A 57,671-nucleotide genomic window follows, 5' to 3' on the forward strand; every position below is an offset into this window, starting at 1 on the left:
TACTTTATTGATTGGACAAAGCCTGTTCAGCACCTAGATACCATCTAACAAACGGTGGTGCTGTTTTTATGAAGAGCACGAGCTACAAGAAGAACAACTCGAGGAATCAGATCCACTATCATGAACACTGCCATGACTGTCGGTACCTACATTTCCAGAATGGGAACCGTGAGCGGGATCGTCACCAAACAGATGCTTGAAGTCCGAATCACATGCATCCGCACTTGCATAAATGAAGTAAGCGGGTGCAGCATAATCCATTTGATTGTACCGTTTTTGCCAATCCACACTCCGTTCTGTGCGGTCACTTTTTATGAGGCCCGAGAACCTATCAAAAGTTTCTTCCGCTTCCACACTCGTCGGTTTTCGCATGTATTTTTCCTTTAACTGGTCAACTTCCAGTGTTTCGAAATCGTGGAGCAAGGAGGTTGCTTTATCATGTTTGAAGAACTTTCCCCAAGTTAGAATCGAGGGCGAATCAATAGTGAACAGCTGGACATAGTAAAAGTCGAACAGTGTCCGTTCCACTGGTTTAAAGACAGGCTCTGTGTGGGGATGATGTAGGATCATCTGGCCAAGGAAGTCCCGACAGAACCTATCATATTTCTGTTTATCATCCAGCATGATATGCCAGAGTTCATCGACGGTGGCATGAAACATTTCCATTTTACCGAACACGGCCGTCATGATGAAGTACCGTTTTAATTCCCGCCATAACTCGTTGAGATTCCCCTGCGTATAACGTGGGTATTTCATACGGAAAGCGGTATTGACCTTTTCCATATACTCGATTTCCATGGCTTGATTTAGCTTTTCTATTAAGGCTTCCGATACGATAGCATTCCCGCCTATGTCCAACGTCTCCTCATACCTTCTCCGGAATTCTTGCTGATACCGTTCCATTCTGACCGGCTCGCTTCTTCGTTTTACCAGGATAACCACAATGATCGCGAAAATGGCTGCAAGCATGACATAAAATAAGGTCATTTTTTCAATCCTCCTAGTCTATAGAACTCCTACATTAACACTATTTTACATTTTATGGGTTTGGTTTATAAGGTATAAACGCATTTTATTTTCCTTGATATTCACGAACCAGGAAATAAGGTGGACATATCAGGCTTTAGTCCCTTTACGTACAGAGTAATTATTAGTATATTTTGGTAAAAGATGGTTTATTTTCTTTTTGCATGTGGGTAGAGACAAGGGGAAAAGAAGAAAATCTTTTACTTTATTAAAAAGGGAGAGAACTATGAAAAAATCATTTGTTTTTATTCTGGCATTGGTATTCAGTCTATTTTCGCTTAATTTAGGGGCGGTAGGAGCCGCTACAGTTTCAGTTGAAAAGGGAACAGGCCTGAAAAGTCCTTTCGAGCGTGTACATAATCAGTCATACAAGAAGATGGCAAGTGAGTATCTCATTGAAAAAGAACCGAATAATACGATTAAAAAGTCTAACTCAATAAGCCTGAAACAATTTGGTTTGGGGATTTTCAATAAAGCGAACGATGTAGATTACTATAAAATCAAAGTGAAGCATTATGGTTTCTTATATGTGGTCGCTGCTACGGAGTTTAATAGTTCGCTAGACTTTTCTTTATATAATGCCAAGAATAAAGCGGTGAGCCTGGAAAGTTCCAACCGTGTAGATCAAGCGGATACTCAACTCTATTCCGTATCTCCGGGAACATATTATATTAAAGTGAAAGACACAGGGAGTTTAAAAAGCCAGGAAGAATACGCAGTAGGTGCAACCATGTCTGGGCCGACCATCAAAAAGGTCGGGGATAAGGATACAAAGATAAGCGGGGAAGCTGAACCGAATACCACAGTATATGTGAAGGTCAATAATAAAGTTGTCAATAAAAAGGGAACAAAGATAAAAGCGAACGGCAAGTATTCTGTCACGATTGGTAAACAAAAAGCCGGAACCAAAGTCTCTGTTTGGTCTACAGGAACCGTGGGTGGAAAAGAGTACCAGACCACCCCGGTCAAAACGACGGTAAAAGACGTGACGGCACCCAAAATGCTTACAGTCAGCGCAGTGACGAGTTCAAGTAAATCGGTTTCCGGTAAAACAGAGGCCAAAGCAACCGTGCAGGTTAAAGTGGGATCCAAGGTTCTCGGAAAGGCGACAGCCGATAAAAATGGCAAATATAAAGTGACGATGAAAAAACAAAAGAAAAAGACAAAGTTATCGGTTGTGGCAACCGATAAGGCCGGAAATGCCAAAACGGTCAAAGTGACAGTGAAATGATAGAAGGGCCTTTCTCAATCTGGGAAAGGCCCTTTTCAAATGGACGGAGGATATTGGGCAATAGGAGAAAAGCAGAAAAAGTGAACTACTGGTATAATAGCTATAAAGATAGTAGTAGGAGTGACGAAAACGTGTATTTAACAGTAGAGGAAACGGCTGATTACTTATCGGTGTCCATACCATATGTCGAAAGTTTAATCTTACAAGGAAAAATTAGAGTGGTGGATGACGGCGAGGGTGTAGTATTGATCTATAAGGACCAGTTCAAGACGCACTTTGAACAGCTGGAGAAATATAAAATGTTAGTCGAAGAATTGGCGAATGAACCGATTCCGGAAGATCTAGACATTAAGGACGAAGACTAAGTCTTCTTGATTGGGATGCATAATAGGTGCATCCCTTTTTTGTACCGGTTATAGTTAATACAAAGCCGGGGCTTTTGAGGGAGTCCGGGCAAGATATTTCGAATTATTATTTTTTGGAAGGTATTTGTAGTAGATTTCCTCCATTCCGTGTAAAATAATAAATACAAAGATAGATTACGGCAAAATGGTAGATAGGAGATAGGTAAGTGGTAAAAGAGTATTTACAAAGCGAAGGATTTTCAAGATTCATTACCTTACTTGTGCTGTTTTTATTTCTTGTAAGCATCGGAAGTATGGTCAATATCGTTTTATTCACATTTGTTTTCACTTTCCTGATGGGAAGGCTTGAACAATTCATCATGCTTCATCTGAAAAAAGTGATGCCCATCAATTCCAAAGTGGTCATAAGTTTCATTTATATAGTGTTCATTGCTTCTTTAGCTATCGTCCTTTATAAGTACTTGCCGGTTATTACGACACAATTTACTGAGCTGATTACGCAGATTGTATTCTTCTTTCAACATCCGCCTGATAGCAAGGTCATTCAATATGCCATTAGTTTAATGAATGAACTTGAATCACCTCTGGATCTTCAAAAGCAGATGAATACGCTCTATCTTTATATATCTGACTTTGGAAAACTGGCGTTTCAAATCTTCATTTCTATACTGCTTAGCTTGTTTTTCTTGTTGGAAAAGGATAAAATCATCCGCTTCACTTCCAAGTTTAAGCGGGGGAAATTCAATTCCTTCTTCATTAATATTGGACATTTCGGTGTGAAGTTCGTTAACTCATTCGGAAAAGTCATAGAGGTTCAATTCCTAATTGCCATTACGAATGCCATTCTATCCGTTGCGTTCTTATGGATTCTTGGTTTTCCACAGTTAATTGGTTTGGGGATCATGATTTTCTTCCTTGGTTTGATTCCAGTGGCTGGGGTCATTATTTCCTTGATTCCACTAAGCATGATTGCCTATAGTATTGGAGGCATGCCAAAGGTCATTGCAGTGTTGATCATGATTGTGGTGATTCATGCGCTTGAAAGCTATATTTTGAACCCGAAATTCATGTCGGCCAAAACAAATCTTCCTACGTTCTTCACGTTTATGATCTTACTGTTTTCCGAACACTTCCTTGGAATTTGGGGATTGATCATCGGGATACCAATCTTTATCTTCCTATTGGATATGTTAGATATTGATGAAGAAACTAACCGTGCACTGGACGAACCATAATAAGCAGCAACCCTCTAAATGGGTGGTTGCTTATTTTTTTATATTCGTTTTCAATATAATTTTCTATTTTTTATGGAAAAAGAAGATGAATCGATTGTTCACATGTTCAAAGTCCATTATGATACTTGGTTTTGTCATTTACTGTAATAAACTTGTATTCTACTAAAGTTATTTTTTTACTTTTTATTGCATGAAAACTCAAAAAAACGTATACTATTTTTAAGTAAAAAATACTGAATAATCATTCAAATCTAAATTGTTAGACTACTTTGAGTGAGAGTTTACGGGAGAAAAGAGGGGATTATGTTGAAAAGGGTATCTGTATACATGTTGGTCGTGATATCTTCTTTGCTTTTGATCATGACAGGATGTGGCAAGGAAAAGGAAGTTTCCACTACAAGTGATGAAGGGCCGAAGGAAAAGACGCTTAGAGTCGTGACGGATGCGGCATATGCGCCTTTTGAATACCTCGAAGGTGATAAAATCGTCGGATTCGATGTTGACTTTATCAATGCCGTAGCGAAGGAAGCTGGGTATAAAGTCGAGATTGAGCATGTAGGCTGGGATCCGATTTTTGTGGAGATTGAATCAAAAAGAGCAGATTTAGCTGTATCGGCAATTACAGTGAATGATGAAAGAAAACAATCGTATGATTTTTCGGTTCCTTATTTCCTTTCCACTAATAAAATCTTGGTTCCCGAAAAAAGTGATGTGGCATCGGGAGAAGATCTGAAAGGGAAGAAGATAGCTGTCCAAACAGGTACAACGGGTCAAGAAGCGGTGGAAGCCCTTCTTGGGAAAAACCATAAAGATATCAAGAAATTCGAGAATAATAACTTAGCCATTCAGGAATTGCTCAAGGGTGGGGCTGAAGCGGTCGTGGCGGATAATACGGTCGTTGAAGAGTACGTAAAAAATAATCCTGATCAAAAGTTGAAGGTTGTGGAAGACAGCAGCAGCTTTGAAGAGGAGTTTTATGGAGTCCTATTCCCTAAAGGCAGTGAGTTAAAGGCCGATTTCGATAAAGCGATCAATACCATGCTCGATAATGGCAAGTACGCCGAAATCTATAAAAAACAGTTTGGCACAGATCCAGATATCGAGACGGTAAAAGCACAACAATAATATAGGTTATGAGAAAAATTGCGTAACTTTACGTGTGAAGTTACGCAGTTTTTTTGGACTTTAGGAGGTACATAGAATGGGTTTTCGTTGGGATATTATTTTTGAATATGCGCCTTTCTTATTGAAGGGGACGTTGCTTACGATTGGTCTATCCGTTTCTTCGATTCTAATCGGGACGTTTCTAGGATTGCTGATTGGATTAGGGAAGATTGTAAGAAATAAATGGCTCGCCTTTCCATTTTACTGCTATGTCACGGTTTTCCGGGGGACACCATTACTGGTCCAGATTTTCTTGATCCACTTTGGGGTGGTTCCTTTCTTTACCGGCGAAACGAATGCCGTCGCAGCGGGAGTCATTGCACTTTCTTTAAATGCAGCGGCATATATTGCTGAAATATTCAGGGCCGGAATTCAATCCATTGATAAAGGACAAATGGAAGGGGCACGTTCTTTAGGTTTGACGCACACTCAATCCATGATTTCCGTTGTCCTTCCACAAGCATTCAAACGCATGATTCCTCCTCTAGGTAATGAATTCATCGTATTATTGAAAGATTCTTCCTTGGTTTGTGTCATTGCTGCCCCGGAATTGATGTATTGGGGAAAAGCGATGGGCAGTCAGTATTTTAAAGTATGGGAGCCATATTTGGCCTGTGCCTTCATCTATCTTTGCCTGACGCTCGTTCTAAGTTTCGTACTAAATAGACTTGAAAGTAGGTTGAAAACAGAATGATCAAGGTGGAAAATTTAAATAAGTCATTTGGTGACAATGAGGTATTGAAGAATATCAGTGCAACCGTTGCCCCACAGGAAGTCGTCGTGGTCATTGGTCCGTCGGGATCTGGGAAATCCACTTTCCTAAGATGCATCAATCAGCTAGAGACGATAACGGGTGGCCACATTTACATTGAGGGGCTTGATACGACGGATAAGAAAGTCGATATCAATAAAATCCGTACGGAAGTCGGCATGGTCTTTCAGCATTTTAACTTATTCCCGCATAAAACGGTTCTTGAAAATATCATGCTTGCGCCGATAAAAGTGCGTAAAGTTTCCAAGGAACAGGCAGCAAAGACGGGCATGGAATTGCTTAATAAGGTGGGCCTTTCGGATAAAGCGAACGCCTATCCGGACTCTTTGTCAGGAGGGCAAAAGCAACGTGTAGCCATTGCTAGGTCTCTGGCTATGGGCCCAAAGATCATGTTGTTTGATGAACCGACATCCGCTCTAGACCCGGAAATGGTCGGTGAAGTGCTTGAAGTCATGAAGCAATTGGCGAAAGAAGGCATGACGATGGTTGTGGTGACACATGAAATGGGATTTGCAAAAGAAGTGGGGGATCGAGTGATATTCATGGATGAAGGGTTGATCGTTGAGGAAAATGTGCCTAGCGAGATTTTTGACAATCCGCAGCAGGAAAGAACGAAGGCATTTTTGAGTAAAGTCCTTTGACGTATAGTTAAAGAAAAAAAACCTTCCGAATACGGGAGGTTTTTTTAGGAACATATCAGGGGGTATTATTTAATGTATGAAGCGCCTAAAAGTGATTCAGGGCTTTTACCGAGCACTAGCATACTGATTTTTGCATATCCAATATTTTCATTTTGGGAGAGGGTTTGTCGAAGAACCTCGATATTCGGATCATTCTTTAACTTTTGAACTTCCTCTTTATATAAAGTGATAACGGAGGGCATAACGAATTCAGGGGTGTATTCGTTAGGGTTTTCATCCATGATTAATGTGCCCATAAATTGATATTTAAATTGGAAAGCTCGTGTTAAGGCAACGACATGAAGCAGTTTTTTAAATAATTCGGGGTATGAATATTTAATTTTTTCCAACGCTTCTTCGGTTGCTTGTAACTCATCGACACTAGATAAAGTGATCATAAATATCTCCTTTCAGAAAATATCGATATATCGGTATTGCAGTGCTTTTTACTCACTACCAAGTCTAACTCGGCAAGTAAATAAAGTAAAATGGTTAGATGTTATCATGAAGATAACTCATATCTATGATAGTGCTTACATTATTTTCTTATTGAAGGTGTATGATCACTCTTTTTTAGCCAACGCTTCCTTTGTATATTTCAGCCATTCCTTTGCGGCGTATGAAAGGTATTGATCCTTACTCCAAATGAATGCCAGGTTCCAGCTCAGTGATGGATTTTTAACCTTAATGGTCTTAACACGACTATCCAACCGACAGAGGCTTTCTGGTAAAAGGGCGATGCCAAGCTTGCAGAAAACCATTTCTTCTATAAAGTCCCATCGAGAGCTTTCGGTAACGATGTGTGGAGAAAAACCTGATTCCTTACAAGATGAAATGATGAGGTCACGCAAAACATAATCCTTATTGAATAAGATAAAGGACTCATGTTGAAGATCTATCAAATCGATTTCATCCTCGGAAGCAAGTGGGTGAGAGGGATGAACGATCAACTTGATGTCTTCTTCTAAAAAGGCAAAATGGTGAAATAGAACGGTGTTGGTCGGCAGGACGATTACGCCTATATCCAGTTGGTCATTTTGAACGGACTCTTCAATTTTTTTTGAACCATCTTCAACCAATTGAAAGGTGATATTGGGATAATCCTCATGAAAACGGCTAAGAATTCGGGGGAAGAAAGAGGCATCGATAATCGGGGGTAAACCGATTCGTATATGTCCCTTTTTAAGGCCTAATAAATTATCCATTTCTGTTTCCAAGTTATGAAAGGCTTTATCAATCAATTTTGCCTGCTCTAATACGACCCGACCGGCATCGGTCAGAGCGAGTTGCTTGCGGGAACGATCGAAAAGTTCAACCCCAAGTTCGGTTTCCAGGTTCTTGATCATTTTACTGATGGTCGGCTGAGTAATGAATAAATGATCGGCTGCCCGAGTGAAACTGTTAAAATTAGTCACTTCTATGAAGTATTGTAAATGCTTAATATCCATCGCTTCACCTGCTTATCTCTTCAAAGTACTTTCATTTTACCCATAGAAATAAGGGTTTGTAAAATAAGAATCTCTTTGCCGTTTACATCCTATTGTCAAGCTAGCAGAAAAGCTGGTCTCAAGGAGCCCAGCTTTTTTGAAAACGAGTCGTACTATGTAATCACTTAACCAATAAGACGGGTACCGGGGAGTTCTGCACGATATAATGACTGACGCTTCCCAGGAATTCCTTGAACCCGCTTAAGCCGCGGCTACCCATGATGATAAGGTCGCAGTTTTGGGATTTCGCATGTTCCAATAACGTTTTGATGGCGGAGCCTTCCACGACAAATGTCTGGGTTTTATTCGGAATTTCCGATAATAGCGCATCCGCTTTTGAGATGACTTCTTCTCCATACTTCAGCATGGATTCCTCGATTTCTTGAAAAGCGTTTCCATATATACTTGGATGAATCGGTAGCGTTACAGCGTGTATCGCATGAATTTCAATGGCTGGATCCAGCTTGGCTAATTCAATCGCTTTTTCCAAAGACTTGAGAGCTAATTCAGATTCGTCATAGGCAACTAGTATTTTCGAGCAGATCATGTTGATCCATCCCTTCATTTACAAGAATATATCTTTAGTATAACAGGTAAAACGACCCTTTTCTTTTGATTTCATGAAATTTTATGAATATTTGTTGAAGTTTACGTTAACGTCAATGGTAAGATAAAGGTAAATAATCCCTTTGTAAAGTGTGGTTATAGGATGTACACGATTTCTGAGTTAGCCAAAGAGTTTGAATTGACGACGAGGACGCTGCGTTACTATGAGGAATTAGGCATGCTAAAGCCGAGGCGGACCGAAACAGGGAATAGAGTATATGGAAAGAAAGAATTCGCACAGCTTAAAATCATCATGCGTGGCAAGAAGTATGGGTTCTCTTTAGATGAAATAAAAGACATTGTGGTCCTTTTCGAGCAGGACAGAACAGGGGTCAAGCAACTGGAGAGAACGATAGAAAAAGCGGGACAGAAATTAGAAGAAATCAATGAACGAATGAGGGAACTTGATGAATTGAAGCGGGATTTTGAATATATGATCCATGATTTTAAGAAAACCCTTCATAACTTGAAGGTTGAATCATAAGCTTCAAAAACAAGGGGAAAGAGGTGGAGGACTTGAATATTCAAGAGACAGTGGCAGTAGTGACAGGTGGGGCTTCAGGACTAGGTGAGGCAACGGTGCGAAACATCATCCATAAAGGCGGGAAAGCGATCATCCTTGATCTCTCGGAAGAAAAAGGGGCCAGGCTGGTCGAGGAATTAGGGGATTCCGTCCTGTTCATTAAAACGGATGTGACGCAAGAGGATAGTGTCCAAGCCGCCATGGACCAAGGAATCGAAACATTCGGGACGATTAACACGGTCGTCAATTGTGCGGGGATTGCCATTGCCGAGAAGGTCGTCAGCCGAAAAGGCACACATGAATTGAAAGCGTTCTCAAAAGTGGTGACGGTCAACTTAATCGGCACGTTTAATGTCATTCGTCTCGCAGCGGAGAAAATGGTCCATAATCCAATGAATGAAGAGGGCGAACGGGGCGTGATCATCAATACGGCTTCCGTAGCTGCCTTTGAAGGCCAAATCGGACAGGCTGCTTATAGTGCCTCAAAAGGGGGAATCGTCGGCATGACCCTACCGATAGCAAGGGATCTTGCTTCTTTTGGCATTCGGGTCGTCTCGATTGCACCTGGCTTATTTCATACACCGATGTTCGATTCGCTTCCGGAAGAAGCGAGGACATCCCTTGGGAAAACGGTACCGTTCCCATCAAGGCTCGGGTATCCAAACGAATACGCGAAGCTAACGGAAAGCATCATAACCAACCCGATGCTGAATGGGGAAACGATCCGGCTGGACGGGGCCATCAGGATGTCACCAAGGTGACCATGACACCGGAGTAATGATAGAAGAAGAGAAAAGAAAGAGGAGCGAGAACAGATGAAGCATTCTTACTTAACAGAAGATCACGAGATTTTCCGTAAATCATTACGGAAGTTTTTAGAAAAAGAAGCGGTTCCACATTATGAAAAGTGGGAAGAAGAGCGACTCATCCCACGGTCATTCTGGGAGAAGATGGGCGAGCAAGGCTTTCTCTGTCCTGATCTTGATGAAGAGTTTGGTGGGTCAGGAGTCGATTGGGGCTTTGGGGTCATCATCAATGAAGAACTGGAAAGGGTGGGCTCGGGATTAATCGGTTTCGGGCTTCATAGCGATATTACGGTACCCTATCTTTCCGCCTATGGAACCGAGGAACAAAAAAGGCGCTGGCTTCCTGCATGTACGACCGGGGAAAGGATTACGGCTATCGCCATGACGGAACCGGGGACGGGATCGGATTTGGCCAATATTAAAACGACGGCGACTTTGGATGGAGATCATTATGTTCTTAACGGGCAAAAGACATTCATCACAAATGGCATCCATGCTGATTTGATTATCGTAGCTTGTAAAACCGATCCAAATGCTGTTCCGAAGCATAAAGGCGTTTCATTGATCGTAGTGGAACGAGATGCACCCGGGTTCTCACGGGGAAGGAAGTTGAAAAAGCTTGGCCTGCATTGTCAGGATACAGCAGAGCTCATTTTCGAGGATTGCCGGGTGCCAAAGGAAAACCTGCTTGGTGAAGAAGGCAAGGGATTCACCTATTTAATGGAGAAACTGCAACAGGAACGCCTTGTGGTCGCAATCTGTGCCCAAGCTGCATCGGAGGACATGCTTGCGGATACGATCGAATACGTGAAAAGCCGTGAAGCATTCGGCAAATCGGTGAGCCAGTTCCAGAACACGCAGTTTAAAATAGCCGAGATGGCAACGGAAATCAAAATGGGCCGAGCTTTTCTGGACCAACTGATTGCAAACCATATGGCAGGGGAAAACGTGGTCACTGAAGTGTCGATGGCGAAATGGAGATTGACGGAAACCGCCAGGAAAATCTCCACGGAATGCATGCAACTTCACGGTGGGTATGGCTATATGGAAGAATATAAGATTGCTAGACGCTACCGGGATATACCTGTAGCAAGCATTTACGCAGGAACCAATGAAATCATGAAAAAAATCATAGCCAAGAATCTTGGCCTCTAAAAAAGAATGGAAGGGAAGCGATTAGATGCGTGAAGTGGTTATTGTTGAGGGGGTCCGTACACCGGTTGGCAGAAGGAATGGGGTCCTGCGGGACTTTCGTCCTGACGAATTAGCTGGAGAAGTGTTAAGGAAACTGGTTGAAAAAGCAGGAATCGACCCAGCCATCGTTGAAGATGTCATTTTAGGCTGTGTAACACAGGCCGGGGAGCAGGCTGGAGATATTGCCCGTGTGGCTGCCTTGATTGCCGGTTATCCGATTGAAGTGCCAGGAACGACTATCGACCGTCAATGCGGATCAAGCCAGCAGGCTGTTCACTTCGCTTCCCAAGCCATCCTATCAGGCGATATGGATGTGGTCGTAGCGGGTGGTGTGGAAAATATGTCCCGTGTTCCGATGGGATTCAATTACCAAGGGGCGACTACGAGCCAAAAGTATGTTGACAACTATGAGGTGATCAACCAAGGACTCTCAGCTGAACGAATCGCCGAAAAGTGGGAAATCACACGCGAGGAATGTGATGCATTTTCCGTTGAAAGCCATGAGAGGGCAATACGCGCGCAAAAAGAGGGATATTTTGACCGGGAAATCATTTCCGTTACAGGTACGGATAAAGAAGGCAACCCGATTGACGTCACAGCAGACCAAGGACCAAGAGCTGGAACGACGGTTGAGGTTCTATCTGGATTGAAAACCGTTTTTAAAGAAGATGGACTGATCCATGCCGGGAACTCTAGCCAGATCAGCGACGGGGCTGCGGCCTTACTGTTGATGGAGAGAAGTAAGGCAGAAGAACTCGGTTTGAAACCACGTTTTAAAGTGCATACGCGTGTGGTTGTCGGCTCAGATCCGACTTTGATGTTGACGGGTCCGATTCCGGCTACGCAAAAGGCTTTGGAAAAGTCAGGCCTTTCCATCGAAGATATCGATATCTTTGAAGTGAACGAAGCGTTTGCACCTGTACCTCTTGCTTGGTTGAAGGAAACGGGCGCAGACCCGCAGAAGCTGAATCCAAACGGAGGCGCGATTGCCCTGGGACATCCCCTTGGCGGAAGCGGTGCCCGCCTGATGGTATCCATGATGCATGAACTGGAAAGGACAGGCGGCCGATTTGGACTGCAAACGATGTGTGAAGGGCATGGGATGGCCAATGCAACAATCATCGAAAGGTTGAGTAATCGGTAAATTCACGTGAAGGTCAAGTTTGGATGAAGTAGAAAGCTGTCATCATCAGGAATCCCCGGGTGATGGCAGGTATTGGAGGAGGAAAAAAGATGTCGGTTACGATTAACACCATATTCGATCAGACGGTTCAAAAATTCCCCATTAAAGAAGCTATCTACGACGTGAGAAGGAATGTCCGATATACATACATCCAGTGGAACGACAAGGTGAATAGACTGGCGGCTGCGCTCCAAGCAGAAGGTGTCCAAAAAGGAGACCGGGTTTCTACTTATTTATATAATAATGAAGAACTGGCCACCGCGTTTTTTGCCTGTGCCAAGATCGGAGCTGTCTTCAATCCGATTAACTTTCGATTGATGGCGGAAGAGCTGGCCTTCATCATCAGTGATGCAAAACCAAAGGTGCTGATCTTCGAGGAGGAGTTGCAATCGTCCGTGGCGGCGATTGAAAAACGTTTTCCAAGCATTGCTTTCTGGTTCATTGATAAGAAAGTTCCTAGCTATGCCAAGAGTTATCAGGAAAAACTGATCCATGCATCTTCCACACCGGTTGATGTAACCGTGGATGAAAATGATGTCTATGCCATCATGTATACGAGCGGGACGACGGGAAGACCTAAGGGAGTGATCCATCTTCATAAGGATATGGTCGAGCAGTCAGCCATATTAACAGAGGCGATGAGATATGAAAGTCAAGACGTCGGTTTGATTACCGCACCCATGTTCCATTGTGCTGAATTGCACTGTTCATTTTTACCACGCGTTCAGGTCGGAGCTAAGAATGTGATTATGCATCAGTTCAATCCCAAGATGGCACTTGAGCTGATCGAAGCGGAAGGAATCACCAAACTATTCGCAGCCCCGACGATGTGGAACATGCTGCTTCAGGAGAACCTGGAGAACTATAATATTCAAAGCCTCAAGCTTGGATTGTACGGGGCAGCCCCAATGGCCCCGACGCTTGTGCTCGCTTGCCAGGAAAAACTGGGCATTCAATTCATCCAGGCTTACGGGATGACCGAAATGGGTCCAGCCATCACCTTGCTGCTGGAAGACGATCAAATCCGGAAAGCCGGTTCAGCCGGCCAGGCATGCCGTGGCCATGAAATCGTCATTGCCCGTCCGAATGAAGATGGGCCAGCGGATCCCGATGATGCCATGGGTTCTGGGGAAACAGGGGAAATCCTCGTGAAAGGACCTTGCATCATGCAAGGGTACTTTCAAAGAGAGCCAGAGACCCAAAAAGCGCTTCATAAAGGGTGGTACCATTCCGGGGATATCGGTTTCCTTGATGAAGACGGTTTTCTATGGGTCAAGGACCGGGTGGATGATATGATCATTTCCGGTGGCGAAAATGTTTATCCACGAGAAGTGGAAGATACCCTCTATGAACATCGGGGGGTTCTCGACTGTGCAGTGCTCGGTCAACCAGATGATAAATGGGGAGAAACGGTGACGGCGTTTATCGTGGCGAAAGATCCATCGTTAACTGAGAAGGATTTAGAGGATTGGTGCAGGAATAGCATAACGCTAGCTAACTATAAGCGTCCACGACGATATATATTCTGTGAGGAGCTGCCGCGAAACGCCAGCGGCAAAATCCAAAAATTCATGCTTCGCAAACAGTTGGAAGAGAACGTCGTGGAAGAACAATAATTTGAGGATTCCCCTTAAAAGAAAAATGCGAATGGCCGATAAAATAAAGGACAACAGGAGAAAACACAATGGGGGGAACAAATTGAGTAAGTCATTTCGAATTACATGGCATGCGGTCGTCGATGAACATTCCATTCTCGAAGGACGCAGTTTAGTGAATGCCGAAAGCGATCAAGCTGCCGCAAGCAAATTGGTTTATGAAAAATCCACAGAATACCGTCTAAGGCAACAATGGGTGATGATCGATTCATTAGTTGAATTAGTGAATGAATAAGAAAAGGAGACTCCAGTCATAGGAGTCTCCTTTTAAATGTTATCCACATGTAAAAAGCTTACGATTCAAGGAATATAGCTTGTTATCCACATTATCCACAGAGTTATCCATAATTTACATTATTTTCATATAGCCAAGAGGTGTCGTATTACCCATTATTTATCGGTATATTCAGAAAATATCCACAATATTAACAGGGCTGTGGATAAGATGGTGTGTATAAGAGGAGGCTGCTGAATAAGCAGCCTCCTCTAAACGCTATGATTTACGGTTATGGGCTCGACGGTCAGCGGCATTGGCGCGCGCTTGAGCCTCCATATCATCTTGGTCGGCTAGTTCGGTAGAAAATTCGACATCAATTCCGTCACTTTTAAGGTTTTTAGGTACCTGTGGCAGTTTTTGTTTGTTTTTATCCCGATTATGGTGAATGTTATTTCGTCCCATGTTAGCGCCCCCTCGATGAAAGTAAATAAGCTGGAAATGATTTGATTTAAATCATCTCCAGCTTATTGTGTGTTGAATGGTAGATCATCATGTACGGAAAAAAGCGCCAAACTTAACGACGGGGTTTCTTTTCTGTAAAACCGCCGGCTCGATCTGCTTGTTTGAATTCGCGAGAGTAAGTGATCTCTTGCATGCTTGTTAGGAAACTTTTTTCTTTATCCGTTTTTTTCGCCATTTAGATCATCTCCAATTCATGTGATAATCCTATTTTTTCCCAAATAACTTCAATCATACATGTAAAATATCTTCTAGGGCCATTTTAAGAGTGGGAAAGGAGAAAGTGAATTCCTCCTTCATTAGTTTGCTTGGTAGGACCTTTTGCCCTTCAAGGACCAGGATGCTCATTTCGCCGAGTGCGGTTTTTAGAAGGAATGGAGGGACCGGGAACCAGTGAGGCCGTTTCATGACGGCGCCAATCGTTTTACCGAACGTATCCATTTGAACGGGGTTTGGCGCTGTGAAATTGACTGGTCCCTGGATATTCTTTTCCTTCATGCAAAAAGAAACCGCACGGGCGACGTCTTGAATATGAATCCAGGAAAGCCATTGGGTACCTTTGCCGATTTTTCCACCGCCGAAAAGTTTGTAGGGAAGGGTCATCATGGGGAGTGCCCCTTTTTTTTTCCCCAGGATTACGCCAAATCTTGTGAGGACGACACGTTCGCAGTAGGGGCTGGATTTCATCGCCTCTTTTTCCCATAGCTTGACGGTGCGGGCCAGAAAGTCCTCCCCGATGGAATCCGATTCCTCTGTAAAGGTTTCCTGGTCGGATATGCCATAGTATCCCACTGCGCTGGCATTGATCAGGCACGGGATTTTTTTCGGAAGCTTGGAGAGGATCCGGTTCATTTCCTTGGAAGCCTCGACCCGGCTTTCGACAATCGTCCGTTTCCGTTCCTGTGTCCAACGACCGCTATTTAATGACTCCCCGGCTAGGTTGATGAACACATCAAGATCTTCCAACTGTCTTTCAGGGCTTGATCCTGCGCTCAGCCAGCCTACGTAATGAATATGCTCTTGCTTATCATATTTATCTGGATGCCTGGTCAATATATATAATTCATGATTTTCTTTTAATAATTCGTCAATAAGGGCAGTGCCGACAAAACCGCTTCCACCGGCAATGGCTATTTTCATGAAAATCACATCCTTTTTCTGTCTTTCCTTCACTGTAACACGCTCGGGTTCTTTTTTCATTTTTGGACGTGCTTGTCTAGAAAAGGTTCACAGAAACGGGTAAAGTAAGAAGGGGGTGGAAAGTATGCCGAACATAACGAAAATAACGACCCAAAAGAAAAGGACAGACCGTTACAATATATTTGTCGATGAAAAATATGCGTTCAGTGTGGACGAAGAGGTCCTTCTGAAGTTCCAGTTGAAAAAAGGCACGGTACTCGATGAGTTGCTTCTTGCCGAAGTGCAGTTTCATGATGAAATACAAAAGGCGTTTACCGATGCCCTCCATTATTTATCCTACCGCATGCGTTCAGAATCGGAAGTCCGCCTGTATTTAAAAAAGAAGGATATCGAAGAACCGATTATAAAAGAAGTGATACATAAACTGTACAGCTTTCACTATCTCGACGATCTTGATTTTGCCAAGGCTTATGTCCGGACGCATGTGAACGGTGGCAATAAGGGGCCGATCACGCTTAAGCAGGAGCTGAAGGAAAAGGGGATTCAGGATAAGCTGATCGAACAAGCTTTGTTGGAATACCCCCATGAGATTCAAGTGGAGCATGCAAGAAAGCTTGCCGAAAAGTCGATCAGGAAAGAAAAGAATATCTCGGAACGGGCATTACAGCAAAAAGTGGAACAAACATTAGCCCGTAAAGGATATCCCCGGGACATCATACACGAGGCCTTGGAAGAGGTGGGCGTGGAAAAAGACGAGGATGAGCAATGGACCTCGCTTACGCATCATGCCGAAAAACTTCAACGCCGTTACCGGAACTATGAAGGCTTTGAGTATAAGCAGAAGATGAAGCAGGCACTATATCGAAAAGGGTTCCCCATCGAATTGATCGACCGCTATTTGAACGATTCTGATGTCGATTAAGGTACATGCATAGCCAAAACGCATAATTTTGTTTAATATAGAAGTACATATTATTAATTAAGGAGCCTTATATATGAGCGAGGTAAGATATAGCACGATGTCGGATTACGAGCTGCAGCAAGAAATTGCCACACTGACGGAAAAGGCGAGAAAAGCCGAGCAACTGGGAATGGTCAACGAATATTCCGTATTGGAACGGAAAGTGACCATGGCTAAAGCCTATCTGTTAAATCCGGATGATTTTAAAAAAGGTGAAATTTATCAAGTTGAAGGCGACCCAGGTGTCTACTTCAAAATTGATTATATGAATGGCGTTTTTGCCTGGGGATACCGTTTAGGTGGAAGTGGGAAAGAGGAAGCGTTGCCCATTTCGATGTTGAAATAAAAAAAGGAATCGTGACGAACCCGATTCCTTTTGGTAGTATCTTTATTCCGTTCTTTCGCTTGAAGCTTTCATACGTTCTTGTGGATGTGTATTGATGCTGCCATCCGCCCGTTTTGAAGCATATCTCGCCTTTGCGCGAGGTTCGCCTTGGAATTTATTATTGTTTTGGTTAGGAAAACCTTTTTGTTTATTTCTCAAGTTTTTCTCCTCCAAGCATTAGAATAAGTAAAAAAGTGTTTCTGTTCTCTACTAGTATGGGTAAGGAACAGTAAGATTCAGTCTGTAAAAATATTGGCAACGGGGTGGTTTAGATGAATGATTACCATGAAAGATTAACCAAGATTTTGCTCGAGAAAAATGATCACATAACGTATGAGCAGGCTCTAACTTGGGTTGAATTATTATGGGAAGATTTCGAGGCGACCTATGCGAAAGCGGGACATGAATATGCGGGCGAAGAAATGACATCACGAGTTGTCCAGACTTGGATCGACAACTACGGGGAACGATTCCACGAATTCATTGCAAAAAATCCTAAATATAAGCATTTACTGGATCAACAGAACCAAATTCATTAAAAAAAGCTGATTCCATTGGGGATTTCCCCCTCGGAATCAGCCTTTTTTTCTTATGAAGGTACTACAAAATGATATTCAATTTCTTCTTGAGTTTCGCTTCACTAAAGATCCAGCCGGTAAATGAATTCAAGATATTCAAGTCATCGTCTAAATGAACAACGGCGACAAAAGGATAATAACCGTTGCTGCGGTACCTTAAATCGATGAACCGGACTTCATAATAATCCTTGTTCTGCTCAATTTCCCATCTGTAGACGGGGGAAAAAGAGAGAAAGGCTGCCAAATTGATATCATGCTTGGCGGCTTCAAGAACTTTGCTTTCAGGAAGCGGGATTCGATCAAACGTATCAAGAATCGTCACGTAGCCTCGATCAGCCCGGGCCACATAATAATGCTTTTCGGCAGTCACGGCTATTCTCCAGCGGTGATAGCTCATCGTTGGTGATAAGAGAATTTTCCGTGCACCGGGAATCTGCTGTCTGACTGCCCTCTTTACGAATGCTCTTTCCCTGAAACGGGCGAGATAATAAAGAACGAGTATGGCATACATCGTCAGAAATAGATAACCAGGGGGAAAACCATATCCCCATAATATTAAGCCGCCAACATGGATCCCGAAGATGAACGGGTCGAACGTATTGATGACCCCAAGTGCCACCCAATTCGAGGAAATGGGCCGTAGCGCCTGTGTCCCATAGGCGTTGAAGATATCGACGAAAACATGCAGGAATACGGCCAGAAATGTCCATAGCCATAAATGAAGGTAATTCGTCTCAGGCATGATCATGTAAAGGGTGCCACTGATAAGCAGGGGCCAAAGTAACACGGCAGGAATCGAATGAGTGATTCCCCGGTGATTTCGTATATAAACAGCGTTATTTTTTAATTTTAGAATGGTGTCGATGTCAGGAGCTTGCGAACCCAAAACCGTACCAGCCATTACCGCACTGAAAGTAATGGGGCTTTGCGCAATAACAGGATCTAATGTGGCAAGTCCTCCAAGAGCAATCCCCATGACAAAGTGAGTGCCTGTATCCAAAGCAAAACCTCCCTGCCACAATATAGAAAAATATGTCTTCTTTCCATCATACCGTATTTATATATTATCAATCAAATGAATATATTTGACTTTCTTACCTTGCCCCTTACAATAAAACGAAATGAGTGCCTGTTAAAAAAGAATGCCCATTATGGTGTATTCCCTTTTTTAATAAGAGTTAACATCTTTGGAGGAACAAAATGGCGAAAGAAATAATGATCCCAACCATAGAAAAAGTAAATATTGAAGCGTTTCAGAAAGATTTGGTCAACTGGTTCCTTGAAGAACAAAGGGATTTGCCATGGCGTGAAAATAAGGATCCATACAGGGTATGGGTTTCTGAAATCATGCTGCAGCAAACCAGGGTGGATACCGTCATCCCGTATTTTAACCGGTTTATGGACTGGTTCCCCACTCTTGGTGAATTCGCGGTTGCCGATGAGGAAAAGGTATTAAAAGCGTGGGAAGGCCTTGGTTATTATTCAAGGGTCCGCAATCTGCATAGTGCTGTCCAGGAAGTCCAAGCATCCTATAATGGGATTGTCCCGGATAGCCCGGAGGAAATCTCGAAACTGAAGGGTGTCGGACCTTATACGGCCGGAGCGATCCTAAGCATTGCCTATGGAAAGCCAGAACCGGCCGTCGATGGAAATGTCATGCGTGTGTTGTCCCGGATCTTGATGATCTATGAAGACATCGCTAAGCCGAAGACGAGGAAAACCTTCGAGGTCGCCGTACGCAAGCTAATCGATCCCAATCATACGTCTGAGTTCAATCAGGCCCTGATGGAACTGGGTGCACTCATTTGCACGCCAGGAAAGCCAGCCTGCCTGCTATGCCCTGTGCAAAGCCATTGCCTGGCATTTGAGGAGGGAGTACAGTCAGAGCTGCCGGTCAAGATCCAAAAGAAAAAGTCGCGTGACGTACCGATCGTGGCTGCGATTTTGACGAATGAAAAAGGTGAATTCCTCATTCACAAGCGGGCGTCGGAAGGATTGCTTGCGAACCTTTGGGAATACCCGAACTTCGAGATTCACACAACCCTTCAACATAAACGGGAATTTTTTGAGGCGCGTTTTCTTGAGACTTACGGTAGCAAACCGGAATTGATCGATTCGCTCGTCAAAATTGAACACGTCTTTTCCCATCTGGTATGGAAGATGGATACGTATACCGGAGTGTTGAAGGAACCAATCGATGAAGACATCTTAGCTGAAAACCAGCTGAAGTGGGTGAGTAAAGAGGCGATGGAGGAATTTGCGTTTCCAGTCTCTCACCAAAAGATGATGAAAGCCTATAACGATAGGGGCTAATACGGTTCAGCTCGGCAGTATTTTGTCGAAAAATCGATAAAATCTATTTTAGTGAAGATAAACAGGTCTATTTAATAGATATATTTCAGATTTAGATGATAAAACCTATTTACCGTCGATATATTCAGTTTCCGGTTTCCATTCATAAAAAAGATGCCGTTTTCGGCATCTTTTTTGTTTGTCAATCAATCGGAAACGATTTCGGTACCATGAGTGTAATCGGCTTCCTGCCTTTTCAGCCCGCCCCTTCTTTCGATTTCTTGAACAATTTCCTTATGGATACTCTGTCCTTCTTGGTTCAAATAAGGTACCATTTGTTGAAGGGAGTGATGAAAATAGGCAAGCTCGCTATTTTCCCAATCCGATTTCTCCATCATGGACAACTCTGTCATATCTCGTCCAACATACATAGACACACACTCCTTTTTTATTCGTTATACTTTAATGTTCACTCAGAAAGGATGGAATAAACATATGGAACAAAAAGTAGCACTCGTTACAGGTAGCAGTAAGGGTCTCGGAAGAAGTACGGCATTACGGCTTGCAAAAGAAGGGTACGACCTTGTTATTAATTATGCCCGGAGCAAGTCCAAAGCATTAGAAGTAGCTGCTGAAATCGAAGCCATGGGGAGGAAAGCGCTTGTCGTAAAGGCCAATGTCGGCGATGTTGCAAAAGTGAAGAACATGTTCGCCGAAATCGATGCCCATTACGGGCGTTTGGATGTTTTCATCAATAATGCGGCATCCGGCGTACAGCGTCCTTTAATGGAGCTTGAAGAAACACATTGGGACTGGACCATGGATATCAATACGAAAGCCCTTCTATTTTGTGCCCAGGAAGCGGCAAAGTTAATGGAAAGGAACGGCGGAGGTAAAATTGTCAGCATCAGTTCACTCGGTTCGATCCGATATCTGAAAAACTATACCGCAGTCGGAGTATCAAAAGCTGCACTCGAAGCATTGACAAGGTATTTGGCCGTGGAATTGGCTTCAAGAAACATTTGCGTCAATGCGGTTTCAGGCGGTGTCATTGATACGGATGCCTTAAAGTCATTCCCAAACCGCGAACAAATGCTTGCGGAAGCCGCTGAACAAACACCTGCAGGACGGATGGTCGAAGTGGAGGATATGGTGAACACGATTCTCTTCTTGATAGCGGACGAATCAAGCATGATCCGTGGGCAAACGATCATCGTCGATGGCGGAATTTCCCTGCTCGTCTAAGTAATTGGTAAAAATTAGCCGGATAGACCACGGTGATGATGGATATCTTATTACCGTGGAGGTGATATCAATGGCTAATTACAACAACAAAACACAATCAGGTACTGACATCCAACAAGTTAAAAAACAAAACGCGCAATCTCAACAAGGCCAAGGCCAATACGGTACAGAGTTTGCGAGTGAAACAAATGTACAAGATGTGAAACAGCAAAATCAAAAATCCCAAAGCAAAAAAAGCCAAGGGTAATTGAACTCCAACCACGACCAGGCATCCTTCTTATGAAGGGTGCCTTTTATTGTGATCATTTGCCATGGAAAACCTACATCCTATAGAGTTCAACTTCACGCTTGGCGCCCTAGCTCCCGTCCACTTTTTAAGGTTACTCTTAACATTCACTCTTTCCCGCGCAGACGAATATAGATAAAAGGGGATTTTGTTAAAATTTAGAGAAGGGATAAGTTTTAAATTAAATGTAAAAGGAAATGCTGTAAATAAATAGAATATACATACTATGGGAAAAATACAGATGTAGGATGGTGCAAATATGGAGGAATTTAACCGGCTCATTAACGCCCAGTTGAAAACGATGGAACGACTTTTATATGTACAATCCGAAATCGAAAGATATCAAGATATAGAGAAAAAATTCCTTGCGAATCAGGAAGAAGATAAAGCGGTCACCATTCAAGAAGAAATTCAACATAGAAAAATGGAATTGAAGACGATTCATGAAACGTTCGAGCGGCAAACGGAGGATGTCATTCGATGTTATCAACAGGAACAAGCGGCAGTTCAATAAAAACATTGGCTAATTTTCAGATGAGAATGAGGAAAAAGATTGCTTTTTTTAATCTTTTTACACATTTTTACTGTAGATTAGCCTCTTTTGTTTTAAATTTCCGAATAAATCGCTATAATATAGGAATATAGGGTAAATGGAAAAATGTATATAAACGAATCCACACGATTGTAACGGAATAGGGCACAGTACGTTGAAGGTGTCTATAGAAAGTAGGGAGAGATAAATGGGGATTGTTCCTGCCGAAGGAGGAAAAATCCAAATCCAAAGCTATAAACATAATGGACATATCCATCGTATCTGGGAAGAAACCACCGTCTTGAAGGGAACTCAAAACTTGGTGATTGCGGCCAATGACCGAACGATCGTGACGGAATCTGATGGTAGGACCTGGATCACAAGGGAACCGGCGATTTGTTACTTTCATTCAAAGTATTGGTTTAATGTGATTGGCATGTTGAGAGAGGACGGGGTGTATTACTACTGTAATATCAGTTCTCCGTTCACATACGATCCAGAAGCACTGAAATACATTGATTATGACCTGGACATCAAAGTATTCCCAGATATGACGTTTAATTTGCTGGATGAGGATGAATATGAAAGACATTCGAAAGAAATGAATTATCCTGAAGCTATCGATAAAATTTTAAAGCAGAATGTAGACTATCTAATATATATGATTCGCCAGAGAAAGGGACCATTCTCAGCGGAATTCATTGATAGTTGGTATGAACGTTTTTTAACGTATCGATAACAGTGAGATTGCCTGCTGCTAACATTGCAGGCTTTTTCTTTTGCAGATGGTCGGTCGATCAAGGGTAATAGGGTATAGTAAGAAGAGAAAATAGATGAAAATGGAGGGACCCCGTGGGCAGCATTAAGAGATATATGCAATTCGTTAAGCCATATAAATGGCAGATTATCGGGACAGTCTTCATAGGTCTGTTAAAATTCGGAATTCCACTGTTGATTCCTTTATTAAGTAAATATGTTGTGGATGACATCATTAATGGAAATCTGACAACGGAAGAGAAAACCGAACACCTCCTGTGGGCGATGGGCATCATGGTATTCATTTTCGTGGCAATAAGGCCTCCAATTGAATATTACCGACAGTATTTTGCCCAATGGACCGGAACGAAGATTTTATATGATATTCGCAATAATTTATTCACTCATGTACAAAAATTAAGTTTTAAATATTATTCCAATACGAGGGTGGGCGAGGTCATCTCAAGGATGATCACCGATGTCGAGCAAACGAAGAATTTTGTGATTACGGGCCTGATGAACCTTTGGCTCGATATCGCCACCATCGCCATTGTCATTGTGATCATGTTTACGATGGATGTGAAGCTGACGATCGTCTCGATTCTCATGCTGCCTTTTTATGCGTTTTCAATCAAGCATTTCTTCGGCAAGCTTAGGATCTATACGAGAGTACGGTCACAAGCTCTGGCCGATGTGCAGAGTCATCTTCACGAGCGTGTCTCGGGGATGTCTGTCATCAAAAGTTTTGCGATAGAAGACCGCGAGCAGGAACTGTTTGCGAAGCAGAATAAAAATTTCCTCGATAAGGCACTCAAGCATACAAGCTGGAATGCAAAATCGTTTGCCGTCGTGAATACGATTACGGACATTGCCCCATTACTGGTGATTGGCTTTGCCGGATATCAAGTCATACAGGGGCAGTTGACACTCGGAACGATGGTCGCCTTCGTCGGGTTCATAGACAGGCTCTATAATCCTCTACGTCGCGTAGTCAATTCATCGACGACGATGACCCAAACATTGGCTTCCATGGACCGGGTATTCGAGTTCGTGGATGAGAAGTACGATATCGATGATGCTCCGGATTCAAAAGAACTGAAACATGTGGACGGACGGATCACCTTCAAGGATGTCTCGTTTGCTTATGACGAGAAGGAGGCACCTGTTCTAAAACATATCAACCTGGATGTGTTGCCTGGCGAAACCATTGCACTGGTCGGCATGAGTGGTGGGGGAAAATCCTCCATCGTCAGTTTGATTTCCCGGTTCTATGATGTCACGGAAGGGGCCGTTTTACTGGACGGAACCGATATCCGAAACTATCAAGTTCGAAGCTTGCGCGATAAAATCGGGATGGTGCTGCAAGATAACATCTTATTCAGTGAATCTGTGAAGGCCAATATCCTGATGGGGAAACCCGATGCCACTGACGAAGAGGTATTTGCAGCCGCCAAAGCAGCCAACGCCCATGAATTCATTATGGGATTGAAAGAAGGCTATGATACGAAAGTGGGCGAGCGGGGCGTGAAACTTTCAGGTGGCCAAAAGCAACGGGTAGCCATCGCCAGGGTCTTTCTAAAAAACCCACCGATCCTTGTCCTGGATGAAGCAACATCGGCCCTTGACCTGGAAAGTGAACATAATATTCAAGAAGCCCTTGATATATTGGCGAAGGACCGAACCACGATCATCGTGGCGCACCGTCTCTCCACCATCACGCATGCCGATCGAATTGTCCATATCGATAACGGGGAAATCACCGAAATCGGTTCACACGAAGAACTCATGCAAAAACAAGGTAATTATTATAAACTCTTTCAGGTGCAGCAATTGGATAACTGACATCAAAAAAAGATCATCTCGCTGTTGCGGGATGGTCTTTTTGATCATTTTGGAATACATAGGATGCAGATGAATTTCGAGGCAGAGTATTCTAATAAACTTGTGAAAAATACCATACAATTAGTTAATAAAGAGTATTGAAGGGGAGTTATACAATCATGCAGCGGATAAAATTTATGGTTAGACATTTCCTGAGAGCTCCATTGTGGTTTAAAATTCTAATCTTTGTAACTTTGGTGATTTCCGTTGTTTTTAGCAGTACTCTTTTTTCAGATCATGCTTATTTCAAAGGTTTTGCCAAATTAGCCGCTGCCATCTTCTTTAGTGCCTACGGATTTAATATGAGAAAGAATCTCAAAATTTCGGTCCTTTTCTTTACGTTAGCATGTATATGTCTATTATTATCCATCAAGGCATTATACTGAAACGGCAAAAAGGATAGCTGAGGCAAATAATAGTTGCTTCAGCTATCCTTCTCTTTTTTTCGTATGAATGTTACATTAAGAAACCCTTTTTTCGTGCAAAGGCTTTTTCTTGGTATGAGTCTTTTTCAACAAATACTTTAAATACTCCGGCAAGGCGATTCCGACGATAATCAAGAACATTCCAAACCATTGAAGGGATGTTACGCCTTCTCCAAGGAAGATGACGGAAACGACCATCGCGGAAGGCAATTCTGCGGCACATAGGATCGTCCCCAGGCCGACGCCGACTTTCGGCATACTGACGGCAAAGAAAAAGAAGGGAACCACAACACCAAGTGTACCGAGCAATAGACCGAATTGCCAAAGGTTGGTTTCGACAAGATTGGTGGCAAGCGTTACCGGATTGGTTGTGAATACCGCAGTCAGCATGGCACCTGTCGCAATGAAAAACAATCGTTTCATCGAAGGCTCTTCAACGGCGAACTTAGAGTTGCAGAACATGTAAAGAGCAAAGAGCAAGGCAGACAGAAGTCCGAATAATACCCCCGTCAAACTAAGGGCAGAGAGAGGCTGGCCAAAGATGGCACCTGCAAATAATGTCCCGATAAAGAGCAAGCAGATGGCCAGGACCTTGCTTCGATCTGGACGTCTTTTGTTTATGATGCTTTCAATAAGGACACCAATCCAGGTGAACTGAAATAAAAATACTACGGCAATGGAAGCCGGAAGCTCCGCAACGGCCACCGCGTAGGCTTTTCCGACAAAAGCGGACATCATCCCAGTAATGGCAAGCAAACCGGCATTTTTCCAAGAAATTTTATATTTAAACGAAAAAAGGAACAAAACGGCGACAATCAGCCATCCAATCAAATATTGACTGCCGACTAGGTCACCGGAAGAATGACCATCCTTGAATCCGAATTTCATCATGGTGGATAATGTGCCGTATGAGATGGAACCAATTAAAACCATTATAGAATACTTCAAAAGTTGCATGTTTTTTCACCCCTAAAAAATAAAAATCGCCACCTGCCTAGATGGCAAGTGACGAACGAAAAAAGGAAATCCTTTTAAAATTCCGTCTCTCAGCAAGTGCTGAGTTTAAACATTATTGTTGAGTTATCTTAGCTTAATTCGTTTGTGAATAAATGTCAATGGGGAATGATATTTTCTATATAGTTAGACTATTCACATATATTGAAGAGAAAATGTTGGGAGCCCAACATAAAAGAAGAGACGGTTATCTAGTGAACCGTCTCTCTATTAATCTTCTTCATATTGGATAGACACTTCATTCTCATCTTTATGGAAGGATTGGAAGCTGACAATCAGCTTTTCGAGATGCTCCAATTGTTCGTCATACTCAATGATGTAAGAAATCAATGGAACAAGGCGGGCGGAAAGATGCCCGAGGTCATCATGCATTTCGTCGACTTCGTTTTGTTGCTCAAAGAAGAGGGCAAGAAGGTCTTTGCGGCTGAGGGAACCCTGATCCCAATCATCGATTTCCTCAATGTTTTTGATTTTTTCGATATGCAATAAAATCAGTTGCTCATGCTTACGTATGAGGGAATCAAGATGATGTAAAATCGTCTTCTGGAAGTCTTCAGGCATATGATAGATTTCATTCTCGAATTTATGAATCCTTCTCAAGGTCTCAAACGCCTTTTTCGTCGTGATGATCATTTGACGATACACGACAAGCTTCCTTGATTTAGCTACACTTTTCTTTTTGAAATATTCACGTTCTTCTTTATACATGGAATAGATATGCTCTAAATCAAGCAAATCTTCTTTTAATCTGCTAATATCCTTTTTCAATAAGGTATGTTCTGTAGCATGCCTAGTGCTTATTCGGATCCATTTCAAAATATCTTCTGTCACATCGGTTATGCGCGTATATAGCTTTGCCTCATACTTTGGCGGGATGAAAACGAGATTGACAATAAATGAAGCAATAATCCCAAGTAAGACGGATGAAAGACGCACAAATGCAAAGTTTAAAAATTCTCCTTCTTGGCTTTCCATAATGGCAATAACCGTCACGATGGAAAGTACGATCGTCTTATCCATTTTCAATTTCAGATTTATCGTAATGACTACCATTACGGCCAATCCGATAATGAAAATATCATTACCAAATAATAAAACGAAGGAAATGGCGACTAAGGCACCGATGATATTTCCTTGAATTTGTTCCAGCACCGTCTGGTAAGAACGATAGATGGTTGGCTGGATGGCAAAAATAGCAGCAATCCCAGAAAGGACAGGAGCAGGAAGATTAAGCAGTTCCGAAATATAAAGCGCTAAAACAATCGCTATTCCTGTTTTGAGAATGCGGGCACCAAACTTCATATATAGGTAAATCCTTTCTTTGTGATGTTATTGTTCCTGAAAAGAAACACCTTCTTTATACAGGATATTCGTAAAGTTGTATTCTAACTTATATGTTAGTACTTTACACTAATTTTTAATGTTGTAAACAAAAAGTAATGGATCAAAGCAGCCGTAAAAGTAATTATAAGCTTTTTACTGAAGGGAAAAAATGAAGATTTTATGACATATGTAAATGAGATGCTTTTTTCCTCTTGCTGTGGGGAGTTACAAAGATGGAAAAAAGCTAATGTCCTGTAAAAAGACATTAGCTTTTTTATCATCACTCGGTTGATACAGATGGATCTGCTTGTTCCTTAACGGGAACAACTTGAAGGAAGTGGTTTCCCGGATTATGGAGCAAGGCCCCAAGAGAGGCTGCTTCCTCTTCTTGCCCTTGCTCTTTTAAAAGGGCAACGTATTTGCCAAGGAGCTCATTCACGTCCTGAAGTCCTTTTTTGGAAAGGGATTCAATCGACACTTTCGCACCCTTCGCAATCCTTCTTTGGATAACTTCTTTCGTTAGGCCGACTTCCGGCTGAAGCCTTAAATAAACGACACCGCCGGTCATGCCTGCACAAATCCATGGACCCGGATCCCCTAGAACCAATCCTCTGCCATTTGTCATATACTCAAATGCAAATCCCTTGATGTTCGAGGTTACCGCAATATTGCCATGTTCATTTTCTGGAATCGGCTTTTTCACTAGGCCACCGATAATCATGTCGGCACCTGAAAGCCGGATTCCCGCCCTTGCATCGGCATCACCTTGGGCGATAAGGAGTCCGTGCTGTGCCCCATACCCGAAACCTTTACCGACAGAGCCATTGTAAAGGTTGCCATCTTTGCCCTGTGATTTGAAAATGGCGATATTCCCACCGATTGACGTTTTGCCGATTCCATCCTGGGCTCCTCCATTTACGCTAATGGTGATTCCCTCGGTGTTATAGGCACCAAGGCCATTACCAGGGATGGAACCATCCTGATAGGAAAGATGAACGGGAGGCAGATTCTTATACGAACCATCCAATCTGTTACGGACGCGGTGACACGAAACACGGCTACCAAGGACCCGTTGCTCGGAAGTGATGCCGCTATAACTGCGGGATTGCTGTAATTCTTCAACATGCGAATCGAGATATTCCGCTCCCACCGCCACCTGTAGGGAACTTTCATTCAAATAAGCTTCTTTTTCCCTATTGGAGAATGGCGTGATATCAAGGTTCTTTAATAAATAGGTCAGATCCAGCGATTGTTGGCCTTTCACTTGCTCAAGCAAATCAGAGCGGCCGACGATATCCTGAAGGTTCTTCACACCCAGTGATCCAGTCAGGGTTTTTAGCTCCTGGCCGAATGCCGTGAACATATTCGTCAATCCTTGAACCGCCAAATCAAATTTTCGAGGAACAAAGCGGCGCAATCCATGTTCTTTTGCCTGTGCTTCCGATTCGATTTGGGTGGCAATCCCGACATGGCATGTATCCAGGTGACAACCACGGCATGTTGTACAGCCAACGGCAATCATCGATAGGGTACCGAAACCAACGCGGTTGGCCCCTAGCAACATCAATTTCAGGATATCCATCGAGCTTTTCAATCCACCGTCAGCCCAGATTTCGATGTTTTGCCGAATCCCGGATTCAAGCAACGCATTATGGGCGGCTTTTACGCCGATTTCGACAGGCAGACCTACATGTTCAAGGGCATGAATCCGTGCTGCACCCGTTCCGCCATCAAAGCCGGAAAGCGTGATGATATCGGCACCGGCTTTGGCAACGCCGACGGCAATCGTTCCGATATTGGGAACAACCGGTACCTTGACGGCCACCTTGGCTTTGTCGTTGGCCGTTTTCAGCTCATGGATCATTTGGGCCAAATCTTCAATCGAATATATATCATGGTTATTGGAAGGGGAGATCAAGTCAGAACCGATCGTCGCATTCCGTGCTTCCGCAATTTTTGCCGTAACCTTCGAACCGGGAAGATGTCCGCCTTCACCAGGTTTTGCCCCTTGCCCAATCTTAATTTCCAAGAGATTAGAAGAGTTCAAGAGTTCGGCGTTGACACCGAATCTTCCGGAAGCAATCTGCTGCCCACGTGATTTCGGGTATTTTCCGAGCATATCCTTAATTTCCCCGCCTTCGCCATTCATACTGATCATGCCCAAACGGTCTGCCGCTTCTGCGTACGCTCGGAAAGCTATTTCATTTTGCGAACCGAATGACATGGAGGCGATGACGAAAGGCAACTCCTGATCGCCAATGGATAGACTGACATCTTCAGCTGGGACAGGCGTGTCTGACAACTTAAGTGATGTCAGGTGACGGATTGTCGTCGGGTTTGATTCTTCTTGCTCCGTGATCTTTTCACGATATGCGTCATAATTTCCCGTGGAAGCGACTTCGCCGATGGATTTCCAAATCCGCGGGAATAGATGAAAGGTTTTACCCATCCGTTCTTTTTCATTATCATAATCCAATGCACGCTGGATGCTATCCTCTTTGATTTTGTCAAAATCATAGTCTAAATGGTTTGCTCCGAAGAAATTGGCCACATTCAAATAAGAGGCAATCTCCTCATGTAACCCAATGCTTGAGAATAGCCGGCCATAGCCGCGCAATTCATGAATCCCAATGGTGGAGATCACTTTTTCCAGTCCTTTAGTCAACGAGTTATATAGATTCATAACGCCTTTCAGGTCCCCGGAAGATAGTGAAAGGAACATGAAATAGGGACTGATCAAGTTGGCACCGAGGCCATAGGCAACGATGATATCATGCAGTGACCTTAGGGATGCAGAACGTAACAGGATCGAGCAATCGCGGCGCTTGCCGGAATTGACCAATGCTTGATCGACAGCTGACGTGACAAGATGAGGGTCAAGCCATAGGTTCCCGTTTTGATGAGCAAGGGCATCATCGAGGATGAGCAGCGTTTTCCCGGCATCGACCGATTTTACGGCTTCATCCGTTATCCTTTTTAACGCTTCAGGGATACTCTCCTTTTCTGTAAACGTGCTTGAAATGAAATGTGCCAGTTTTTGATCCTGGTTGTGACGGACAAATTGATCATAGCTTGGTTGTGAAAGGGTGGAGGAGCATTCATACCCTGTCAGTCCCTCGATTAATAAAGGTGTCAGAAGTTCGGTAACGTGACCGGCCTTCTTTGCTTCAAATAAAGAAGGACGTCTTCCAATAATGGTTCTCGTGGAAAAGTGCTCGGTTTCCCGGTCCCGGTCGATGGCTGGATTGGTTACGACGGCGACGCTTTCCTTAATGAAATCCGACAGGTTGGTCCGCTGTGGATTAAGGGCGGCAAGCGGTGCGTCATGACCCAATGAACGGATGGGTTCTGCACCTTTTTCAGCCATCTGCTCGACTAATTGAACGTGCTCCCTTTCCCATCCGAATGCCTTATATTGTCCGTTATGAATGGCCTGTGGCTGCGTCATGGTGATCACCTTCTCGAAAATTGGTGGCTGCAGGCGAACGAGGTCATCGGAAAGAACAAAACGTTCATTGAAGCGCTCATACACTTTCCCTTGATATTCTTTATAGTTATATAGTTCAATAAGGTCGCCATTCCATTTTAACCCGACCTTTTCCCCTGGTCCCATCGGTCTTGGGTCTCCCGTATATTCTGAAGAGGGGATGATCCCAGGCTCGGAAGTGAACATATAGGAAGAAGCCGTCTCGATATTCCAAAGCGGACGTAGGCCTAACGAGTCTACGGAGAATACGGCTTCATCTCCGAATCGGGAGATGATTCCAGCTGGGCCTTGTGCAAAATGCCCCCATGCTTCCCTTAGATACGTATAAAGGTTCTGCAAATGCTCAGGGTATTCCTTGATTTCGTTGATGATTGGCGGAAAAACCAGGTCGATTGCCTCGAATAAAGAGTAGCCGTGACGGCAGATGAATGTTTCAATCGTTTTATTCAAATCCTGGGAATCACTTCCGTCTTTAGCAATCGGAACCCCGATCATTTTGGCTTCATCACGCAATTTGGCAATGGTATTGATTTCGCCGTTGTGTCCAAGGACACTGAATGGCTGCACACGGAAAAAACTTGATAGAGTATTGGTGGAAAAACGGTTATGACCCAGTGTCATAGTTGAGGCTGCAAGGGGGTCGGCAAGATCATGATAGTAGGCAGGGAGTGTATCTCCGGCACCCATTACTTTGTAGATGGCATGATGCTGGCTTAAGGAAGCGACATGGATGTAATCACTATTTTCGATGTCGGACGTCAACTCGAAAAGGATGTTGGTGAGTTCCTGTTGATTGTTAGTCGTGGATGAACAGGCAATTTGCCAGAACACAGGATCTTCTTGGATGGCAATCGGGCCCAAAGCTTCAGAGCGGTATGCTTTATCCGTTTCAAAAACGAGCGATAGCCCACGTTTCTGCAACTTTTCTTTGACTTCGGTTTTTAATTTGCCTGCATCTGTTTTTCTGCTTAAAAATAGGTGACCGATTATGAAATCATCTTGATCGACGATGCCGGAATCGATGTTTTCCTTTTCAAGTTTCTTTTTCCAAAGAGCACGTGGAATATCAATATGGATACCGGCGCCATCGCCTTCGCCATTGATGAATCCGCAACGGTGATTCATCTTAACCAGTGCATCGATGCATGCGAAAATGTTCTCATTGGTGGGGATTTTCTTTTTTTCGATACGGGCTACGATACCGCAGGCATCATGTTCTTCTCTATAGAATTCTTTGAATGTAGCAGGTGTCCATTGTTGATTCATATGTTTGGCGTCAATAAGGATAACCCTTATTTGCTGCCGTTCACCCCCTGTGGCTTTTGATTTTATGAAACGTTCATATTAGTAAACTTAAACAACTGTTCAAGCTTTTTAACTGAATGATATAAAATAGAATAAATGGATATAAATGTATTGGTATCATATCATTTAAATATTCAGAAATCAATTTTTTATACAGTATATTGGATAGGGTGGAAGAGTGTGTTATTTAGAAAAAACTCCGTGAAAGCCAATTTGAAAGTTTTATTTAGCCGATATGAGAAAACCCCAAGATGGATATCCATCTTGGGGTTGAATGATTGGTGCATATTTATTCTTTTGTCTAGCTTAAATCAAGTTCTTGAATGCATGTTCAACCGCTTTTAAAGTATAAGCGATATCTTCATCCGTATGGGCCGTTGTCAAGAACCAGGCTTCATATTTGGATGGTGCCAAGTTGATTCCTTGATTAAGCATCAGCTTGAAGAATTTACCGAACATTTCGCCGTCCGTATTTTCAGCTTGCTCGTAGTTTTCGATTGTTTCTGTAGTGAAATAGATCGTCAAAGCACCTTTTAGGCGGTTGATGGTAATAGGTACATTATATTGACGAGCGGCTTTAAGGATGCCGTCTTCAAGGAGCTTCCCTAAGCGATCAAGCTCGTCGTAAACGCCTTCTTCCTTCAACACTTCCAAGCAAGCGATACCGGATAGCATGGAAGCAGGGTTTCCGGCCATCGTTCCTGCTTGATATGCAGGTCCTAATGGTGCGACCGTATCCATGATTTCTTTTTTGCCGCCATAAGCACCGATTGGAAGACCCCCACCGATGATTTTTCCAAGAGCGGTTAAATCGGGTTGAACGCCAAGTAAGTCCTGAGCCCCACCGTACATGAAGCGGAATGCAGTGATGACTTCATCAAAGATGACGAGTGCTCCAGCTTCATGAGATAAGGAAATCACATCTTCCAGGAATCCAGGGTGCGGTTCGACGATGCCGAAGTTGCCGACGATCGGTTCCACCAGGACGCCGGCAATTTCGTTGCCCCATTTTTTCAGGGCCTCTTTGAATGGCTCGATATCATTGAAAGGAACCGTGATGACTTCCTGTGCAATACTTTTAGGGACACCAGCGGAATCCGGTGTTCCAAGTGTGGAAGGACCAGAACCTGCAGCAACCAACACAAGGTCGGAGTGACCGTGATAGCAGCCGGCAAACTTGATGATTTTATCGCGTCCCGTGTAAGCGCGGGCTACGCGGATGGTGGACATGACGGATTCCGTACCAGAATTGGTGAAACGGACTTTATCAAGGCCAGGCATCGCCTCTTTTAACATCTTGGCAAAGGTGACTTCATGCTTTGTAGGCGTACCGTATAAAACACCTGTTTCTGCAGCCTTTGTGATCGCCTTTGTGATATGGGGGTGTGCATGACCTGTGATGATCGGGCCGTATGCCGCCAAATAATCGATATACTTGTTGCCATCAACATCCCAGAAATAAGCTCCTTTGGCATGATCCATGGCCACCGGCGAACCGCCGCCCACGGCTTTATAAGAACGGGAAGGACTATTAACCCCACCGACGATATGCTCCAACGCCTCTTTATGTATAATTTCCGAATTAGTAAAATCCAATCTAAAAACCTCCTAAAAATACAAACATAATCACTCCTAATCATAGCACTTTTCCACTTTAAAATCCCTGGGAAATGGGGCCTGACCCCCAAACAAGCTGACCGAACCCCATATATACCAAGCTTCCATGCTTTTTATTTTGTTTGGGAAATAGGGTCTGACCCCCATGGTCTGGTATATTCATAGTAGTAGGTAAGGGGAATGGGAGGGGGATAAGGATGACGAAGTTGATTATTAATGCAGATGATTTTGGGTATTGTAAGGGAATTAATTTGGGGATTATAGAATGTTTTCAGAATGGTGTCGTGACGTCGGCAACTTTGATGGCCAATATGCCGGGTGCCGAGCATGCGGCAGGGCTGGCTAAGGAAAATCCGAATCTTGGCGTGGGGATTCACTTGGTTTTGACCTGCGGCTATCCAGTGAGAAGTGATGTTCCTTCACTGGTGAGGGAGGATGGTGCGTTTCATCAACGCGGGGATATGCATAAGTTTGCTGAACCTGCGGATATAGAAAAAGAATTGAACAGCCAGATGGAGAGATTCCTATCATTGGGGATGAAACCGAGTCACATTGATAGCCATCACCATGTTCACGGCTTGGAGAAGGTTTATCCCATCGTTGAAAAGATAGCGAAAGCGCATAGCTTGCCGGTTCGGAAATTGGATGGGGCACTTCATGGTTATCAAGAGGTGAAAAGGACAGAGGGCTTGATAACAGATTTCTTTGGATCGGACCTGACGACAGATCATTTAGTTGATATCTTGGATACAAGTCTAACTTCCGAGACAGTCGAAATCATGTGCCATCCCGGGTATATAGACGAATCGATACTAAACGGAAGTTCCTACGCCCTGCCACGTGTAAAGGAAATGGCCATCCTGACAGACCCATTGATCCAAAAAGCCATAGCCGCGCGTGACATCGAATTAGTCTCCTATAAAGAGCTGGGAAATAGGGTCTGACCCCCAATACAAAGAGCGGTAACCCTTGATGGTACAGCTTTTTGGATGAATTATTTCGTTTGGGAAATGGGGTCTGACCCCAAAGTTTCACTTATGAAGGACATTATATCTAGGATGGTGCTTGGGTTTTCGATGTTGAAGGTTTGGCGTTTGATTTCGCCTTGGGCCTGGTAGTAGGTTGCGTGTCCTGTTCCTTTTTCTTCATTAATATGTAAATGAAAGCTTAGTGGGGTATTTTCGATGGAGCCGGACGAATCCCTTTGGACGATCTGGCACAATAGTTGGTCGTATTCGTCCTCGTACAAGAAATCATACCGTAATTCCAGTACGATTTTTTCGATTTGCGTGAGCAATAACTTTTTTATATTCATAGCGATTAGTCTCCTTTTTATAGGTAATACATACATCGTTGAAATTCGCCCAACCCAGGATATCCTGAATCCAGGCATTTTTATTGTTTAAAAAGCTGAGGTTGGCTAAACTATTTGATTAGGACAAGGAATATGGAGGAAAATAACATAATGAGCAATGCAATTCAGGTTAATCAATTACGGAAGGAATTCAAGTCGGTTTCAAGCCGTTCCGGATTAAAAGGGGCCTTCCGCGACTTACTTACAAGAAATTATAAAATCGTGCCTGCTGTCAACGATATCAATTTTACTGTAAAAAAGGGTGAGATGGTAGCGTATATCGGGGAAAATGGGGCAGGCAAGTCGACGACGATCAAAATGCTGACGGGGATTTTGGAGCCGACGTCCGGTGATATCATGGTCAATGGCATGAATCCGCATAAAGAACGGGAAAAGTTCACCCAGACCATCGGGGTCGTCTTCGGGCAACGCTCGCAGCTTTGGTGGGATATCGCCGTCCAAGAATCCTTCCGGCTGCTGAAAAAAGTATATAAGGTGTCTGATGAACAATATAACGATCATATGGCACATGTAATCAAGACGTTGGATATCGGGCCGTTACTCGATAAGCCGGTGCGTAAGCTGTCCCTTGGCCAGCGGATGCGTTGTGAACTGGCTGCTGCCTTGATACACAATCCACCGTTGCTTTTCCTGGATGAGCCGACGATCGGTCTTGACGTGTTAGTGAAAATGAAAATCCGTGAGTTTCTGAAGGAAATCAATGAAAGATACAACACGACCATCCTTCTGACCACGCATGACTTGGGGGATATCGAGGCCTTGTGCGAGCGGGTGATCATGCTTGATGAAGGTCAAATCATTTATGATGGGGAATTGCAAAGCCTGAAAGATAATTGGGCAGAGGAAAAACAGGTCCACTTCCAATTCATCGAACCTGTCGAACTGAATGAACTGCAATCCTTACCGCTATCCTTTCATGTCAATTGGGAGCACGATGAAAAGAATCATGCATACATAGCCGTGTTAAAAGAGGAAAGTGATCATATTTCACAACTTGTCGCCGCTGTCGTTTCACATTTTAAAATCAAGGACGTCAAAATCCATGAAACGTCCATCGAAGAGATTGTTCGTAATATTTATGAAGAAGGCACGGTCTGACTCTTTCAGAAAAAGTGTGTCTACCAAGAAGGGAGAGGACCATGGGAAAGTATCTTGCCATGATTCGCATGCGTTTTTTGATGATGCTTGCGTATCGAACCGATTATTATACCGGTATTTTAATTTATAGCATCAATATTGGTGCTTATTATTTCTTGTGGAATGCGATATATGGAGAAAAAAGTTCCATTGAAGGGCTATCCAGCATGCAGATGACCACCTATGTGGCGGTTGCCTGGATGGCGCGTGCCTTTTATTTCAATAATATTGACCGTGAGATTGCCGATGAGATCAAGGACGGCAAGGTCGCAATCGAGATGATTCGACCTTATAACTATTTAGGAATGAAGACGATGCAAGGCCTGGGTGAGGGGATTTTCCGTTTCTTTTTCTTCTCCATACCAGGTATGCTGCTCGTCGCCATCATTTTCCCCATCCATTTGCCAAATGAACCGGCAACATGGGGGCTTTTCGGAATTTCCCTGTTATTCAGCTTCATCATCAATACGCAAATCAATTTGCTAACGGGAATCACGACATTTTTCTTATATAATAATGCTGGATTGATCCGGGCAAAACGTGTCATTGTTGATTTGTTTTCAGGCTTGTTATTGCCTATCAGCTTTTATCCAATCTGGGCACAGGACATCATGAAGTTTCTGCCGTTTCAAGGAATCAGCTATGTCCCGAGTATGATTTTCACAAATGGATACGGAACGGGAGACATCGGCATGGCTCTTTTACAGCAATTGATCTGGGTCATCATTCTCGTTATCCCCATCCAGGTTTTATGGATAGTCGCAAAAAAACAGCTGATTATTCAGGGAGGTTGATGGGATGTTCTACGTATCAATGTTTTTTCAATATGTGAGTCAATATATGAAAACGAGATTGCAGTACCGGGCTGATTTCGTCATCGAGATTCTTTCTGATTTGTTGAACCAAGTCGTGAATCTGGTGTTTATCTTAGTGGTCTTCGGACATACGGAGTTCCTAAGCGGGTGGAGCCGGGATGAAATCATTTTCATATACGGTTTTTTCCTTATCCCGTTTGCGCTATTTTCATCCTTTTTCAACATCTGGGATTTCAACGATCGCTACATCGTCAAAGGGGAGATGGACCGGATTTTAACAAGGCCGATTCACAGCCTGTTTCAAGTCATCTTAGAGCGGATTGAGCTTGAATCATTATTTGGTGTCGTGACCGGTTTGATTATCATCTTCTATTCCGGTGTTTCGTTAAACCTGGAACTAACTTGGTATGACCCGATTCTCTTCATCATCTTTGCAATCGGCGGGGCACTCGCGTATGCCGCCATCTTTGTTGCGATTGCAAGCATCGGCTTCTGGTCTGATGCCAAAACGTCCATCATGCCGATGATGTACAACATCGGGAACTACGGGCGCTATCCGGTTGATATTTATAACAAGGTCATCCGCTTTGTTCTGACTTGGGTGCTGCCGTTTGCCTTTGTCGGTGTGTATCCCGCTTCCTATTTTCTTAGAAAAGAAGAGTGGTACGCGTATGCATTCGCCACACCTGTTATAGGGGTCGTCTTTTTCATGATCTCGATCTTCATTTGGAATCAGGGTGTGAAAAGGTACCGCGGAGCAGGAAACTAAAAAAAATCCCTTCAACAATTTTGTTGAAGGGATTTTTTTGCTTATATGCGTTTGTTTTTTCTCTCGGTATATCTAGCTTGTGCTTGGACGTACTGCCGCTTTTCTTCTTCCGTTTCCGGTTGGACCTGTGGAACCGGTATGGGCTTTCCATCTTCGTCTATCGCAAGCATCGTTAAAAAAGCGCGGGCGGTGAGTTGCTTTTCGCCAGTCAACAGGTTCTCCCGTTCTACTTTTACGAATACCTCCATTGACGTTCGATGGGCACAGGTGACATAGGCTTCCAAATTGATAGCATCCCCGGTCTTAATGGGGGCCAGGAAGTCAAAGGAGTCGCTTGAAGCGGTTACGACCGGTTTCCGGCAGTGGCGCATCGCTGCAATGCAGGCGATTTTATCCACATACGCCATCACTTTTCCACCAAAGATGGTATTGTGATGGTTCGTATCAGGTGGAAAAACGAGGTCCGTTAAAAACGTCCGTGACTGTTGAACGGGAATGCCTGTTGTTAAATCAGTCATTTTCCTGTTGGACCAATAGCTTATTCCGGACAACCGTTGCGGCTTCGACCATATTTTTCAGTGAAGCGACGGTTTCTGGAACGCCCCTTGTTTTCAGGCCACAGTCCGGGTTAATCCAAAATTGGTCTTTATCCAGTACCTTGATGCCACGTTCGATCATATCGACCATTTCTTCCACTGCAGGAACGCGAGGGCTATGAATATCATACACACCAAGGCCGATTCCTTTTTCATATGTTTTCTCCTCGAATGCGGAAGCGAGCTCGCCGTGGCTGCGGGACGTTTCAATGGAAATCACATCAGCGTCCAGGGAAGAGATGACATCCATGAAGCTATTGAAATCACAATAGCACATATGGGTGTGAATTTGTGTTGTGTCTTCGACGCTCGAAGTGGAAATCAGGAATGAATGGACCGCCCAGTTTAAGTACTCATCTCGGTCGCTTTTTTTCAATGGAAGGCCTTCACGCAGGGCTGGTTCATCGACTTGGATCATTTTGATCCCTGCTGATTCCAGTGCCTCTACTTCTTGTTTCAAGGCCAATGCCAATTGATAGCAGATATTTTCCCGTGAAATATCGTCACGGACGAACGACCAGTTCAGAATCGTAACAGGACCGGTCAGCATTCCCTTCACCGTTTTTTTCGTCAAGGCTTGTGCATACACACTTTCTTTGACCGTCATCGGATCGATGAAATGGACATCTCCATAGATAACGGGAGGTTTGACACAGCGGGAGCCGTAAGATTGAACCCAGCCTTTTTCAAGGAAGACGAATCCACCCAATTTATGGCCGAAAAACTCGACCATATCGGTCCGTTCAAACTCCCCGTGCACAAGGACGTCCAAGCCGATTTCCTCCTGGATATCAATCCATCTACCAATCTCCTCGTTCACGAATGCTTCATATTGATCAGCCGTCCATTCACCGCGTTTGAATTTCCCGCGGGCCTGTTTAACTTCCGCGGTCTGCGGAAAGCTTCCAATTGTAGTGGTTGGAAGGAAGGGTAGGTTGAAATACTCCTGTTGTTTTTGATAGCGCTGTTTAAATGGCAGGGTACGGCCATGGGTTTGCTGCTTAGCCTGTTCGACAGCGGCTTGCACGTCTTTATGGTTTCTGGCCTTTGAATTCTTTAAGGTCTGCCATGCAGCTTTGTTTGCCGCCACCTTTTCTTCGATTGATTCTAGACCTTCGTTGTGCCCTCTGACCAAAAGCGTGATTTCTTCTAGTTTCTCATCAGCAAAGGCAAGGGCTTCTTTCACTTTGCTGGCCAGTTCTGTCTCGTTTCGAACCGTCACTGGAACGTGTAGCAGGGAGCAGGAAGGTTGAATCCAAATCCGATCTTCGGATACGTGTTTCGTAATGGACTCGACCAACCCGATTTTTTTCGTCAAGTCAGAAAGCCAAATGTTTTTCCCATCAATCACACCGGCCCCAAGTATTTTATCTTTTGGAAAGCCGACTGTTTGAAGATTGCTGAGATTTTTTCCTTTGTCATGGACCAAATCAAGGCCAATTCCTTGAACGGGCAAGTCAATCACTTCTTGGTAGTGCTCTACAGCATCAAAATATGTTTGCAGCATGATGTTCAGGTTGGGGACAGCTTCGTTCAATTTTTCATACAGGTATGTAACAGTTTTCATCTCGTCTTTGGAAAGGGAAGAAACAAGGGAAGGTTCATCAATCTGCACCCACTTCACGCCTTCTTGTTCCAGCTCTCGCAAAATTTTTGTGTATAAAGGCAACAGGCTCAGGATGATGGCCGGAAGATCTTTTTTATCATAGCCTTTTGACAAAGAAATGAATGTGTAAGGTCCGACTATAACCGGCTTCGTATCGATTCCTAGTTTTTCCTTGGCTTCACGGTAAGCGGCAAGCGGCTTGTTTTCTGTCAACGTAAGCTGGGATTGTTTTAGCTCTGGAACGATATAATGATAATTTGTATTGAACCATTTCGTCATTTCAGAAGCGACTTCATCCTTGTTCCCACGGGCCATTGAATAATAAACGGAAAGGGGGACCATGCCGCCTTTATAAGCCGAATAGCGTTCTGGCACCAGGCCGAACATGACGGACATATCGAGCATTTGGTCATATAACGTAAAGTCGTTGACCGGGATGATATTGATGCCTTGATCTCTTTGTTTTTGCAAGTTGCCTAAACGGATCGCTTCCAATTGCGCCGTGAATTCCGTTTCGTTTAATGTTCCAGCCCAATAGGCCTCTAATGTACGTTTCCATTCACGATCCTCACCGATTCGTGGGTACCCTATATTACTACTTTTCAACACATCCATCTCCTTTTAATGAAATAACAACAAAAAAAGCACCCCTAACCGTCAAAAGAGAAAGTTAGAAATGCTCAAATTAAAGGGGCACGAAAATACCCCTTACCATTATAAGGTCCCTAACACTTCCCTATCTCCCGTAGGTTAAAACAGTGTTGTCGAAATAGGCAGGTCTCCTGACTCAGGGAACTCTTACTTAGCGCTAAAAGCCTTCCCAATCCAAAAGGATCAGTGGCATCAAACAAAAGCGCTATACATTCCCATTACAGTGGCGGGACCGTGCCGGAATTACACCGGACTTCCCTTTTAATCCTAAAAACTTAGGAACCTATCTCCACATATGAATTTCATAAAAAACTCCGTCCGGATAAACACGGACACTAAAATTTACAAAATATTATAAAAACTTAACCCATCTTAGCATACCCCGACCAAATGGGTCAACAAGGAAAAAGTCGGGAAATGGGGTCTGACCCCCACCATGTGGCACGAGATCCCATGCTGTATCTATGTTTCCCTAGATGGTGCAGCAGCTGGGAAATAGGGTCTGACCCCTAAAACGAGCATATATTGACTCGCAAAAGAGTATGTATAAGGGAAGTGGGTTGTTTTTGAAATGAGGCGTGGGGGATGACCTTTTATATTTTGATTGTGGGGATTATCTTTTGCATGGTGATGAGCATTCGGACCTTATTTCTTTCTGAGTCGGAGGCAAAGAAGTTTTCTCTTGAAGATATGCTGTGGCTCGGCAATTTATATGCGACATTATTAGTCGGTTTTGCACTGATTTATTTATTATACGAGCTTCAGAATCATTCGGTGATTCTTGATATGGGCAATCGCTTGGATGGGACCTTTTCCGAGCAGCTGAAGACTTCATTTTATTTTAGTGCGATGACGATGTTCTCCGTCGGATACGGGGATATTTCCCCAATCGGCATTGGCCGGATGATCGCGACAATCCAAGCATTCATTGGCTATACGCTTCCTGCGGCATTTGTGATCAGGGCTGTCATCGATTTTGAACAGAAGGAAAGAAAGAACAAGAAATGAAAGTTGTGTTTCTTTCAATTATTGGGTACGCTTACCATGATGAAAGAAATGGAGGGTTTAGAATGACGGTCAAAATTGGAGAAAAAGCACCAGACTTTCAACTGCCAGCAAACAACGGAGAACAAGTTACCCTATCAGGATTCAAGGGTAAACACGTTGTATTATATTTTTACCCAAAAGACATGACACCCGGTTGCACGACGGAGGCTTGTGATTTCCGTGATGCTATTGAACAATTCGAAGAGCTTGATGCTGTCATCATAGGCATTAGCCCGGACCCGGTAACACGTCATGAAAAATTCATTGAAAAACATGGGTTGCCTTTCCTGTTGCTTGCTGATGAAAAGCAAGAAGCCGCTGAATTATATGGCGTATGGAAATTGAAAAAGAACTTCGGTAAGGAATACATGGGCATTGAGCGTTCGACTTTCCTGATTGATAAGGAAGGAATGATCGTTAAAGAATGGCGTAAAGTCAAAGTAAAGGGCCACGTCGAAGAAGCGTTGGAAACTCTTCGCGACCTAGAAAAATAAGGTACAGGCTAATGAAGGATGAGCGACTTACCAAGCTTGCCAAGCAGCTGATTCATCATTCACTGAGGCTGCAGGCGAAAGAGCGGGTCTTGATCCGTGGGCCTGTTGCAGCAAAGGCCCTATTGAAGGAACTGATTGACGAAGCCTATAGAATGGGGGCCTATCCTTATGCGGAACTTGAAGATGACGAAATTACCAGTCATCTGCTAAAAGGGAATGTTAAGGAACAGCTCGATACCTTATCGAAATGGAATTATAAGAAATACGAAGATGTGGATGCAGTCATCATCATATCGGGCGATGGAAACGAAGGGCGAGGAGTGAGTGTCCCTCATGAGAGATATCGCCTTCAGGAGGATGCCATGAAAACGTCCACCATGTTCTTCGTCAATAACCGGCGCTGGGTGCTACTGAATTATCCGACCATTGGTTCTGCAAAAAAATCCGGCATGAGTCTTGAGCAGTATGAAGATTTCTTGTTAAACGTGTGCACACTGGATTATCACAAAATGGAAAAGTCCATGAAGCCTCTAAAGGATTTGATGGATCAAACGGATCAAGTCCGGATCATATCGCCGGGGACTGACCTGGCTTTTTCCATTAAAAATATCCCCGCTGTCATTTGCGCTGGTAAAAACAATCTTCCAGATGGTGAAGTGTTCACGGCACCGGTAAAAGACAGTGTCAATGGCACGATTTCCTTCAATACTGCTTCCGCCTATCAAGGAGAGGTATTTGAGGGGATAACCCTTACATTTAAAAAGGGAAAAATCATGAAAGCTTCTTCCAATCAGTCGGACCAAATGAATCGTTTGCTCGATATGGATGAAGGGTCCCGGTACATCGGGGAATTCGCCCTGGGAATCAATCCGTATATCATGGAACCGATGGGTGATATCCTATTCGATGAGAAGATTAGTGGTAGCCTCCATCTTGCCACTGGTCAAGCTTACCAAGAGGCCGATAATGGAAATCAATCATCGTCTCATTGGGACATGGTCTTGATCCAGCGACCCGAATATGGCGGCGGAGCGATCTACTTTGATGATATACTGGTTCGTAAGGACGGTTTATTCGTGCCACGGGAATTATGCGAATTGAATCCAAATCAATTAAAATAAAGCCCTTTTTAATAGGGAGAGGCGTTTGTCCAACTCAAATAGAGGACCCCTGAATATGATTTAGTAAGGGAATACCTCCTCATAGAAAGTTGCGCGGGACATTCAGTGCCCGTGTTTTTTTATGTAAAGAAAAGGAGAGATAATCATGTTAGTATTTTCAACAATCATTCCGAATGAAGACATTCAAAAGAAGATGGCACGAGCATTTCCCGATTTGACATTCATTTATCAAGAAACTTGGGCGGATGAAAAGCTCCAAGAGGCCGAAGTTCTTATTACATATGGAGAAGATTTAACCGATGAAATCATTGAAGAGGCAGTGAACGTGAAATGGATCATGGTCATGAGTGCCGGATTGGAGTTAATGCCTTTTGCCGCCATTGAGAAACGCGGAATCATGGTGACCAACGCTAGGGGCATCCATAAAATCCCGATGGCTGAATATACAATCGGCATGCTTTTACAGTATGAAAAGAAATTAAAACAACTAATTGAGAATGAAGCGGGAGAAATCTGGGACCGGAAGATAGAAGTAGGTGAGTTGAATGGAAAAACGATGCTTATCCTAGGAACGGGGGCAATTGGAGGGGAAGTGGCACGTCTTGCCAAGGCTTTTAGAATGACGACCCTCGGAGTGAATCGTAGTGGGAAAGCTGTCGAACACATCGATCATCTATACGCCCTTACGGAGCTTGAGAGAGCATTGCCTAAAGCGGATTATATCGTAAGCGTCTTGCCTAGTACGGATGAAACGAAGGATTTGTTAAAGAAAGAACATTTTAAGGCAATGAAACGTACAGCCGTCTTCGTGAATATAGGAAGAGGAGATCTGTTCAAGGAAGACGTGCTCATAGAGGCCATGCAGGAGCATGAACTCGCTCGTGTGATACTGGATGTATTCGAACCTGAACCGCTAGTGAAGGGCCACCCATTCTGGAATATGGAGCAGGTCACGGTAACCCCGCACCTATCAAGCAAAAGCGGCGAATATTTACCAAGGACCTTTTCAATCTTTGAGGAAAACATGAAAGTCTACCTAAAAGACGGAAAGGATTTCATTAATATCATCGACCCTAAAAAGGGATACTAGGACCAACTAGAAAAACAGGAAATAATTAAATGAATGAGGAATAAACTAAGGGTGTAGATATATTGACAAAGCTTGCTTATGGGGAGTACACTATTTATAAACATTACAATGTAATAATTCATACTTAATTAGAAAAAGAGGTGGATGACGGTGTCTGAAGTTCAGTTGAAAGAAGCGTTGGATTCCCTTAAAGATACCGGTGTAAGAATAACTCCTCAACGCCATGCAATTCTTGAGTATTTGATAGACTCCATGTCGCATCCTACTGCTGATGATATTTATAAAGCGTTAGAAGGCAAGTTTCCGAATATGAGTGTGGCTACGGTTTATAACAACCTGCGTGTGTTTCGTGAAGTGGGATTGGTCAAAGAGCTTACCTATGGCGATTCGTCAGCTAGATTTGATTTCGTAACAACGAATCATTATCATGTTATCTGCGAAAGCTGTGGTAAAATCGTCGACTTCGATTATCCTGCATTGGATGAGGTCGAACACTTTGCAGCACAGGTCACCGGATTCAACGTAAGTCACCATCGGATGGAAATCTATGGGGAATGCACGGATTGTGCAAAGAAAGAAGCGCATTAAAAAAAGTTCCGCCACTTGGTTGGAACTTTTTTTGTTGCAAAAGCACTGTAACTAAAATCCATTCCATTCAGTCGTTCAGGCTTTTGCGATTATATTTTTCGTCGAACTCTTCGCCTTCCAGCTTTTTATCAAGGGTCAGCGTTTCATTGCAATGCATACATATATCGACCCTACCTAATATTTTCGTAGGCTTCCCACAGTTCGGGCAGATAACCTGTACCGACTTTGTGGACAGCATCCCAATCCAAAAGTAAACGCCCGTGCTTGCGATAATGAATAGAAGTCCAAGACCCATGAAGAGCGTCATGACGATAGGGTGCGACTTAAAGAATAGACCGATATACATCACGATAAAGCCAACGAAGATCAAACTTAAAGCAAACGTACGGATTTTATTGATTTTGCTAGAATATTTAGCCATGTTAGACCCTCCTAAAATATAACTTTAACTATAACATAAACTAAGGTTGGAACAAAAAAGAAATAAAGGATACAAATGACTTATGGTTGACCCGAGGAAAAATAGGAAGGAACATCTAGGCTCAGAAAACAGGATTTTTGAAGAGAATTGTCGAATGTAAAAAGAAAAATGGTTTTGGAGGAATTTATAATGGAAGATATCCTTCGCCCGATTTATCAAGAGCGAGCAAGTTTGAAGTCCACACTAGGGATTTTGTTAATAGAAAAAAGGGAGCACAACAGCCCCATCACAGATACGTTTGATTATGTCCTATTTGTCATCGTGGATGATGCAGAGGAACCTGTATTTTTAAAGCACTATACCTATCAAGATAAGAAAGCGGCTTTACATGTTGTAAAAGAAGAGCAAGTCAAGGAATGGATTTTATTAGGGTCGAATCGAAAAGTCGTGGATTGGATTTATAATGGGAAGATTTTATTCGACCGAAATGAATACCTGGAGCATTTAAAAACCGAGATCCGTGAGTTTCCCTTCTATGGAAGAAAGCTGAAGATGGGAATGGAATTTGCCAAGTTAATTCGTAGGTATAGGGATGGAAAAGACTTTTTTGAGAATGGCCATTATCTGGATGCCTATAACCATATTGTTCACTCGCTACATCATCTAGCCCGATTGGAAATAATAGAACAAGGTTTTCATCCAGAGGTGACGGTTTGGAATCAAGTGAAGCAAATGGAACCTGAAATATATAAGTTGTACGAAGAACTGATAAGCAGTGAAGAAACCCTGGAGAAAAGGTTGGAGCTTCTTTTTCTAGCTAGTGAGTTCCTTATTTATTCCCGTACCAATGCCGGTTCTCAACACCTACTGGAAATAATGAATGCTAGAGAAGGATCTTGGACCATAGCGGAGTTAATGGAGCATCCAGAACTAAGTTATTATTCAATCGATCTAGGCGTTCTTTTAGAATACTTAATTGAAAAGAAAGTAGTGGATACCATTAGAGTCGAGACCAAAGGGCACGATGTTTATCACCGATTTTATAAAGTTTAAAAAAATATACTAAAAAATCATTTTTAGTATTGACCAATAATAATATAGGTGTTATATTAATACATGTCGCTGCGGGACATCAGCTTTCGCAGCTTCAACGAAGCTTTACGAAATAAAAAAACATCAAAAAACATGTTGACAACTTAGATGAAAACATGATAAGATGTATAAGTCGCTTACGAAGTAAACGACAACGAAATTGCTCTTTGAAAACTGAACAAAACAAAGCGCCAACGTAAATTTTGAGTGAGCACACACTATAAAAAAAGCAAAATGAGCAAGTCAAACATTTCTTCGGAGAGTTTGATCCTGGCTCAGGACGAACGCTGGCGGCGTGCCTAATACATGCAAGTCGAGCGAATCGATGGGAGCTTGCTCCCTGAGATTAGCGGCGGACGGGTGAGTAACACGTGGGCAACCTGCCTATAAGACTGGGATAACTTCGGGAAACCGGAGCTAATACCGGATATGTTCTTTTCTCGCATGAGAGAAGATGGAAAGACGGTTTCGGCTGTCACTTATAGATGGGCCCGCGGCGCATTAGCTAGTTGGTGAGGTAATGGCTCACCAAGGCGACGATGCGTAGCCGACCTGAGAGGGTGATCGGCCACACTGGGACTGAGACACGGCCCAGACTCCTACGGGAGGCAGCAGTAGGGAATCTTCCGCAATGGACGAAAGTCTGACGGAGCAACGCCGCGTGAACGAAGAAGGCCTTCGGGTCGTAAAGTTCTGTTGTTAGGGAAGAACAAGTACCAGAGTAACTGCTGGTACCTTGACGGTACCTAACCAGAAAGCCACGGCTAACTACGTGCCAGCAGCCGCGGTAATACGTAGGTGGCAAGCGTTGTCCGGAATTATTGGGCGTAAAGCGCGCGCAGGTGGTTCTTTAAGTCTGATGTGAAAGCCCACGGCTCAACCGTGGAGGGTCATTGGAAACTGGGGAACTTGAGTGCAGAAGAGGAAAGTGGAATTCCAAGTGTAGCGGTGAAATGCGTAGAGATTTGGAGGAACACCAGTGGCGAAGGCGACTTTCTGGTCTGTAACTGACACTGAGGCGCGAAAGCGTGGGGAGCAAACAGGATTAGATACCCTGGTAGTCCACGCCGTAAACGATGAGTGCTAAGTGTTAGAGGGTTTCCGCCCTTTAGTGCTGCAGCTAACGCATTAAGCACTCCGCCTGGGGAGTACGACCGCAAGGTTGAAACTCAAAGGAATTGACGGGGGCCCGCACAAGCGGTGGAGCATGTGGTTTAATTCGAAGCAACGCGAAGAACCTTACCAGGTCTTGACATCCTCTGACACTCCTAGAGATAGGACGTTCCCCTTCGGGGGACAGAGTGACAGGTGGTGCATGGTTGTCGTCAGCTCGTGTCGTGAGATGTTGGGTTAAGTCCCGCAACGAGCGCAACCCTTGATCTTAGTTGCCAGCATTCAGTTGGGCACTCTAAGGTGACTGCCGGTGACAAACCGGAGGAAGGTGGGGATGACGTCAAATCATCATGCCCCTTATGACCTGGGCTACACACGTGCTACAATGGATGGTACAAAGGGCTGCAAACCTGCGAAGGTAAGCGAATCCCATAAAGCCATTCTCAGTTCGGATTGTAGGCTGCAACTCGCCTGCATGAAGCCGGAATCGCTAGTAATCGCGGATCAGCATGCCGCGGTGAATACGTTCCCGGGCCTTGTACACACCGCCCGTCACACCACGAGAGTTTGTAACACCCGAAGTCGGTGAGGTAACCTTTATGGAGCCAGCCGCCTAAGGTGGGACAGATGATTGGGGTGAAGTCGTAACAAGGTAGCCGTATCGGAAGGTGCGGCTGGATCACCTCCTTTCTAAGGATAATACGAGAGCGCTTTTGTTTTGTTCAGTTTTGAATGAGTAATTCATTCAACCACGAAGGACTCATCACATCGTGATGACGATCTTTCTACATTGTTCCTTGAAAACTAGATAATAGATAGAAGGCAATTAATTTTTTTCAAAGCATCAGTAAGATCTTTTTAACGGTTAAGTTAGAAAGGGCGCACGGTGGATGCCTTGGCACTAGGAGCCGATGAAGGACGGGACTAACACCGATATGCTTCGGGGAGCTGTAAGTAAGCTTTGATCCGGAGATTTCCGAATGGGGAAACCCACTGTTCGTAATGGAACAGTATCTCTACCTGAATACATAGGGTATTGAAGGCAGACCCGGGGAACTGAAACATCTAAGTACCCGGAGGAAGAGAAAGCAATAGCGATTTCCTGAGTAGCGGCGAGCGAAACGGAATGTAGCCCAAACCAAGAGGCTTGCCTCTTGGGGTTGTAGGACACTCAATATGGAGTTACAAAGGAACGGGGTAAATGAAGTGACCTGGAAAGGTCCGTCAAAGAAGGTAAAAACCCTGTAGTTGAAACTTCGTTCCCTCCTGAGTGGATCCTGAGTACGGCGGGACACGAGAAATCCCGTCGGAAGCAGGGAGGACCATCTCCCAAGGCTAAATACTACCTAGTGACCGATAGTGAACCAGTACCGTGAGGGAAAGGTGAAAAGCACCCCGGAAGGGGAGTGAAATAGATCCTGAAACCGTGTGCCTACAAGTAGTCAAAGCCCGTTAATGGGTAATGGCGTGCCTTTTGTAGAATGAACCGGCGAGTTACGATTTCATGCGAGGTTAAGTTGATAAGACGGAGCCGCAGCGAAAGCGAGTCTGAATAGGGCGAATGAGTATGAGGTCGTAGACCCGAAACCAGGTGATCTACCCATGTCCAGGGTGAAGTTCAGGTAACACTGAATGGAGGCCCGAACCCACGCACGTTGAAAAGTGCGGGGATGAGGTGTGGGTAGCGGAGAAATTCCAATCGAACCTGGAGATAGCTGGTTCTCTCCGAAATAGCTTTAGGGCTAGCCTCAAGATGAGAGTATTGGAGGTAGAGCACTGATTGGACTAGGGGCCCCCAACGGGTTACCGAATTCAGTCAAACTCCGAATGCCAAATACTTATTCTTGGGAGTCAGACTGCGAGTGATAAGATCCGTAGTCGAAAGGGAAACAGCCCAGACCACCAGCTAAGGTCCCAAAGTATACGTTAAGTGGAAAAGGATGTGGAGTTGCTTAGACAACCAGGATGTTGGCTCAGAAGCAGCCACCATTTAAAGAGTGCGTAATAGCTCACTGGTCGAGTGACTCCGCGCCGAAAATGTACCGGGGCTAAACGTATCACCGAAGCTGTGGATTGACACCGTATGGTGTCGATGGTAGGAGAGCGTTCTAAGGGCGTTGAAGTCAGACCGTAAGGACTGGTGGAGCGCTTAGAAGTGAGAATGCCGGTATGAGTAGCGAAAGAAGGGTGAGAATCCCTTCCACCGAATGCCTAAGGTTTCCTGAGGAAGGCTCGTCCGCTCAGGGTTAGTCGGGACCTAAGCCGAGGCCGAAAGGCGTAGGCGATGGACAACAGGTTGATATTCCTGTACCACCTATACATCGTTTGAACGATGGGGGGACGCAGAAGGATAGGGTAAGCGCGCTGTTGGATATGCGCGTCCAAGCAGTTAGGCCGGAAACGAGGCAAATCCCGTTTCCATTAAGGCGGAGCTGTGATGGCGAGGGAAATATAGTACCGAAGTTCCTGATTCCACACTGCCAAGAAAAGCCTCTAGTGAGATGTAAGGTGCCCGTACCGCAAACCGACACAGGTAGGCGAGGAGAGAATCCTAAGGTGTGCGAGAGAACTCTCGTTAAGGAACTCGGCAAAATGACCCCGTAACTTCGGGAGAAGGGGTGCTTTTTAGGGTGAATAGCCCAGAAAAGCCGCAGTGAATAGGCCCAGGCGACTGTTTAGCAAAAACACAGGTCTCTGCGAAGCCGCAAGGCGAAGTATAGGGGCTGACACCTGCCCGGTGCTGGAAGGTTAAGGGGAGAGGTTAGCGCAAGCGAAGCTTTGAACCGAAGCCCCAGTAAACGGCGGCCGTAACTATAACGGTCCTAAGGTAGCGAAATTCCTTGTCGGGTAAGTTCCGACCCGCACGAAAGGTGTAACGATCTGGGCACTGTCTCAACGAGAGACTCGGTGAAATTATAGTACCTGTGAAGATGCAGGTTACCCGCGACAGGACGGAAAGACCCCGTGGAGCTTTACTGCAGCCTGATATTGAATTTTGTTACAGCTTGTACAGGATAGGTAGGAGCCTGAGAAGCCGGAGCGCTAGCTTCGGTGGAGGCGTTGGTGGGATACTACCCTGGCTGTATTGAAATTCTAACCCGCGCCCCTTATCGGGGTGGGAGACAGTGTCAGGTGGGCAGTTTGACTGGGGCGGTCGCCTCCTAAAGAGTAACGGAGGCGCCCAAAGGTTCCCTCAGAATGGTTGGAAATCATTCGCAGAGTGTAAAGGCACAAGGGAGCTTGACTGCGAGACCTACAAGTCGAGCAGGGACGAAAGTCGGGCTTAGTGATCCGGTGGTTCCGCATGGAAGGGCCATCGCTCAACGGATAAAAGCTACCCCGGGGATAACAGGCTTATCTCCCCCAAGAGTCCACATCGACGGGGAGGTTTGGCACCTCGATGTCGGCTCATCGCATCCTGGGGCTGTAGTCGGTCCCAAGGGTTGGGCTGTTCGCCCATTAAAGCGGTACGCGAGCTGGGTTCAGAACGTCGTGAGACAGTTCGGTCCCTATCCGTCGCGGGCGCAGGAAATTTGAGAGGAGCTGTCCTTAGTACGAGAGGACCGGGATGGACGCACCGCTGGTGTACCAGTTGTCTTGCCAAAGGCATAGCTGGGTAGCTACGTGCGGAAGGGATAAGTGCTGAAAGCATCTAAGCATGAAGCCCCCCTCAAGATGAGATTTCCCATGGCGCAAGCTAGTAAGATCCCTGAAAGATGATCAGGTTGATAGGTCAGAGGTGGAAGCGTGGCGACATGTGGAGCTGACTGATACTAATAGATCGAGGACTTAACCAACGCTTTAAAAAGATGAACACCTTCTGATATTATCTAGTTTTGAAGGAATGAAAATTTCTTCTTGCATTTTTTAAAAAAGATGATATAATAATAGATGTCTTGAAAAAATGCTAACCAACAATGTTTGGTGACGATAGCGAAGAGGTCACACCCGTTCCCATTCCGAACACGGCAGTTAAGCTCTTCAGCGCCGATGGTAGTTGGGGGTTTCCCCCTGTGAGAGTAGGACGTCGCCAAGCTTGTATTGTTCCGCAGTAGCTCAGTGGTAGAGCATTCGGCTGTTAACCGAACGGTCGTAGGTTCGAGTCCTACCTGCGGAGCCATATTGGAGAGCTGTCCGAGTGGCCGAAGGAGCACGATTGGAAATCGTGTAGACGGGTAACCCTGTCTCAAGGGTTCAAATCCCTTGCTCTCCGCCATTTAATACCTGGCCCGTTGGTCAAGCGGTTAAGACACCGCCCTTTCACGGCGGTAACACGGGTTCGATTCCCGTACGGGTCACCATTTCGATAACTTATTGGAGGATTAGCTCAGCTGGGAGAGCATCTGCCTTACAAGCAGAGGGTCGGCGGTTCGATCCCGTCATCCTCCACCATTTCTTTTAAAAAGCATCAAGTTGTTTCTTTATGAATGGAACACTTAACACGAAAACTTGAGGCATATAGTAACATTATTATTATCGCGGGGTGGAGCAGTCCGGTAGCTCGTCGGGCTCATAACCCGAAGGTCGCAGGTTCAAATCCTGTCCCCGCAATCTATGGTCCCGTGGTGTAGCGGTTAACATGCCTGCCTGTCACGCAGGAGATCGCGGGTTCGATTCCCGTCGGGACCGCCATTTTTAATTGTTTGGCTCAGTAGCTCAGTCGGTAGAGCAAAGGACTGAAAATCCTTGTGTCGGCGGTTCGATTCCGTCCTGAGCCACCATAGTAGTGCCGGTGTAGCTCAACTGGTAGAGCAACTGACTTGTAATCAGTAGGTTGGGGGTTCAAGTCCTCTTGCCGGCACCATGTTTCATCCGTGGAGGGGTAGCGAAGTGGCTAAACGCGGCGGACTGTAAATCCGCTCCTTCGGGTTCGGCAGTTCGAATCTGCCCCCCTCCACCATCTTACAGGGGTATAGTTTAAAGGTAGAACAGAGGTCTCCAAAACCTCCGGTGTGGGTTCGAGTCCTACTACCCCTGCCAATTTTATTGTTATGGCGATTGTGGCGAAGTGGTTAACGCACCTGATTGTGGTTCAGGCATTCGTGGGTTCGATTCCCATCAGTCGCCCCATTTTCAATAAAATGATGGTATAATGAATATAACATTAATGGGCTATAGCCAAGCGGTAAGGCAACGGATTTTGATTCCGTCATGCGAAGGTTCGATCCCTTCTAGCCCAGCCATATGCGAAAGTAGTTCAGTGGTAGAATACAACCTTGCCAAGGTTGGGGTCGCGGGTTCGAATCCCGTCTTTCGCTCCAAAAATGTTGGCGGCATAGCCAAGCGGTAAGGCAGAGGTCTGCAAAACCTTTATCACCGGTTCAATTCCGGTTGCCGCCTCCAACAAATTTTGCCCGAGTGGTGGAATGGCAGACACGCTGCACTCAAAATGCAGTGCCGCAAGGCGTGCCGGTTCGACCCCGGCCTCGGGTATCATACGGTCGAAGATATGTCATACAAAAAAGATCTCAACTTAACTGTTGAGGTCTTTTTTTTATTTAATAAACATGAGATTTAGATTATACGTCAGAAAGGATGTGAAATACGTCCATTCTCAATTCAGGTTATGCATTCTTCAATTACTTCAGACCGTTCCCCTTACTTGTGATTTACTATGTAATTGGATTATCAAAGATTTGAACCAAAACGTTTTTATATCCGTTTAACAAAGCATTAAAAGCAATACTCTTAGTAAACGATACTTATTGAATTAGGCTGAAACCTTAGGCGGTTTGCCCTGAAATTTTCTAATGACATGCTTAAATTAATAAAGAGTTCAGTATAGGCGTTCTTACCCATTATCCTGTAATATTATTACTAGAAGTAAAACAGGGGGTTTTTGGGTATGGGGATTTCTTTAAGGACTAACATAAGCACTCAAATATTGGATGAAACATCCGTTTTAGCTGCACTGGAGTCAAATTTAGCAATGATAGAATTCAATCTAAATAGAGAAGTAATATGGGTAAATGAAAACTTTGCAATGACCTTGGGATATACAATTGACGAAATGAAAAATATGCAGCATCATCAATTTTGTACAACGGAATTCAGGAATACCCGAGAGTATGAATCATTATGGGTTACCCTCAAAAATGGAAAAAGGTTTCAAGAAAAAATTCAAAGGGTCGGTAAAACCGGGAATCTCCTATGGCTCGAAGCCACCTATATACCCATCCTAAATGAAGAAGGTAAGGTCCATGCTGTTCTTAAAATCGCAACAGATATTACAGAGCGTGAAAACAACACAATAAAAATCATTTCTCAGCTAAAAGATATGCCTGAAAAATTAGTAAATATCGTTGTTGAGAATTCCAATGAGAAAATTCAAGCAGTGGAGTCACTAAAAAAACAAACGGGTTTAATAAGTGATGTATCTAAAATCATACAAACCATCTCTTTCCAAACAAATGTATTGGCCTTAAATGCAGCGATCGAAGCAGCTCGAGTAGGGGAACAAGGTCGAGGTTTTAAAGTTGTTTCAGACGAAGTTAGAAGATTAGCAGGAAATGTTGATAAAGCCATAAAAAATATAAATTCCAATGTAGAAAATATTACTTTAGACGTAGAGAAGGTTAGTGAGATAACAGAAGATTTACAAAAAATAATCATCGACACTCAATCCATATTCAATAAGACGATTGAAAAGTTAGAAGGGATGACTAAATAAATGAGAATGCTAGGTTTCCCTAAACTAAATATTATTAATTTTTAAAAAATGTGAATAAAGAGAAATCATTACTTGATATCATATTGGAGTTATTGAAAATCTCTACAGATTGGCCCTCTTAGTATAGGGCTTTTTTGTTTTCCAAGCTATGAGCTATATCAGGGCATGGGGCTGAATATTGAATCTAGGTATTAGGGATGATACTGCTAGATTTTTCGGAAAAATCATTGACAATGATAATCATTCTCGACTATGATGGTTTGGTGTGGTCCACCACATATACGGTAATGAGTAGGGAGAGAGCTTAATTTATGAGACAGAAAAAAACTTGGCTTCAAACGATGGCAGCAATTACGCTTGCCATATCTGCAATTCTACCAGTTGGTTCAATAGCTTCTGCGGAAGAGGAATCCAAAACAGGGACCGATCAATTAATAGTTAAATATAAAACGAATAAAGCCGCCTTATCAAAAAAACAAATGAAAAACATAGGTGTTGAAGATGTAGAAGAGGAAAATCAACTGGGGCTGTATGATGTAAAAGCTGAAGAAGCAAATACTGCCATTACAAAGCTTGAAAAGATGGATAACGTCGAATATGTTGAAAAAAATGTTACATATAAAACCGCTGAAACTATAGATGTAAATGATACATACTATAAAAATCAATGGAACTTAAGTGCCATCGATGCACAGGGCGCGTGGGAAAACGTCAAGGATAATAGCAATCTAGTAAAAGTAGCTGTGCTAGATACAGGTGTTCAAGGTACACATGAAGACTTAACAGGCCGTGTACTAGAGGGGAAAACATTCGTAGAAGGATATGATTCAGCGTTTCAAGGGGATGACCAAGGTCATGGTACATTCGTATCCGGGATCATTGCCGCGAATGCTAATAATGGAAAAGGGATTTCAGGTATAGCAGGTGAGGAGAATGTCCAAATACTCCCTGTTAAGGTCATGAATAAATTAGGTGTCGGGGATGCCTTCAATATCGCACAAGGTATTGATTATGCAGTTGAGCAAGGTGCTGATGTCATCAATATGAGCATAAGCGGTGAATATAGCGAAACAATAGAAAAGGCCGTAAAGAATGCCGCGGATAAAGGTATCGTGGTTGTAGCTGCTTCAGGTAACGGCGGCGGCAATGCAGATGCATCCTATCCTGCCGCTCTTCCGAATGTCTTATCGGTTGGTGCCATTGCTACAAAAGATCAAGTGTATGAACGCTCGAATTATGGGAGCACTTTAGATATCGTGGCACCAGGCGTCAATGTTTTAAGTACTTCATTACTTGGTGATTTAGGTACGGATGCAGGCCGCTACTCTACAGGTTCTGGTACATCCTATGCTGCTCCACATGTCGCTGCTGTTGCGGCGCTGTATAAGCTCAACCATCCAGAAGCGACTTCGAGTCAAGTCGAGGAAGCACTAACATCAACGGCAATCGATTTGAACGAAGAGGGCTGGGATGAGAAAACGGGCCATGGTAAGCTAAATGCGAAAGCCGCGTTAGCGGACGATGTGGAAACTCCCTCATTAGCATTCGTCTTACCGAAAAAGAATGCGAATGTCGTTGGCACCACGACTGTACAAGTAGCGATTAATGATGCGAATACAAGTAAGACTATTTTCTATACAGACGAAGTAAACGATGGAAATGTCATCGGTGAGGTAAAGACAGCGAGTCAAACCTCGGTGCAATTCAAATGGGATACGACTAAGGTGGCAGACGGGTCACATCAGGTAATTGCCGTTGCACTCGATTCGAATGGTAAAGAACTGTCCCATACTCAAACATCAGTGAAGGTAATGAATGCCCCGCAATCAGGCTACATGTTCACGGTTACGACACCAAGCGGTACAATCGCAAAAGGTGCATCCGTTAAATTGTATGAAAAAGTGGAACAAGAGGATGACACAAATGCTCATGGCTACAATGAATTGTGGACAGGCACGACAGATACGGAAGGAGCCGTTCGTGTACCGAGCCATGTGGGTACGGATTTGAAAAACTTACAAGTTGTTGTACAAGGGAAATTCGATACGGCAAAAGGTAACTCGTGGTTCATGTATTCACGTGAGGTGGCTTCATCAGGAACGATTACGTTAAAAAGTGAAAATACCGTTCCAGTCGCATTGAATACGGTGGATGAAGAAGGAAAAGGTATGCCAGGCGCACAATACTTCATCGCCATGAAAGATGCAAAAGATATGACATTAGGTTCAACGACAATGATTAATGAGGAAGGTGCGAAAGAGGAACCGACTGTCTATTTAGATAAGGGTGCATATAACATTTTCTCTTACCATAAGGCCGAGGGGAAAACGTACTTCCTATCAAATACAGCAGCCCAAGTAGGGAACGATACGAAGACTTTGGATTTTGACAGCCGGGAAGCTGGGGAAGTGGCCATTGATAATCGTGATAAGGGACTGGAAAATGGCGTGTTGTATTTATATAATGATGCCATTTCAGAAGCAATCGGTTCAGACGAAGTCATTACTGGTCAAAAATTCTTTGTCACACCGGGTGACTATGATTATATGGTTGATGCGGAAGTGAAGGATCCGGATGGCGGGGAAAACTGGGTTTACGTACTTGCGAATGATAAAACAAAAGCCGTCATCAAAAAAAATAAAAAGACGGTGATTAAAGCCGGTGGCTCAATCGATATTACAAAATTTGAACCGGATCAAGAATCACTTAAAAATTATTACAAGCAACGGGGCTTAACGTACATCGAACGTCCTTATCCAAATATTGCGTATAAACTAGATAAAGCATTTTACACGAAGCAAACATTTGGTGATGATTACGGCAATAAATTAGCGGGCATGTACCGAGGCTCCCTACATTCAGAAGATGCTTTATATAAAAAAGATGTGAATACGGGAAAAACCGTGACCACTGTGGATGATGAAGCACAGATCGAAACGATTAACTTCGGTGATATTTATTCGAAGTACAAAGTTATGCGACTATCTGATAATAAAGTGATGCTTGATAGCCATGCGAAAAACGCAACAAACCCAGCTAACCGCCAATATTATTTCTATTCTTTCTGGGTGACGAGCAGTTCGGACGTGACAGAAGGAAAATATGAAATTTCACTGACGTTAGATGAAAACCCTTTAGCGGAAAAGGGCTTATACAAGGCAATCAATATTGACATGCAGGATTCAGGCACGACGAT

At 43.9% G+C, this 57,671-nt stretch carries 51 protein-coding genes, 15 tRNA genes, 3 rRNA genes and 1 riboswitch (1 of these 70 cut by a window edge); of the genes, 51 read left to right on the top strand and 18 right to left on the bottom strand.

From position 1 onward, the window contains the following. Nucleotides 1–66 precede the first annotated feature (66 nt). Entirely contained in the window at nucleotides 67–987 is a 921-nt protein-coding gene (locus AC503W_RS03315) for a UCP032817 domain-containing protein (RefSeq protein ID WP_427689087.1), read from the bottom strand. A gap of 265 nt (nucleotides 988–1,252) precedes the next feature. Here AC503W_RS03315 and AC503W_RS03320 point away from each other — a divergent pair, with 265 nt between their 5' ends. From AC503W_RS03320 to AC503W_RS03345, 6 genes are all read left to right on the top strand, one after another. Then, the gene (locus AC503W_RS03320) at nucleotides 1,253–2,257 is read left to right on the top strand and encodes an Ig-like domain-containing protein (protein ID WP_402959316.1); all 1,005 of its coding nucleotides are present in this window, start codon (nucleotides 1,253–1,255) and stop codon (nucleotides 2,255–2,257) included. Between the two features lie 131 nt (nucleotides 2,258–2,388). Next, on the top strand, nucleotides 2,389–2,622 hold the full coding sequence (locus AC503W_RS03325; RefSeq protein ID WP_402871471.1) for an excisionase family DNA-binding protein: 234 nt from the start codon (nucleotides 2,389–2,391) through the stop codon (nucleotides 2,620–2,622). 206 nt (nucleotides 2,623–2,828) lie between these two features. Then, nucleotides 2,829–3,857, top strand: coding sequence for an AI-2E family transporter (locus AC503W_RS03330; RefSeq protein WP_402871469.1), 1,029 nt, complete (start codon nucleotides 2,829–2,831; stop codon nucleotides 3,855–3,857). Between the two features lie 306 nt (nucleotides 3,858–4,163). Further along, nucleotides 4,164–4,982, top strand: coding sequence for a basic amino acid ABC transporter substrate-binding protein (locus tag AC503W_RS03335; protein ID WP_402959314.1), 819 nt, complete (start codon nucleotides 4,164–4,166; stop codon nucleotides 4,980–4,982). A 76-nt stretch (nucleotides 4,983–5,058) separates the two neighbouring features. Further along, entirely contained in the window at nucleotides 5,059–5,715 is a 657-nt protein-coding gene (locus AC503W_RS03340; protein WP_402871465.1) for an amino acid ABC transporter permease, read from the top strand. After that, nucleotides 5,712–6,434, top strand: a complete 723-nt coding sequence (locus tag AC503W_RS03345; protein WP_402871463.1) for an amino acid ABC transporter ATP-binding protein — start codon at nucleotides 5,712–5,714, stop codon at nucleotides 6,432–6,434. The genes AC503W_RS03340 and AC503W_RS03345 overlap by 4 nt, the downstream gene beginning before the upstream one ends. Before the next feature lie 65 nt (nucleotides 6,435–6,499). Here the strand turns inward: AC503W_RS03345 and AC503W_RS03350 are convergent, their stop codons facing one another. The 3 genes from AC503W_RS03350 to AC503W_RS03360 all read right to left on the bottom strand — a co-directional run bounded on the left by AC503W_RS03350 (nucleotide 6,500) and on the right by AC503W_RS03360 (nucleotide 8,507). Then, nucleotides 6,500–6,871, bottom strand: a complete 372-nt coding sequence (locus AC503W_RS03350) for a hypothetical protein (RefSeq protein WP_402959312.1) — start codon at nucleotides 6,869–6,871, stop codon at nucleotides 6,500–6,502. A 165-nt stretch (nucleotides 6,872–7,036) separates the two neighbouring features. Next, nucleotides 7,037–7,921 carry a cidABC operon transcriptional activator CidR gene (gene cidR, locus AC503W_RS03355; RefSeq protein ID WP_402871459.1) on the bottom strand — a complete coding sequence of 295 codons (885 nt, stop codon included), beginning with the start codon at nucleotides 7,919–7,921 and terminating at the stop codon, nucleotides 7,037–7,039. 160 nt (nucleotides 7,922–8,081) lie between these two features. Next, the gene (locus tag AC503W_RS03360; protein WP_402871457.1) at nucleotides 8,082–8,507 is read right to left on the bottom strand and encodes a universal stress protein; all 426 of its coding nucleotides are present in this window, start codon (nucleotides 8,505–8,507) and stop codon (nucleotides 8,082–8,084) included. A 162-nt stretch (nucleotides 8,508–8,669) separates the two neighbouring features. Here AC503W_RS03360 and AC503W_RS03365 point away from each other — a divergent pair, with 162 nt between their 5' ends. The 6 genes from AC503W_RS03365 to AC503W_RS03390 all read left to right on the top strand — a co-directional run bounded on the left by AC503W_RS03365 (nucleotide 8,670) and on the right by AC503W_RS03390 (nucleotide 14,162). Further along, complete coding sequence (locus AC503W_RS03365) at nucleotides 8,670–9,050, top strand: MerR family transcriptional regulator (protein ID WP_402959310.1); 381 nt, start codon at nucleotides 8,670–8,672, stop codon at nucleotides 9,048–9,050. A gap of 32 nt (nucleotides 9,051–9,082) precedes the next feature. Beyond that, nucleotides 9,083–9,850, top strand: a complete 768-nt coding sequence (locus AC503W_RS03370) for a 3-hydroxyacyl-CoA dehydrogenase (protein ID WP_402871453.1) — start codon at nucleotides 9,083–9,085, stop codon at nucleotides 9,848–9,850. A 54-nt stretch (nucleotides 9,851–9,904) separates the two neighbouring features. After that, nucleotides 9,905–11,050, top strand: a complete 1,146-nt coding sequence (locus AC503W_RS03375) for an acyl-CoA dehydrogenase family protein (protein ID WP_402988866.1) — start codon at nucleotides 9,905–9,907, stop codon at nucleotides 11,048–11,050. 25 nt (nucleotides 11,051–11,075) lie between these two features. Continuing rightward, the gene (locus AC503W_RS03380) at nucleotides 11,076–12,233 is read left to right on the top strand and encodes a thiolase family protein (RefSeq protein ID WP_494916057.1); all 1,158 of its coding nucleotides are present in this window, start codon (nucleotides 11,076–11,078) and stop codon (nucleotides 12,231–12,233) included. Nucleotides 12,234–12,322: 89 nt separating this feature from the next. Continuing rightward, nucleotides 12,323–13,888, top strand: coding sequence for a fatty acid--CoA ligase (locus AC503W_RS03385; protein WP_494916059.1), 1,566 nt, complete (start codon nucleotides 12,323–12,325; stop codon nucleotides 13,886–13,888). A gap of 82 nt (nucleotides 13,889–13,970) precedes the next feature. Next, nucleotides 13,971–14,162 carry a hypothetical protein gene (locus AC503W_RS03390; RefSeq protein ID WP_494916060.1) on the top strand — a complete coding sequence of 64 codons (192 nt, stop codon included), beginning with the start codon at nucleotides 13,971–13,973 and terminating at the stop codon, nucleotides 14,160–14,162. Between the two features lie 258 nt (nucleotides 14,163–14,420). On the opposite strand, the gene AC503W_RS03395 is transcribed toward AC503W_RS03390, so the two are convergent. The 3 genes from AC503W_RS03395 to AC503W_RS03405 all read right to left on the bottom strand — a co-directional run bounded on the left by AC503W_RS03395 (nucleotide 14,421) and on the right by AC503W_RS03405 (nucleotide 15,803). Then, nucleotides 14,421–14,606 (bottom strand): YfhD family protein, encoded by a 186-nt coding sequence (locus tag AC503W_RS03395; protein WP_402871439.1) that lies wholly within the window; start codon nucleotides 14,604–14,606, stop codon nucleotides 14,421–14,423. A gap of 112 nt (nucleotides 14,607–14,718) precedes the next feature. Then, nucleotides 14,719–14,841, bottom strand: a complete 123-nt coding sequence (locus AC503W_RS03400; RefSeq protein WP_402871438.1) for a YfhE family protein — start codon at nucleotides 14,839–14,841, stop codon at nucleotides 14,719–14,721. 53 nt (nucleotides 14,842–14,894) lie between these two features. Further along, on the bottom strand, nucleotides 14,895–15,803 hold the full coding sequence (locus AC503W_RS03405; RefSeq protein ID WP_407406220.1) for a TIGR01777 family oxidoreductase: 909 nt from the start codon (nucleotides 15,801–15,803) through the stop codon (nucleotides 14,895–14,897). Between the two features lie 124 nt (nucleotides 15,804–15,927). On the opposite strand from AC503W_RS03405, the gene recX reads away from it, so the two are divergent. Continuing rightward, complete coding sequence (gene recX, locus AC503W_RS03410; RefSeq protein ID WP_494916063.1) at nucleotides 15,928–16,725, top strand: recombination regulator RecX; 798 nt, start codon at nucleotides 15,928–15,930, stop codon at nucleotides 16,723–16,725. Nucleotides 16,726–16,798: 73 nt separating this feature from the next. Next, entirely contained in the window at nucleotides 16,799–17,110 is a 312-nt protein-coding gene (locus tag AC503W_RS03415) for a YfhH family protein (protein WP_402871434.1), read from the top strand. A gap of 42 nt (nucleotides 17,111–17,152) precedes the next feature. On the opposite strand, the gene AC503W_RS03420 is transcribed toward AC503W_RS03415, so the two are convergent. Beyond that, nucleotides 17,153–17,308, bottom strand: coding sequence for a small, acid-soluble spore protein K (locus AC503W_RS03420; RefSeq protein WP_402871431.1), 156 nt, complete (start codon nucleotides 17,306–17,308; stop codon nucleotides 17,153–17,155). Between the two features lie 113 nt (nucleotides 17,309–17,421). On the opposite strand from AC503W_RS03420, the gene AC503W_RS03425 reads away from it, so the two are divergent. Then, a complete protein-coding gene (locus AC503W_RS03425; RefSeq protein WP_402871428.1) occupies nucleotides 17,422–17,688 on the top strand; it encodes a YfhJ family protein in 267 nt (88 codons plus the stop codon). A 61-nt stretch (nucleotides 17,689–17,749) separates the two neighbouring features. On the opposite strand, the gene AC503W_RS03430 is transcribed toward AC503W_RS03425, so the two are convergent. Further along, nucleotides 17,750–18,727 (bottom strand): metal-dependent hydrolase, encoded by a 978-nt coding sequence (locus AC503W_RS03430; RefSeq protein ID WP_402871425.1) that lies wholly within the window; start codon nucleotides 18,725–18,727, stop codon nucleotides 17,750–17,752. A gap of 200 nt (nucleotides 18,728–18,927) precedes the next feature. On the opposite strand from AC503W_RS03430, the gene mutY reads away from it, so the two are divergent. Next, nucleotides 18,928–20,040, top strand: coding sequence for an A/G-specific adenine glycosylase (gene mutY / locus AC503W_RS03435; protein ID WP_494916065.1), 1,113 nt, complete (start codon nucleotides 18,928–18,930; stop codon nucleotides 20,038–20,040). Nucleotides 20,041–20,225: 185 nt separating this feature from the next. Here mutY and yfhS read toward each other — a convergent pair whose 3' ends face one another. Next, nucleotides 20,226–20,450 (bottom strand): mother cell protein YfhS, encoded by a 225-nt coding sequence (yfhS, locus tag AC503W_RS03440; protein WP_427689097.1) that lies wholly within the window; start codon nucleotides 20,448–20,450, stop codon nucleotides 20,226–20,228. A gap of 64 nt (nucleotides 20,451–20,514) precedes the next feature. On the opposite strand from yfhS, the gene fabL reads away from it, so the two are divergent. The 5 genes from fabL to AC503W_RS03465 all read left to right on the top strand — a co-directional run bounded on the left by fabL (nucleotide 20,515) and on the right by AC503W_RS03465 (nucleotide 24,680). After that, on the top strand, nucleotides 20,515–21,264 hold the full coding sequence (gene fabL / locus AC503W_RS03445; RefSeq protein WP_402988857.1) for an enoyl-[acyl-carrier-protein] reductase FabL: 750 nt from the start codon (nucleotides 20,515–20,517) through the stop codon (nucleotides 21,262–21,264). Between the two features lie 70 nt (nucleotides 21,265–21,334). Next, nucleotides 21,335–21,511, top strand: coding sequence for a gamma-type small acid-soluble spore protein (locus tag AC503W_RS03450; protein ID WP_402988854.1), 177 nt, complete (start codon nucleotides 21,335–21,337; stop codon nucleotides 21,509–21,511). 298 nt (nucleotides 21,512–21,809) lie between these two features. Further along, nucleotides 21,810–22,064: a YgaB family protein gene (locus AC503W_RS03455; protein ID WP_494916068.1), complete on the top strand. Its 255-nt coding sequence runs from the start codon at nucleotides 21,810–21,812 to the stop codon at nucleotides 22,062–22,064. Between the two features lie 226 nt (nucleotides 22,065–22,290). Continuing rightward, a complete protein-coding gene (gene ntdP, locus AC503W_RS03460) occupies nucleotides 22,291–22,821 on the top strand; it encodes a nucleoside tri-diphosphate phosphatase (RefSeq protein ID WP_402871408.1) in 531 nt (176 codons plus the stop codon). 113 nt (nucleotides 22,822–22,934) lie between these two features. Then, nucleotides 22,935–24,680: an ABC transporter ATP-binding protein gene (locus tag AC503W_RS03465; RefSeq protein ID WP_402871405.1), complete on the top strand. Its 1,746-nt coding sequence runs from the start codon at nucleotides 22,935–22,937 to the stop codon at nucleotides 24,678–24,680. 500 nt (nucleotides 24,681–25,180) lie between these two features. Here the strand turns inward: AC503W_RS03465 and AC503W_RS03470 are convergent, their stop codons facing one another. From AC503W_RS03470 to AC503W_RS03485, 4 genes are all read right to left on the bottom strand, one after another. Next, nucleotides 25,181–26,101: an EamA family transporter gene (locus AC503W_RS03470; protein ID WP_402871402.1), complete on the bottom strand. Its 921-nt coding sequence runs from the start codon at nucleotides 26,099–26,101 to the stop codon at nucleotides 25,181–25,183. Between the two features lie 267 nt (nucleotides 26,102–26,368). After that, a complete protein-coding gene (locus tag AC503W_RS03475; protein WP_402871399.1) occupies nucleotides 26,369–27,460 on the bottom strand; it encodes an FUSC family protein in 1,092 nt (363 codons plus the stop codon). Nucleotides 27,461–27,761: 301 nt separating this feature from the next. Then, a complete protein-coding gene (locus AC503W_RS03480) occupies nucleotides 27,762–32,234 on the bottom strand; it encodes a glutamate synthase-related protein (protein WP_494916070.1) in 4,473 nt (1,490 codons plus the stop codon). Between the two features lie 345 nt (nucleotides 32,235–32,579). Further along, on the bottom strand, nucleotides 32,580–33,869 hold the full coding sequence (locus AC503W_RS03485) for a glutamate-1-semialdehyde 2,1-aminomutase (protein ID WP_402959298.1): 1,290 nt from the start codon (nucleotides 33,867–33,869) through the stop codon (nucleotides 32,580–32,582). A 218-nt stretch (nucleotides 33,870–34,087) separates the two neighbouring features. Between AC503W_RS03485 and chbG the strand changes: the two genes are divergently transcribed. Further along, nucleotides 34,088–34,834 carry a chitin disaccharide deacetylase gene (gene chbG / locus AC503W_RS03490; RefSeq protein WP_494916072.1) on the top strand — a complete coding sequence of 249 codons (747 nt, stop codon included), beginning with the start codon at nucleotides 34,088–34,090 and terminating at the stop codon, nucleotides 34,832–34,834. 50 nt (nucleotides 34,835–34,884) lie between these two features. On the opposite strand, the gene AC503W_RS03495 is transcribed toward chbG, so the two are convergent. Next, nucleotides 34,885–35,205, bottom strand: a complete 321-nt coding sequence (locus tag AC503W_RS03495; RefSeq protein WP_402988845.1) for a hypothetical protein — start codon at nucleotides 35,203–35,205, stop codon at nucleotides 34,885–34,887. A 150-nt stretch (nucleotides 35,206–35,355) separates the two neighbouring features. On the opposite strand from AC503W_RS03495, the gene AC503W_RS03500 reads away from it, so the two are divergent. The 3 genes from AC503W_RS03500 to AC503W_RS03510 are packed head-to-tail and all read left to right on the top strand — an operon-like array spanning nucleotide 35,356 to nucleotide 37,986. Further along, entirely contained in the window at nucleotides 35,356–36,363 is a 1,008-nt protein-coding gene (locus tag AC503W_RS03500; RefSeq protein WP_402959292.1) for an ABC transporter ATP-binding protein, read from the top strand. Nucleotides 36,364–36,404: 41 nt separating this feature from the next. Next, nucleotides 36,405–37,196 carry an ABC transporter permease gene (locus tag AC503W_RS03505; RefSeq protein WP_402871388.1) on the top strand — a complete coding sequence of 264 codons (792 nt, stop codon included), beginning with the start codon at nucleotides 36,405–36,407 and terminating at the stop codon, nucleotides 37,194–37,196. A gap of 4 nt (nucleotides 37,197–37,200) precedes the next feature. Further along, complete coding sequence (locus AC503W_RS03510) at nucleotides 37,201–37,986, top strand: ABC transporter permease (protein WP_402871385.1); 786 nt, start codon at nucleotides 37,201–37,203, stop codon at nucleotides 37,984–37,986. A 41-nt stretch (nucleotides 37,987–38,027) separates the two neighbouring features. Here the strand turns inward: AC503W_RS03510 and AC503W_RS03515 are convergent, their stop codons facing one another. Both AC503W_RS03515 and metE read right to left on the bottom strand, forming a co-directional pair. Further along, nucleotides 38,028–38,504: an acyl-CoA thioesterase gene (locus tag AC503W_RS03515; protein ID WP_494916076.1), complete on the bottom strand. Its 477-nt coding sequence runs from the start codon at nucleotides 38,502–38,504 to the stop codon at nucleotides 38,028–38,030. Then, a complete protein-coding gene (gene metE / locus AC503W_RS03520; RefSeq protein WP_494916078.1) occupies nucleotides 38,497–40,803 on the bottom strand; it encodes a 5-methyltetrahydropteroyltriglutamate--homocysteine S-methyltransferase in 2,307 nt (768 codons plus the stop codon). The genes AC503W_RS03515 and metE overlap by 8 nt, the downstream gene beginning before the upstream one ends. Before the next feature lie 140 nt (nucleotides 40,804–40,943). Further along, nucleotides 40,944–41,141, bottom strand: a riboswitch (cobalamin riboswitch). Between the two features lie 283 nt (nucleotides 41,142–41,424). Here metE and AC503W_RS03525 point away from each other — a divergent pair. The 5 genes from AC503W_RS03525 to perR all read left to right on the top strand — a co-directional run bounded on the left by AC503W_RS03525 (nucleotide 41,425) and on the right by perR (nucleotide 45,179). Then, a complete protein-coding gene (locus AC503W_RS03525) occupies nucleotides 41,425–41,847 on the top strand; it encodes a potassium channel family protein (RefSeq protein ID WP_402871377.1) in 423 nt (140 codons plus the stop codon). A gap of 62 nt (nucleotides 41,848–41,909) precedes the next feature. Continuing rightward, complete coding sequence (gene bcp / locus AC503W_RS03530; protein ID WP_494916080.1) at nucleotides 41,910–42,380, top strand: thioredoxin-dependent thiol peroxidase; 471 nt, start codon at nucleotides 41,910–41,912, stop codon at nucleotides 42,378–42,380. Nucleotides 42,381–42,391: 11 nt separating this feature from the next. Continuing rightward, nucleotides 42,392–43,501 (top strand): aminopeptidase, encoded by a 1,110-nt coding sequence (locus tag AC503W_RS03535; protein ID WP_494916082.1) that lies wholly within the window; start codon nucleotides 42,392–42,394, stop codon nucleotides 43,499–43,501. A 145-nt stretch (nucleotides 43,502–43,646) separates the two neighbouring features. Beyond that, nucleotides 43,647–44,591 (top strand): D-2-hydroxyacid dehydrogenase, encoded by a 945-nt coding sequence (locus tag AC503W_RS03540; RefSeq protein WP_494916084.1) that lies wholly within the window; start codon nucleotides 43,647–43,649, stop codon nucleotides 44,589–44,591. Between the two features lie 144 nt (nucleotides 44,592–44,735). After that, a complete protein-coding gene (gene perR / locus AC503W_RS03545; RefSeq protein ID WP_402871367.1) occupies nucleotides 44,736–45,179 on the top strand; it encodes a peroxide-responsive transcriptional repressor PerR in 444 nt (147 codons plus the stop codon). 67 nt (nucleotides 45,180–45,246) lie between these two features. On the opposite strand, the gene AC503W_RS03550 is transcribed toward perR, so the two are convergent. After that, a complete protein-coding gene (locus AC503W_RS03550) occupies nucleotides 45,247–45,600 on the bottom strand; it encodes a YgzB family protein (RefSeq protein WP_402871365.1) in 354 nt (117 codons plus the stop codon). Between the two features lie 189 nt (nucleotides 45,601–45,789). On the opposite strand from AC503W_RS03550, the gene AC503W_RS03555 reads away from it, so the two are divergent. The 21 genes from AC503W_RS03555 to AC503W_RS03655 form a co-directional block, all read left to right on the top strand. Beyond that, on the top strand, nucleotides 45,790–46,653 hold the full coding sequence (locus tag AC503W_RS03555) for a nucleotidyltransferase-like protein (protein ID WP_494916087.1): 864 nt from the start codon (nucleotides 45,790–45,792) through the stop codon (nucleotides 46,651–46,653). Between the two features lie 291 nt (nucleotides 46,654–46,944). After that, nucleotides 46,945–48,495: ribosomal RNA gene (locus AC503W_RS03560) — 16S ribosomal RNA — on the top strand. 173 nt (nucleotides 48,496–48,668) lie between these two features. Beyond that, nucleotides 48,669–51,602: ribosomal RNA gene (locus AC503W_RS03565) — 23S ribosomal RNA — on the top strand. A 123-nt stretch (nucleotides 51,603–51,725) separates the two neighbouring features. Further along, nucleotides 51,726–51,841, top strand: a 5S ribosomal RNA gene (rrf, locus tag AC503W_RS03570). Together the 16S, 23S and 5S rRNA genes with 15 tRNA genes alongside form the textbook arrangement of a ribosomal RNA operon. A 9-nt stretch (nucleotides 51,842–51,850) precedes the next feature. Next, a tRNA-Asn gene (locus AC503W_RS03575) sits at nucleotides 51,851–51,925 on the top strand. Nucleotides 51,926–51,929: 4 nt separating this feature from the next. Beyond that, nucleotides 51,930–52,021: transfer RNA gene (locus AC503W_RS03580), tRNA-Ser, on the top strand. 10 nt (nucleotides 52,022–52,031) lie between these two features. Beyond that, nucleotides 52,032–52,106, top strand: a tRNA-Glu gene (locus tag AC503W_RS03585). Between the two features lie 15 nt (nucleotides 52,107–52,121). Further along, nucleotides 52,122–52,197, top strand: a tRNA-Val gene (locus AC503W_RS03590). Between the two features lie 85 nt (nucleotides 52,198–52,282). After that, nucleotides 52,283–52,356, top strand: a tRNA-Met gene (locus AC503W_RS03595). A 5-nt stretch (nucleotides 52,357–52,361) separates the two neighbouring features. Beyond that, nucleotides 52,362–52,437: transfer RNA gene (locus tag AC503W_RS03600), tRNA-Asp, on the top strand. A gap of 13 nt (nucleotides 52,438–52,450) precedes the next feature. Continuing rightward, nucleotides 52,451–52,526 (top strand) — tRNA-Phe (locus tag AC503W_RS03605). A gap of 7 nt (nucleotides 52,527–52,533) precedes the next feature. Next, nucleotides 52,534–52,609 (top strand) — tRNA-Thr (locus AC503W_RS03610). A 12-nt stretch (nucleotides 52,610–52,621) separates the two neighbouring features. After that, nucleotides 52,622–52,705 (top strand) — tRNA-Tyr (locus AC503W_RS03615). A gap of 6 nt (nucleotides 52,706–52,711) precedes the next feature. After that, nucleotides 52,712–52,785: transfer RNA gene (locus tag AC503W_RS03620), tRNA-Trp, on the top strand. Nucleotides 52,786–52,799: 14 nt separating this feature from the next. Further along, nucleotides 52,800–52,875: transfer RNA gene (locus AC503W_RS03625), tRNA-His, on the top strand. A 38-nt stretch (nucleotides 52,876–52,913) separates the two neighbouring features. Further along, a tRNA-Gln gene (locus AC503W_RS03630) sits at nucleotides 52,914–52,988 on the top strand. A 3-nt stretch (nucleotides 52,989–52,991) separates the two neighbouring features. Continuing rightward, nucleotides 52,992–53,066 (top strand) — tRNA-Gly (locus AC503W_RS03635). Between the two features lie 8 nt (nucleotides 53,067–53,074). Further along, nucleotides 53,075–53,148, top strand: a tRNA-Cys gene (locus AC503W_RS03640). A gap of 9 nt (nucleotides 53,149–53,157) precedes the next feature. Beyond that, nucleotides 53,158–53,238 (top strand) — tRNA-Leu (locus tag AC503W_RS03645). 412 nt (nucleotides 53,239–53,650) lie between these two features. Beyond that, complete coding sequence (locus AC503W_RS03650) at nucleotides 53,651–54,475, top strand: methyl-accepting chemotaxis protein (RefSeq protein WP_494916089.1); 825 nt, start codon at nucleotides 53,651–53,653, stop codon at nucleotides 54,473–54,475. A gap of 311 nt (nucleotides 54,476–54,786) precedes the next feature. Then, nucleotides 54,787–57,671 carry the 5' portion of a S8 family peptidase gene (locus AC503W_RS03655; protein ID WP_494916091.1) on the top strand. It continues 2,071 nt past the right edge of the window, so only the first 2,885 of its 4,956 coding nucleotides appear in the window; the start codon lies at nucleotides 54,787–54,789; the stop codon falls past the right edge of the window.

The organism is Peribacillus suis, from assembly GCF_059384845.1.

What these genes read in the sequence shown, in the direction of transcription:
- AC503W_RS03315 (WP_427689087.1), bottom strand. Translation starts at nt 987, where the DNA reads ATGACCTTATTTTATGTCATGCTTGCAGCCATTTTCGCGATCATTGTG.
- AC503W_RS03320 (WP_402959316.1), top strand. Translation starts at nt 1,253, where the DNA reads ATGAAAAAATCATTTGTTTTTATTCTGGCATTGGTATTCAGTCTATTT.
- AC503W_RS03340 (WP_402871465.1), top strand. Translation starts at nt 5,059, where the DNA reads ATGGGTTTTCGTTGGGATATTATTTTTGAATATGCGCCTTTCTTATTG.
- AC503W_RS03345 (WP_402871463.1), top strand. Translation starts at nt 5,712, where the DNA reads ATGATCAAGGTGGAAAATTTAAATAAGTCATTTGGTGACAATGAGGTA.
- AC503W_RS03350 (WP_402959312.1), bottom strand. Translation starts at nt 6,871, where the DNA reads ATGATCACTTTATCTAGTGTCGATGAGTTACAAGCAACCGAAGAAGCG.
- cidR (WP_402871459.1), bottom strand. Translation starts at nt 7,921, where the DNA reads ATGGATATTAAGCATTTACAATACTTCATAGAAGTGACTAATTTTAAC.
- AC503W_RS03360 (WP_402871457.1), bottom strand. Translation starts at nt 8,507, where the DNA reads ATGATCTGCTCGAAAATACTAGTTGCCTATGACGAATCTGAATTAGCT.
- AC503W_RS03365 (WP_402959310.1), top strand. Translation starts at nt 8,670, where the DNA reads ATGTACACGATTTCTGAGTTAGCCAAAGAGTTTGAATTGACGACGAGG.
- AC503W_RS03375 (WP_402988866.1), top strand. Translation starts at nt 9,905, where the DNA reads ATGAAGCATTCTTACTTAACAGAAGATCACGAGATTTTCCGTAAATCA.
- AC503W_RS03380 (WP_494916057.1), top strand. Translation starts at nt 11,076, where the DNA reads ATGCGTGAAGTGGTTATTGTTGAGGGGGTCCGTACACCGGTTGGCAGA.
- AC503W_RS03385 (WP_494916059.1), top strand. Translation starts at nt 12,323, where the DNA reads ATGTCGGTTACGATTAACACCATATTCGATCAGACGGTTCAAAAATTC.
- AC503W_RS03395 (WP_402871439.1), bottom strand. Translation starts at nt 14,606, where the DNA reads ATGGGACGAAATAACATTCACCATAATCGGGATAAAAACAAACAAAAA.
- AC503W_RS03400 (WP_402871438.1), bottom strand. Translation starts at nt 14,841, where the DNA reads ATGGCGAAAAAAACGGATAAAGAAAAAAGTTTCCTAACAAGCATGCAA.
- AC503W_RS03405 (WP_407406220.1), bottom strand. Translation starts at nt 15,803, where the DNA reads ATGAAAATAGCCATTGCCGGTGGAAGCGGTTTTGTCGGCACTGCCCTT.
- recX (WP_494916063.1), top strand. Translation starts at nt 15,928, where the DNA reads ATGCCGAACATAACGAAAATAACGACCCAAAAGAAAAGGACAGACCGT.
- AC503W_RS03415 (WP_402871434.1), top strand. Translation starts at nt 16,799, where the DNA reads ATGAGCGAGGTAAGATATAGCACGATGTCGGATTACGAGCTGCAGCAA.
- AC503W_RS03425 (WP_402871428.1), top strand. Translation starts at nt 17,422, where the DNA reads ATGAATGATTACCATGAAAGATTAACCAAGATTTTGCTCGAGAAAAAT.
- mutY (WP_494916065.1), top strand. Translation starts at nt 18,928, where the DNA reads ATGGCGAAAGAAATAATGATCCCAACCATAGAAAAAGTAAATATTGAA.
- yfhS (WP_427689097.1), bottom strand. Translation starts at nt 20,450, where the DNA reads ATGTATGTTGGACGAGATATGACAGAGTTGTCCATGATGGAGAAATCG.
- fabL (WP_402988857.1), top strand. Translation starts at nt 20,515, where the DNA reads ATGGAACAAAAAGTAGCACTCGTTACAGGTAGCAGTAAGGGTCTCGGA.
- AC503W_RS03450 (WP_402988854.1), top strand. Translation starts at nt 21,335, where the DNA reads ATGGCTAATTACAACAACAAAACACAATCAGGTACTGACATCCAACAA.
- AC503W_RS03455 (WP_494916068.1), top strand. Translation starts at nt 21,810, where the DNA reads ATGGAGGAATTTAACCGGCTCATTAACGCCCAGTTGAAAACGATGGAA.
- ntdP (WP_402871408.1), top strand. Translation starts at nt 22,291, where the DNA reads ATGGGGATTGTTCCTGCCGAAGGAGGAAAAATCCAAATCCAAAGCTAT.
- AC503W_RS03470 (WP_402871402.1), bottom strand. Translation starts at nt 26,101, where the DNA reads ATGCAACTTTTGAAGTATTCTATAATGGTTTTAATTGGTTCCATCTCA.
- AC503W_RS03475 (WP_402871399.1), bottom strand. Translation starts at nt 27,460, where the DNA reads ATGAAGTTTGGTGCCCGCATTCTCAAAACAGGAATAGCGATTGTTTTA.
- AC503W_RS03480 (WP_494916070.1), bottom strand. Translation starts at nt 32,234, where the DNA reads ATGAATCAACAATGGACACCTGCTACATTCAAAGAATTCTATAGAGAA.
- chbG (WP_494916072.1), top strand. Translation starts at nt 34,088, where the DNA reads ATGACGAAGTTGATTATTAATGCAGATGATTTTGGGTATTGTAAGGGA.
- AC503W_RS03495 (WP_402988845.1), bottom strand. Translation starts at nt 35,205, where the DNA reads ATGAATATAAAAAAGTTATTGCTCACGCAAATCGAAAAAATCGTACTG.
- AC503W_RS03500 (WP_402959292.1), top strand. Translation starts at nt 35,356, where the DNA reads ATGAGCAATGCAATTCAGGTTAATCAATTACGGAAGGAATTCAAGTCG.
- AC503W_RS03505 (WP_402871388.1), top strand. Translation starts at nt 36,405, where the DNA reads ATGGGAAAGTATCTTGCCATGATTCGCATGCGTTTTTTGATGATGCTT.
- AC503W_RS03510 (WP_402871385.1), top strand. Translation starts at nt 37,201, where the DNA reads ATGTTCTACGTATCAATGTTTTTTCAATATGTGAGTCAATATATGAAA.
- AC503W_RS03515 (WP_494916076.1), bottom strand. Translation starts at nt 38,504, where the DNA reads ATGACTGATTTAACAACAGGCATTCCCGTTCAACAGTCACGGACGTTT.
- metE (WP_494916078.1), bottom strand. Translation starts at nt 40,803, where the DNA reads ATGGATGTGTTGAAAAGTAGTAATATAGGGTACCCACGAATCGGTGAG.
- AC503W_RS03525 (WP_402871377.1), top strand. Translation starts at nt 41,425, where the DNA reads ATGACCTTTTATATTTTGATTGTGGGGATTATCTTTTGCATGGTGATG.
- bcp (WP_494916080.1), top strand. Translation starts at nt 41,910, where the DNA reads ATGACGGTCAAAATTGGAGAAAAAGCACCAGACTTTCAACTGCCAGCA.
- AC503W_RS03535 (WP_494916082.1), top strand. Translation starts at nt 42,392, where the DNA reads ATGAAGGATGAGCGACTTACCAAGCTTGCCAAGCAGCTGATTCATCAT.
- AC503W_RS03540 (WP_494916084.1), top strand. Translation starts at nt 43,647, where the DNA reads ATGTTAGTATTTTCAACAATCATTCCGAATGAAGACATTCAAAAGAAG.
- perR (WP_402871367.1), top strand. Translation starts at nt 44,736, where the DNA reads ATGACGGTGTCTGAAGTTCAGTTGAAAGAAGCGTTGGATTCCCTTAAA.
- AC503W_RS03550 (WP_402871365.1), bottom strand. Translation starts at nt 45,600, where the DNA reads ATGGCTAAATATTCTAGCAAAATCAATAAAATCCGTACGTTTGCTTTA.
- AC503W_RS03555 (WP_494916087.1), top strand. Translation starts at nt 45,790, where the DNA reads ATGGAAGATATCCTTCGCCCGATTTATCAAGAGCGAGCAAGTTTGAAG.
- AC503W_RS03650 (WP_494916089.1), top strand. Translation starts at nt 53,651, where the DNA reads ATGGGGATTTCTTTAAGGACTAACATAAGCACTCAAATATTGGATGAA.